Below are 57671 nucleotides of genomic sequence, written 5' to 3' on the forward strand. Positions count from 1 at the left end.
GGCACCTCCTATTTGGGCCTCATTATGAGGCTTGGAGGTGTCTACGAAACCAGGGGCGATTCACGGCATCGGGATTTGGGATAAGAAGCTTGTAGGAGCCTCAGGCCGACAACCCTCGCCACCGAAATCAAACCGCCAATATCCCACGTCATGCCACGCACCGAGTTTGAACCCGACCTGCGAAAACGTACCGATGTGCTGAAAGCCGAGTCGCTCATGGAGACCCACGCTTCCTTCGTTCGGTAAAGAAATACCCGCGTATGCAGAACGATATCCTAGCTGCTTCAGAACCGGCAGGAGAACGTCATAAAGCTGCCGGCCAATCCCACTCCGACGCTGCCCCTCTGCAACGTAGACGGTCACATCTACCGCCCACCGATATGCCGCTCGCGCTCGATGCTGGCTAGCATAGGCATAACCGACCACCCGACCTTGCTGCACAGCCACAAAATATGGATAGGTATGAAGCGTCGTCTCGATACGCTGGCGCATTTCTTCCGCGCTCGGCGCTACCTCTTCAAACGAGATGGCAGTGTGGAGCACAATCGGAGCGTAGATAGCCTGTATGGCTGCAGCGTCTTCTGGACCAGCAATACGAATCTCGATTCCGCTATGCATCCGGCTGCTCCAAGCTGTTCAGGTATTCCACTACTTCGTTTACGGTGCTGCGCGCGGTACGGGTGACGCCGATCAGCGTCGCCGAGGCCAGGGCGGTCCAGTCGCCATATCCGACCAGCCAGAGGCGCGGCTCGCGAATAGAGCGCGACCCGTCAACCTCGACCTTACCGCTGTCATCCAGCACGTCCAAGTCCCGCAAGTGATCCAGAGCCGGCCGGAAACCGGTACACCAGATCACCGCATCGACCTGGGTTTTCTCACCATTGGGCCAGACGACCCCGTCAGGCGTGAATGAGACAAAAGGCCTTACAGACCGTAGGGCTCCTCGCTCGCGGGCCCGGACCACCGGGGGCACCATGACTATATCGCCAAGCCCGCCGACCGGTACGTTGATAACACGGCCCTCCTGTTGAGCCTTGAGGCGCTCGGTAGCCCGCTCGAACAGCACCCGGCCATCGACATCATCAGGCAGAAACGCCGGCTCCTCCGTGGTTACCCACGTTGCGTCGGCGACCTCGGACAGCTCCGCATAGATTTGCGCCCCCGAGTTGCCACCACCAACGACCAGCACGCGCTTTCCTTGGAAAGCCTCTGGTGACTGATAATGGGCGGAGTGAATTTGCTGCCCCCCGTACAGCTCTATCCCCGGATAAACCGGAACATAGGGTTTGCTCCAAGTCCCCGTTGCGCTGATGACGGCACGGGCTTCCCAGTCGCGGTCCTTCGAGCGAACACGAAGGCCACGCCCGGTTCGCTCCACCGCCGTAACGCTGACGGGGCGAACGATAGGAAACCCGTAGCGCGCCTCGTACTGCTCCAGATAGCTGACCACGTGATCCCTATCGGGATTACCTTCGGTGACTAGCGGCATCGGCCAGCCCGCGATCGAGCTCCATGCTGAGGGTGAGAATAGCGTCAGCGAGTCCCAGCCATGGCGCCACGCCCCGCCCGCAGCCTCTTCGGCGTCGAGCAGCAGAAACGACAACTTGGCCCGCTTGAGAAAATAGGCCACCGTAAGCGCGGACTGCCCGCCGCCAATCACGATGACATCGAGTAGTTCGCCGTCGGTGGCCATGGTCTCTCCTGTCTGGCTGGAGCGCTCAGTCTTCGCCGAATTGGTTGATGTAGTTGATGTGCGCAGGCTTCTGAATCGCCCGTGGGCGAAGCTCCTGCACCCAAGCGATCGCCTCGCGACGCGGCATTCCGGATTCGATCAGCAGACGGGCAGCGAACAGCCCGGTGCGACCGGAGCCGCCCTTGCAGTGGATGGCCAGGGCCTTGTTGGAAGCGAGCAAATCGTCTAACTGGTGGCGAATCTCCCCCAACCGAGCCTCGAAGGTTTGATCAGGAGCCTGATCATCCTCGATCGGCAACTGGTACCACTCCAACCCATACTGCCTGGCCGCGACGCCAAGCTCACCAACGCCGTTTTCCTGAAGCTCTGTATCCGACATCAGGGTAACCAGCGCCACGGCGCCAGCCTGCTTCAGCGTCTTCAGGCTTTCAGCAAGATCGCTGGCCTGGGTGCCCGGGCAGGGTGTGAAAATTAGCGCTCCTGGGGCATGGGGCAGCGATTTCATCGAGTAGGGATGTGACATGCTCATGACCTCAAATGGACCGCAGATTGACTCGCTTGGACAGCTCTTCCGCCGACTCCTTGCGCTCGGAGTAGCGATCCACCAGGTAATCCTGGCGGTCGCGCAATAGCAGCGTGAACTTGGTCAGTTCTTCCATCACATCAACCAGCCGGTCATAGAAGGAAGAAGGTTTCATGCGCCCGGCATCATCGAACTCCAGGAAGGCTTTTGGAACCGACGACTGGTTAGGGATAGTGAACATGCGCATCCAACGGCCCAGCACGCGCAATTGGTTCACCACGTTGAACGACTGCGAGCCACCACAAACCTGCATCACCGCTAATGTCTTGCCCTGGGTCGGACGTACGGCGCCCATGGCCAAAGGTACCCAGTCGATCTGCGCCTTAAAGACTGCGCTCATAGAACCGTGACGCTCGGGCGAGCACCACACCTGGCCCTCGGACCATTGCATCAGCTCGCGGAGTTCCAGCACCTTCTCGTGGGAGTCCGGAGCGTCATCCGGGAGCGGCAGGCCGGAAGGGTCGAAGATACGGGTTTCGGCGCCGAACTCTTCCAGCAGGCGCGCAGCTTCCTGGACCATCAAGCGGCTGAATGAGCGTTCGCGGGTCGATCCGTACAGCAGCAGGATGCGTGGTTTATGCGTGGAGGGATCCTTCGGCTCCAGACGCTCCAGCGACGGCAGATCGATCAGTTCTGGCTGGATATTTGGCAGGTGGTCGTTCATTTCAGTCTCCATTGATCCAGGGCCTACAGCGCGCCGATGCGAGCAAGTTCGGCTTTCAGTTCGTCCTGGCTCAGTTGCGAGAAGGGCAGCGCAATGAAAGCGCGCACGCGCTCATCGATCTTCGCAAGTGTGGTCTGGAAGGCTTGTTCGATTTCCGCCTCACTGCCGGTAACCGCCGAAGGGTCGGCCAGGCCCCAGTGGGCTTTGAGCGATGGACCGAAGAAGATCGGGCAGGCTTCGCCGGCAGCTCGATCGCACACGGTGACGACTATGTCGGGAGGAGAGCTCTCGAAGACATCCGAGGCCTTGCTTGAAAGACCAGCGGTGGGGATACCGGCGGCTTCCAAGGTCTTCAGCGCCCGCTCATTGACCTTGCCGCTTGGGAAGCTACCCGAGCTCACAGCTTCCATACCCTCGGGGGCCAGATGATTGAACAGCGCCTCGGACAGGATGCTGCGGCAGCTGTTGTGGGTGCACATGAACAAGACTTTCATCAGATATCTCCGGTTCAAAAGCTCAGGCGTATGGCCAATGCGGCCAAGGTGGCAAGCAGGATCGGCAGCGTCAGGACGATACCGGTGCGGAAGTAGTAACCCCAGGTGATAACGATGTTTTTGCGGGCCAGCACGTGCAGCCACAGCAAGGTGGCCAGGCTGCCGATTGGGGTGATTTTCGGACCGAGGTCACAGCCGATGACGTTGGCGTAGATCATGGCCTCACGCACGATGCCAGTGGCCTCGGCGGAATGGATCGACAAAGCTCCTATTAGTACAGTGGGCATGTTGTTCATGACCGACGACAGGCCAGCGGCGAGCAGCCCCGTCCCGAGGGATGCGCCCCAGACCCCGTAGCCGGTGAAGACATTGAGGATCTGCGTCAGGTAGTCGGTGAGGCCGGCATTACGCAGGCCATAGACCACCAGGTACATGCCAAGCGAGAACACCACGACCTGCCAAGGCGCGTCCTTGAGCACCTTGCGGGTTGAGATCACGTGCCCATGCGCAGCGATCAGGTAGAGGATCAGCGCACAGGCAGCAGCGATGGCGCTGATCGGAACGCCCAGCGGCTCGATGGCGAAGAAGCCGACCAGCAACAGCGCAAGCACCCACCAGCCGGCAACGAACGTCGCCTTGTCGCGGATAGCGGCTTCGGGAGCCTTCAGTTGGTCGAGTTCATAGGTTCGCGGCAGGTCCTTGCGGAAGAACCACAGCAGCATTCCCAGCGTGGCGGCGATACTGACCAGGTTCACCGGCACCATGATCGAGGCGTACTCGCTGAAACCGATGCCAAAGTAGTCGGCGGAAACGATGTTCACCAGGTTGGACACCACCAGCGGCAGGCTCGCGGTATCGGCGATAAAACCTGCTGCCATGACAAATGCCAACGTCGCCGCCGGGGAAAAACGCAGGGCAAGCAGCATGGCGATAACGATCGGCGTCAGGATCAGCGCTGCGCCATCATTGGCGAATAACGCCGACACTGCTGCTCCCAGGAGAATGATGAAAGCGAACAGCTTGCGGGTACTGCCGTTGCCCCAGCGGGCCACATGCAACGCTGCCCATTCGAAGAAACCCGCCTCATCCAGCAAAAGGCTGATGATGATGACAGCGATAAACGTTGCGGTGGCGTTCCATACTATCTGCCACACCACTGGGATATCAGACAGATTCACTACGCCCGCCAGTAGCGCCACGACCGCCCCTAGACCAGCGCTCCAGCCCACCCCCAGACCCTTTGGCTGCCAGATCACCAGAACGATCGTTGCGAGAAAAATCAAAAATGCGATGAACATGGCTCAACTCAGTCAGCGAAGTGAAAATCAAGCACAAGCAGCAGGGCTTTGTGGACGCTCGCCCATTTCAGCAAGGCGCACAGCATCGGCGCTTAGCCACTGGGCGTTTGCATCGACAACACTCTTGAGCATCATCTGCACCCATTCTGGCAAGGACGGATTGAGGCGGTAATACACCCATTGTCCCTGCCGCCGGTCCATGAGGATTCCGGCTTCTCGCAATTGAGCAAGATGCCGAGAAATCTTCGGCTGGCTGAGGTCGAGTGCGCAGGTCAACTCACATACGCATAGCTCGCCTTCACTGGCGATCAGCAAGGTCATCCGGGCTCGTGTTTCGTCAGCGAGACATTTAAAAACGATGGGGGGGGTTAGGGTTTCCCGCATTTGACCTCCTGGGGAACGCAGCACGGGCGGCTCATATCTGGAGGCTCGAATATATGACCATTCAGATATACGGTAAAGCAGATATTAATTCACTGACCAGATGACCGAGTCACAGTAGGAGGCAAAATCCAGGGTTCGCGCCCTTATCCGGATATTGATTCCCTTCCCATCGAGTCCACGATGAACCACCCTGAGATGTCTCTCCGATTGCTTGGTGCCGATCAGATCCAGGGGTTGGATGAGTATCTTTCCGCAGCCGGCTTGCCTACCCCGGACCTTCTGCAGCACGACCGCATGTTCTATTCCTTTCACCGTGGAGAAACGGAACTGGGATATGGGGCATCGAAGGATGGCCAGGCTCGTCTAATTCGTTCGCTGGTTGTGGATCCTGGGAAAGAGGATCCGGGGTCGGTACCTTGCTGCTTAGAGCACTTGAACGCATAGCCGAAGCCGACGGGGCTTAAAGCCTCTGCGGACCACAATTGCGCCCGATTTATTCGAGGCTCGGGGATATGAGCGCAGAGAGCGATCCCTAGCCCCTAGGGTGATTTCCAACTCCGCAGAGTTTGAAAAGCTCTGTCCCGTGTCGGCTTTACCTTAGGCACCCGCAAACTGTCTATGAGGGAATAGCGCTGTCAACCCAGCACAGCCTTACAAAGATGTAATGCCTGGATCACATGGATGACAGCTACCGGGCCTTAGGCTGCAGTCATGTTTTCATGGAGTAATTGAAATGATCAAAGCCAAATGCATCGCCGGCCTACTTCTCTTAATCGCCTCCTCATCCGCTTTTTCCGAAGGAGGTTCTGATCGTTTGCACGGAAAAATGATTCAGGCGAATGAGCAGGCTATGCGTGCATACGCAGCGGCCAATGGAAAAAAGCCACCTGAGGTGATCCATTATCGCTATGGAATGAAGCTGGACGTGGCGAGAGTCATCAGCAGGACTTCGACCAACGGCAGCTGCGACGTGATGCCGGCACAGATGAATTACGAGGACTCAACAGGAGAGCTGAAAATCCTTGAATATCGCACTGCCGGAATTAACTGCAGGGGTCAAAACTGACCGAAGCACAGGTTAATTCTTGAAGTCAGCTGATCACCAGTAGCGCCAGCTGATCGGCCGCCAGGGGGCTTGTGATCGACCGACCGAGGTCTTCCCTAAGTACTTTGCAAAAGAACGACGGTCGGTCGAAATTAATTAGGCAGCCATTGCTTCGCAGGATTGTGCGCAGGCCAAACAGGCTTGTGCGCAATGCTGACAGTGGTCTGCCGTGTGCTTACTGCACTCCTCCCCGCAGGCGCGGCAAATCCTGGCGCACAACGCACAAAATTCCTTGGCGAGCATGCTTTCTCGTGCCATCAAGGTAGCCGCCAGCCTGCACATATCTGCGCAATCCCTGTCCAACTTGATGCAGTCAGCCATCATTTTTACGTCCTGCTCTTGCAGGCAGGCTGACGCGCAGCCTTCACAGGCCAGCGCACAGCGCAGGCATTCCGAGATGCATTCATCAAAGCTACTGTTCATGATCATATCTCCGGTATCGGGTCGATGTGATGCCAGTGCACCGTCTCATGACGGTATGTAGCGTTCGACCTGAGGGGTTCCTGAAGATTGATTACATTTCTGTAAGCTTGTCCGAATCATCTCAGTATGAAGGCGTGCCCGATCATTCAAGGCTTTTCAATCACTGCTTCTGGATGCTCACGATTTTCGCGGAGCTTCCCTCCATGCGGAACCCAAATTTCACCTTGTCGCCTACGTTCAAGCCCTTCAGCTGTGCAGGCTCAGATTGGAAGCCCATGGTCATCGCCGGCCATTTGAGCTCTGCTACCGGGCCGTGCGCTAAGGTGATTTTCCCGCTTTGAAGATCCAGCGCCTTTATTGTCCCCTCAGCATGCGCAGTGGGAGCCGCCTGGCTCCCTTGGCCCCCCTCGGCGGAGGCTGGCATTTTCTTCATGTCCATACCATCCATGTCCTGGGCATGCACACTGGTGGCAAAAGCGGTGACCAGGCCTGCGATGACAATTAGCTTTTTCATTGGATTTCTCCTGAGAGGTTGGGGGTAGTTACAGCAAGTTCGCGGCGACGGATCAGCCAGTACGCCGCAGGGATTACAAAAAGGGAAAGCAAGGGGGCGGTGAGCATGCCGCCCACCATGGGAACCGCGATGCGGCTCATGACCTCGCTGCCGGTACCGCTGCTCCAGAGGATGGGCAGCAAGCCTGCAACGATGACCGCCACAGTCATTGCCTTGGGCCTGATGCGTTGCACCGCGCCCTCACGGATCGCGTCGAGCAGCGCTGTTCGTGTGGTTTCGCCTTTGGCTTGACGCTCAGCCCAAGCGTTATTCAGGTAGATGAGCATGATCACTCCGAACTCCGCCGCTACGCCGGCCAGGGCAATGAAACCAACGCCTGTGGCCACCGACAGGTTGTAGCCCAGCAGGTACAGCAGCCAAACGCCTCCGGTCAGCGCGAACGGTAGTGTGCCCATGATGAGCAACGCCTCACCGAGGCGCCCAAAGGTCAGGTAGAGCAGCACGAAGATGATGGCCAGCGTCGCCGGCACCACCCAGGCCAGACGGGCATTCGCCCGCTCCAGGTATTCGAACTGGCCGGAGTAGCTCAAGCTCATGCCTGGATCGAGCTTCACCTCGCTGTTGATCGCCTGACGAAGGTCTGCCACAACAGACGATAGATCCCGGCCGCGCACATCGATGTACACCCAACCCGAGGGGCGAGCATTCTCGCTCTTAAGCATGGGCGGGCCATCAGCGATACGTATGCGGGCCACGCTGCCGAGCGTCAGCTGACCGCCCTGCGAGGTGTAGATCGGCAGCTGACGCAACGCCTCCACGGAATCACGCCATTCGCGTGGATAGCGCACGCTGATGGGATAGCGGGCCAAGCCTTCAACCGTTTCTCCAATGGTTTCGCCACCAATGGCGCCAGCCACGAGGGCCTGTACGTCGGTGATGTTCAGACCGTAACGGGCAGCGGCATGGCGATCGATATCCAGATCAATGTAGCGGCCACCAGTCAAACGCTCCGCCAGCGCCGAAGTCACTCCAGGAACCTTTTTCGCTGCCCGCTCCACAGCGAGGGTAGCCCGGTCTATCTGGTCTAGGTCGCTGCCGGCCACCTTGACGCCTATTGGGCTCTTGATACCGGTGGCCAGCATATCGATGCGGTTGCGGATGGGCGGGATCCAGATGTTGGTCAGCCCAGGCACACGCACAGTGCGATCAAGCTCCTCGATGAGCTTCTCCGTGGTCATTCCTGGACGCCACTCACTCTTGGGCTTGAGCCGAACGATGGTCTCGAACATCTCCAGCGGTGCCGGGTCGGTAGCGGACTCGGCGCGGCCGGCTTTACCAAAGACACTGGCCACCTCGGGAACAGTTCGAATCAGACGATCCGTTCGCTGCAACAGCTCTGAAGCTTTCTGCGCCGAGAGTCCAGGCAAGGCTGAAGGCATGTAAAGCAGATCACCTTCATCGAGCGGAGGAAGGAACTCGCCCCCAAGATGATTCAAGGGCCACAGACTGCTGAGCAGGATGAGCAATGCTCCAGCGAGGGTAACCAGAGGCCGGCGCAGGACGACCTCTAATGCCGGACGGTACAGCCGGATGAGGCCCCGGTTGAGCGGGTTGCGCTGTTCCGCAGGCAGTGGCCCTCTGATCCAGTACCCCATCAGCACCGGAATCAGGGTCACCGATAGCGCAGCCGCCGCTGCCATTGCGTAGGTCTTGGTAAAGGCCAGGGGTGCGAAGAGACGCCCTTCCTGGGCTTGCAGCGTGAACACCGGGATGAACGATAGCGTGATGATCATCAGGCTGAAGAATAGTGCCGGTCCTACCTCGACGGCCGCCTCTGTCATTACCCTCCAATGCGCTTCGCCTCGCAAGGGTTGACCAGGATGCCGGGCATGCCAAGCCTCAACACGTTTGTGGGCGTTCTCGATCATGACCACGGCAGCGTCCACCATTGCACCGATGGCAATAGCGATTCCGCCAAGGGACATGATGTTGGCATTGATACCCTGATGACGCATGACAATCAGCGCAATCAAGATTCCCACGGGAAGCGACACGATAGCCACCAACGACGAGCGCAGGTGCCAGAGAAACGCTGCGCATACCAACGCCACTACTACGAATTCCTCGATCAGCTTGTGACTGAGGTTCTCCACGGCACGGTCGATCAACTGGCTGCGGTCGTAGACGGTGACAAGCTCCACCCCGGCTGGCAGGCCTTTCTTCAGGGTTTCTAGCTTGGCCTTGACGTGCCCGATGGCCTCACGAGCATTCTTCCCGCTGCGCAGGATCACCACCCCTCCTACGGCTTCGCCGAGGCCGTCCAGTTCGCCTATGCCTCTGCGGGCTTCCGGACCTATCTGCACCGTAGCGACGTCGCCTAATGTCACCGGCACGCCCTTGGTAGCCAGTCGCAGCGGTATCGCTCTGAAATCATCCAGCGATCGCAGGTAGCCGGCCGCACGTACCATGAACTCCGCTTCGCCCTGCTCCAGTACACCGCCACCGGTCTCCTGGTTGGCCTTGCCTATAGCCTCAACCACCTCAGCCTGGGTGATACCGAGGCTGGCCATGCGCAGCGGATCGAGGACGACTTGGTACTGCTTGACCATACCGCCGATGGTGGCTACCTCAGCGACATCCGGCAGGGTCTTGAGCTCATAGCGCAGGAACCAGTCCTGCAGGCTGCGCAGTTGCGACAGGTCATGGCCGCCGTTGCGATCGACCAACGCATACTGATAAATCCAGCCCACTCCGGTGGCATCCGGGCCCAGTACCGGCTTGGCTGCCTCAGGTAATCGCGATTGCGCCTGGCTCAGGTACTCAAGCACCCGTGAGCGCGCCCAATACAGATCGGTGCCGTCCTCGAACAGCACGTAGACGAAGCTGTCACCGAAGGCGGAGAAACCGCGTACCGTTTTGGCCCCCGGAACCGAGAGCATGGTTGTGGTCAGCGGATAGGTCACCTGATTCTCAACGATTTGGGGAGCCTGGCCTGGGTAGGACGTGCGGATGATCACCTGCACGTCCGACAGGTCGGGCAAGGCGTCGATTGGCAGGCTACGCACCGAGACGAAGCCCCATGCCACCAGAAACAGCGTGGCGAGGAGCACCAGCACACGGTTGCCTACCGACCAGCGGATCAGTTTGGCAATCATGGTTGGCCCTCCACCACGTTGATCTGCTCAACTACCATGCCCTCGTCGCGTTCGCGTATGCCAAAGCGAATCTGCGCACCGACCTTGAGGCCATCAAGGAGAGACTGATCAACCACAGGAAAGGTCATGGTCATCCCTGGCATGCCCAGGGTGATGAAAGGACCGTGGGCAACGGTGAGCTGGGTGCCGTCTATCTGCACGACACGGCCATCCGCTTCATGCAGGGCTGGCCCCGCATTAGGCTGACTATCCTGCGCCGTCGCCGCCTCGATGCCTTTCAAATTAGCGTCGGAGTCCAACAGGAATTGCCCGGACGCGACGATGCGCTGTCCTGGCTGAAGGCCCTGCAACACCGCAACTTTCCCTCTGCTCTCCTGGCCCAACACGACTTCCACCGGCCGGAAGCGACCACCGTCTTCAGCCAGCATCAACAGGTCTCGCTTGCCGGTGCGGATGACCGCCTCGGCAGGCACCAAGAGGCTTTGCTCGGAAGACTCGCCGGGATGGAGAGCCACTTGAGCGGTCATCCCAGGACGAAGCCGTCCATCCGGGTTGGGCAACTCGATACGCAGGCGCAACGTGCGGCTCTGCAAATCGGCATCGGCGAGCAACGCGGTCAACTTGCCCGGTATGGGATCGCCTGGGAACGCTGGCAATTGCGCCCGCACAGGCTGGCCTTCGCGAAGACCTTGAGCCTGGGCTTCCGGCACAGCCGCTTCCAGCCAGACGTTGGCCACTCCATTGATCCTCGCCAAGGTAGCCCCCGGCGTCAACGTCATTCCGGGTCGCAAATCGAGAACCTGGATGACTCCGGCCGTGGGTGCGGAGAGTGTGACCGAGAGCTGCACCTTCCCAGTGCTCGCGACCCGGTTGATCAGGTCGGCCGGCATGCCGGCGAGCACAAGCCGCTGTCGTGCCGCCGCCGTCAGCTGCGTGTCGCCGGAATGCCGCAGCGCCAGGTATTCCTCCTGCAAACCAGCCCACTCCGGGGTTAGCACATCGGCTAGAGGAGCCCCTTTGGCAACGATGTCGCCCGTCGCTCGACCATAGACGCGCTCGACGTAGCCGCCAGTCCGGGCCTGCAATACGCTGAAGTCGCGTTCGTCGAACGTTAGAACGCCGCTCACACTCAGGGTCCGTTCTAGCCGGCCAGCCGTCACCGTCGCCAATCGAATCCCAAGGTTTTGCTGGAGCCCAGCCGAGACCTGAACCGCAGGCTGCTCCTCGCCAGCCGTGTCATCCGAATACTTGGGCACGAGCGGCATGTCCATGAACGGCGATTTTCCGGGCGCCGGGAAGTGCTGCTGGGGATACATCGGGTCATACCAGTACAGCGCTTTTTTTTCCTCACCTACTGGCTGGGATGAGGAATACGCACCTCTTCCACCTAGCCAGAAGCCCGCGCCTATCCCAATAGCAAGGGCAGCAGCCACGAGCAAACCAATCGACCTATTCCTCATGCCCGCACCTCTCCATAAACGAAATGCAGACGCGCTGCTGTTGCCGCCAACTGTCCTTGCAGGTCCACATCCTGTAGCAGCGCTTCCACACGCTGCCGGCGTGCCGACAGCACTTCACTCAACGGCGAATTACCGGCGCGGTAGTCCGCCAGAGCGAGGCGTACCCGGTCCTCGGCCAGGGGCAAAAGTGTTTCGCGACTGCGCCGTACAGCCCGTTGCAAGCGTTGGTACTCGGCAAGGTCTGTTTCAAGCTGAGCTTGATGCTCGCGCAGGGCAGCGTCCTGCTCATTTTCCAATTGGCGAACTTGTGCGCGTCGTGCCGCAATCATTGGGTCTTGCCGGGAGCTGGTGAACAACGGCAACTGGAAGCTGACTTGCAGGCTGACCATGTTGCTGAAGTCCGGACCACGGCGCTGATAATCCACCCCCCAGGACCAATCCGATTTCTTTTCCGCCTGAGCCTGGTGTACCTGGGCTTGAGCCTCGCGTGTCATGGCGTTGTAGGTATTGAGCTCCGGATGGGCATGGACGGAGTGCAAGTATTCAGCTGCATCTACAGGCCAGACAGGGAACGTCGGCGCGCCCACTTCGGCGTCCTGCCCAATCCAGCGCTTCAGCGCGGCTCGCGCCTGAGCTGACTGACTCAACAGAACGTCTTTCTGCTCGTCCAACTGTGCCAATTCCTGTTTGGGAGCCAACGTATCGGCCGTTGAGCCTGCGCCTCCGGCCAGGCTGGCCCGCACCGTGGAAGCCAGCAGCTGGTTTTCTTTGTAGAAGGCGTCGAACTGTTCAAGCTTTCGCTGCACGGTGTATGCAGCCACCCAAGCCTGTGCGGTTGCCGCCCGAACTTTCAGCCGTTCGAACAGCGCCTCGGCATCGGCTCGCTCGACCGTGGCCTGCGCTGTCTCTATGCGAGCTTTGCGTTTGTCCCGGTTCGGTACTTCTTGGGACAGGCCAACCACCTGCATGGTCATGAAGTCTCTGTTCATGCTCCAGCGGTCGGTGCCTTCAATCGGCAGGTTCTGTACCCCGAGATTCAGGCGCGGATCGGGTAGTTCGCCCGCTGGAATGACTGCGCTGCGCGCAGCTGATGCCTGCTCCTGGCGGGCCTGTAGAGAGGGAGCGTTGCGTTCAGCCAGTTGCAGCGCCTCATCCAGCGACAGCGTTGCAGCCTGTGCCGAGACAGCCGGCAGCAGTATGAACAGGACGGCCGTGGTTATCCGTCCCTGAAAACGTTGGGGAGTCATGAAAATGATTCCTCGAAAGATCAGCGCCCAGGCGCGTGCCATCGCCCCGCTGCTAGGCGGAACGACGGTGTGAAATTAAGAGGGAATCAGACGCGGGGAGGCCGCCATGGATCGGGGGGAGAGCCTGTCGCTATGCCTACCGCGTAGGTATCGGCAGGTCGTGGCTTGGCAAAGGTCAGCCCAGGCGTCAGGAAGCTGAGCTGCACTGTGCTAGCAGTCCTGCACTCCTGGCCGACCTTGCAGGATTTGGCGTGATCGCCGGCCTTGCCCAGGTCTTGGTCCTGGCAGCAGTCATGATCCATACCCGCCATCATTTCCATGCCCATGGTCTGCATTGGGCAAGGTTCAGTCGCCGAATCGATGCCCGCCATCCCGTTAAGCGGAAGCGCCACGATAAGCATCAGGATGGTGAGCAGTCGAATGAACCGATTCATGATGGGCGAGTATAGATTACCGGGATGAGTTCAGCATTAAGGGGTTGGGGCTGCACTAACCCACCGCTTAGAGGCTGGGAGACTGATGAAGAAGGTTGTGACACCCTCCGCTGAAGTACACCAGATTCGTCCGCTATGAGCCTCGATGATAGAGCGGGTTATCGACAGACCCAGGCCTGCATTGCTTGGGCCGCCTTCGCGCCTGGCTGGATCGGCTCGATAGAATCGGTCGAAGATCTTGCCAATGTGCTGGGAATCGATGATTACCCCGCTGTTACGCACGGAAAGCGTCACGCTTTCAGGCGTCTGCTCGATTCGCACTGATATCTCGTTACCTTCCGGGGTGTAGCGCAACGCGTTGGATAGAAGGTTGGAAAGCGCTCGGTCAATCATCAGGCGATCGCCACGAACCTTACCCTGCCCGTGTAGGGTCAGCTGGATGCCTTGATCCTCAGCCAGGAACTGGTAGTACTCGAACAGCTTGGAAACGAGGTCGGAGAGCTCCACATCAATCTGCTCAGGGACGATCAGACCGTTATCCGCCTTGGCGAGGAACAGCATGTCGTCGATCATGCGCGACATACGCTTGAGGTCTTCCAGGTTCGAATAGAGGTTCTCCTCATAGGCATCCAGGTCACGCTTCTTGGTGAGCACCACTTCAGTATGGGTCAGAAGGTTGCTGACTGGCGTTCTCAACTCGTGAGCGATATCGGCAGAGAAGTTGGACAACCGAACGAATGCATCCTCCAACCGTCCCAGCATCCCGTTGAAAGACAGGATGAGCTCCTGAAGCTCTAGCGGCACGGGCTCCAGGGGAATGCGCTCGCGGAGCGATCTTGCCGACATCCCGGTGGCCACTTTGGTGATTTGCCCAACAGGCCGAAGCCCACTCTTGGCCACGACCCAACCCAAGCCTGCGCTTACAATCGCGCTGATCACCAGGCCAATTCCGAACCACCATTGCAGGGTGACAAAGAAATGGGCGTGAGTGGTGACATCGAGCATCAGCACGGCCGTCACCGGTTCCGGCTCGCCTGCAATGGTCAGCTGGGCGGTAATGCCGCGAAAGTTCTGCGATTCATCCTGCCATTCCCAGACCGCACCCCGGTGCGCCTGCTCGAACCGCTGGGGAATTTGGGAGGCTTTGGGGTCTGAAAACAGGACCGTACCGTCAGCCTTGGTGATTTTCGCCGACAAATCCTGATGTGCGCCGAGCAATGCCCGCAGCTGCTGCTCCTGATCGTGGAGCCCGCCTCGCGCTGCTGAGATGGACAGGATATGACGCGTTGACTCCAGCTTTTCGGAAAGCGCCTGCTCATCCAGCATCCGGAAATGGTGCTGGCTGAGCCCGTAGAAAGCCACCCCGGCAACCACCAGGACAGCAGTCACTGCGAACATGAACATCAGGGTCAGTCGCTTGACGAGCGATGATTGCGGGCGCATCACTCGGGCACATCCATCATGTAGCCCATGCCTCGGGCGGTATGGATGAGCTTTGGCGCGAAGTCGTCATCTATTTTGGCCCGCAGTCGGCGAATCGCTACCTCAATCACGTTGGTGTCACTGTCGAAGTTCATGTCCCAGACCTGAGAAGCGATCAGCGACTTGGGGAGCACCTCGCCGCGTCGGCGCATGAGCAGCTCCAGCAGGGAAAACTCCTTTGCGGTAAGGTCGATCCGCTTGCCGTTTCGCGTAGCTCGACGCTTGAGCAGGTCTACCTCAAGGTCTGCCATCTTCATGGTGGTTTGAGCAGCACCACCGTTGCCTCTGCGCAACAACGTGCGAACCCGAGCCAGCAGCTCCGAGAACGCAAAGGGCTTCACCAGGTAGTCATCAGCGCCCAGTTCCAAACCTTTCACGCGGTCGTCTACGCCGTCTCGGGCCGTCAAGAAAAGAACCGGCACATCCTGACCCGCCGCACGGATCTTGCGCAGGACATCCCAGCCATCGAGCCCCGGCATCATCACGTCGAGTATCAGCAAGTCATACGCTTCGCTCTGTGCCTGTTGCAGGGCGTCAGTGCCTGTCATCACCCGGTCAACGGTGAAGCCAGCTTCTGTCAGACCTTGCTGGAGGTAGACACCGGTTTTTGGCTCATCTTCGGCTACGAGTAATTTCATCTGCTCTCATCCACGCGGGGTGCATCTCCAGTTTGCAGGAAAAAAGACGCCCAACCAGAAGCTGACGGAAAAGTAATGTCGAGATCAGTTTTCTGACAGCACCGCGAAGCTAACTTGACCCTGTACCTGACGCCATGAGGCGCAGAACCCACTGAGGATCTCCAGATGAACATGGTCAAAGCAATTGTGATGGTCGTTACCTTCGGCATGGCAGGCATCGCCCTGGCAGAGGGCGGCGCGGACCGGACCTTTGCGCGGATGGAAGCGGCTCGCCAAAGCTCCATGCAGGCATTCCAAGTTGCGCAGGAGAAGAAAGAGCAGGCGCCAGTTGCCGCCCAGTCCAGCAAGCATGCCGGCCACGAAAGCTGCTGATCCCAGCTTACAGAAATGTAATCACCCCGGAATCTGAACTATGGCAGTTTCAGACTACGGCCTCTCATCAGCCTCGCGCAGTGACGAAAGTCTACGAGACTGGTGAGAGCTCCAATGAACCCAAGGGCTGCCCCATCGAGCAGCCTGGATATCAGCGATCTACCTGACTGGACGCAACGGCATGCAAAGCAAAACCACGAGACGATCTTTCGTCAAAGGCCTGGCCGCTACCGGACTTCTGGGTGGGCTCGGCATGTGGCGCGCGCCGGTCTGGGCCGTGACCAGCCCTGGCCAACCGAACGTGCTGAGCGGCACGGACTTCGATCTGTATATCGGCGAACTCCCCGTCAATATCACGGGTGCAGCTCGCACGGCCATGGCCATCAACGGTTCGGTGCCAGGGCCGATCCTGCGATGGCGCGAAGGCGACACCGTGACACTGCGCGTACGCAACCGGCTGAAACAAGACACCTCCATTCACTGGCACGGCATCATCCTGCCCGCCAACATGGACGGTGTGCCGGGCTTGAGCTTCCACGGCATCGCTCCCGATGGCATGTACGAATACAAGTTCAAGGTCCACCAGAACGGCACCTACTGGTATCACAGCCACTCAGGCTTCCAGGAACAGTCCGGGGTCTATGGGGCGTTGGTGATCGATGCCAAGGATCCGGAGCCGTTTGTGTACGACCGTGATTACGTCGTCATGCTCAGCGATTGGACGGATGAAGACCCGGCGCGGGTGCTCTCCAAACTCAAGAAGCAATCTGACTACTACAACTTCCACAAGCGCACTGTTAGCGACTTCGTTGACGATGTGAGCGAGAAAGGCTGGTCGGCCGCTGTAGCGGATCGGAAGATGTGGGCTGAAATGAAGATGAGCCCCACCGACCTCGCTGACGTGAGCGGGTATACCTACACCTACCTCATGAACGGCCAGGCTCCGAACGGCAACTGGACGGGTATCTTCAAGCCCGGCGAGAAGATCCGCCTGCGCTTTATCAACGGCTCGGCCATGACCTATTTCGATGTCCGGATTCCTGGGCTCAAGATGACGGTTGTGGCTGCCGACGGCCAGTACGTCAAACCCGTATCGGTCGATGAGTTCCGGATCGCCGTTGCCGAAACCTACGATGTCATCGTCGAACCTGAAAACGAGCAGGCCTATACAATCTTCGCGCAATCCATGGACCGTACCGGGTACTCCCGAGGCACCCTGGCAGTTCGTGAAGGCTTGCAAGCGCCCGTGCCGGAGGTAGATCCACGCCCGATCATCGCCATGAGCGATATGGGCATGGACCACGGCAGCATGGGCGGAATGGATCACGGCGGCATGGCTGGCATGGACCAGGGGAACATGGCCGGGATGGATCACAGCAAGATGGCTGGGATGGACCATGGCAGCATGGCCGGCATGGACCACAGCAAGATGGCTGGAATGGACCATAGCAGCATGGCCGGCATGGACCACAGCAAGATGGCTGGAATGGACCATAGCAACATGGCCGGCATGGATCACAGCACGATGGCTGGGATGAGTCATGAGGGCATGGCCGGCATGAGCGGTGCAATGCAGAGCCATCCGGCTTCCGAGACAAACAACCCGTTGGTCGATATGCAGACCATGTCGCCGACCCCGAAGCTGAACGATCCGGGAATTGGCCTGCGCAACAACGGGCGCCGAGTGCTGACCTACGCCGATTTGCGGAGCACCTTCATCGATCCCGATGGTCGAGAGCCTGGACGCACAATCGAACTGCACCTTACCGGCCACATGGAGAAGTTCGCGTGGTCGTTCGACGGTATCAAATTCTCTGATGCTGAACCGCTGCGGTTGAAATATGGCGAGCGTCTTCGCATCACCTTGGTCAACGACACCATGATGACTCACCCCATCCATCTCCACGGTATGTGGAGTGATCTGGAGGACGAGAACGGCAACTTCATGGTTCGCAAGCACACCATCGACATGCCACCTGGCTCAAAACGAAGCTATCGCGTCACCGCAGATGCCTTGGGACGTTGGGCCTATCACTGTCACCTACTGTTCCACATGGAAATGGGCATGTTCCGAGAAGTCCGTGTGGACGAATGAGCTGGAGATTTGAGATGAGCAAACCAATGAAACGAAGCGCCTTTTTCCTCTCTGCTGCGATGGTCGGCATGTTGGCTGTTTATGCCCCGTCGTCGTGGTCCAGCGACAACCATGATCAGCATTCCCAGAAATCTACCGAGGCCGGTAAAGCCAAAGGTTCGCAGGACAAGCAGGGTCAGGGGATGAACCATGAAGGCATGGACCATGGGTCCATGGAAAGTATGGACCACGGCTCGATGAAGGGGATGGACCATGGCTCGATGGAAGGCATGGACCACGACAAAATGATGGAATCGCATGGCAGCGACAAAGCTAAGGCAGGGAAAGATGGTCAATAGCCTTGGGCGGCCTTCGCTGCTGGCCCTGACTGTTTCAATCGGCATGCTGGGCGTAACGCCCAGCTTCGCCGCTGAAGAAATGGATCACTCGGGCATGGATCATTCGAAAATGGGGCACGGTTCCATGCAAATGGATGCTGTTCCGTCCGAATCGATGCCGGCGATGGATCACAGCAAGATGGGGGTGAGCAAACAGCAGAAACAGCCTGCCCCTGTTGATCACAGCCAGATGGAGCATGCTCAAAGCCAGAGCAAATCCAGCCCGGTGGACCATAGCAAGATGGACCACAGCAAAATGGGCCATGGAAACATGAAGGGCATGGATCACGGTTCGATGAAGGGCATGGACCATTCCCAGATGAATCATGGTTCAGCGATTTCTCCGACCACAACGAGTCGCACGCCGATTCCAGTGCTCACTGATGCCGACCGCGAGGCAGCCTTTCCGCCTTTGGGTGGCCACCAGGTGCACGACAGCGGAATCAACAGCTTCTTCCTGTTGGACCAGCTCGAATACCAAGACGCCGATGAGGGCAGCACCCTGGCCTGGGACGCATCAGGCTGGGTAGGCGGCGACATCAATCGACTCTGGGTTCGCTCGGAAGGCGAGCGCACCAATGGGGTAACCGAAGACGCTGAGCTGCAACTGCTATACGGGCGCTCGGTCAGTCCTTGGTGGGACGTGGTCGCCGGAGTCCGTCAGGATTTCAAACCGGAATCACCGCAGACCTGGGCAGCCTTTGGTATTCAGGGCATGGCCTTGTATGACTTCGAGGCCGAAGCTACGGCGTTCATCGGCGAGAACGGCCAGACTGCTGCGCGTCTTGAAGGCGAATACGACATCCTGCTGACCAATCGCTTGATTTTGCAGCCCACGGCCGAGGCGAACTTCTATGGCAAGAACGATCCTGAGCGCGGTGTTGGATCGGGTCTGGCCAATACCGAAGTCGGGCTGCGTCTACGGTATGAAATCGTCCGCCAGTTTGCCCCGTACATAGGCGTTACCTGGAGCCGCTCCTACGGCAACACCGCTGACTTCATCCGAGACGAGGGTGGAGATGTTGATGAGGCACGCTTCGTTGCCGGTATCAGGATGTGGTTCTGAGAATTCCAACATGAAAAGAACAATTACAACGCTGCTTGTGGCCGGTGCTGTCGGAAGTGCTGCGGTATTGGGCACCGCGTATTTCGGCTTGGTGAATGTCGGCGCCGATGATCCTCACTTCCCGGCTGTCCATTCGTTTCTCGCCATGGCTCGCGACCGGTCGATTGAGGTTCGAGCGCGAGACATTGAAGTGCCTGACCTGAAGAACGCTGCGTTGATCAAGGCAGGCGCAGGCAACTACAACGCCATGTGCATTGGGTGCCACCTCGCCCCTGGCGTTGGAAAGACAGAACTTAGCCAAGCGCTATACCCGTCGCCACCTGACCTCACCAAGGTGGGTGTCGGAGGCGAACCGGCTGCCGCATTCTGGACGATCAAGCACGGCATCAAAGCCACCGGCATGCCCGCTTGGGGCAAGAGCATGGGTGATGAGTACATCTGGGGAATAGTCGCGTTCCTGGATCAACTTCCCGAAATGAATCCCGAGCAGTACAAGGCTTTGGTGGCCACGAGCGGTGGCCATCAGCACGGCGGCGGCGAAAGCGATATGCATAACCATGAGGGCCAGCACGGCGGGAGCGGGCATGCCGAGCATGGCGATCACGACGAAGCGGCAGACAACGATCATGCCCAGGCAGCTCACGACCATGGAGCTCCACCCGCAGGCGCCACCCAAGCGGCAGATCATCACGGTGACCACAATGCGGCCGAAGCCCATTCGGACGCCCACCCGAAATCGTCGACAAAGACGCATGTTCACAAAGACGGTAAGGAGCACACTCATGCCAACTAACCGGATACTCGTTCGTCTAGCCGCTATCGCTGGGCTGCTGGTGACCTCAGCGGCCTACGCTGCCGAGCCTTTGTCCATCGACGTTCACCGAGACGCGAACTGCGGTTGCTGCAAGAAATGGATCGCGCACTTGGAAGCCAATAGTTTCAAAGTGACCGACCATATTGAGACGGACATGAGCGCAGTGAAACAGAAGCTGGGCGTAGCGCCACGGTTAGCGTCCTGCCACACAGCCGTGATTGATGGAAAGTTTGTTGAAGGTCACGTGCCAGCTGAGCAGATTCGAGAACTCAAGGAGCGGAACGATCTGGTCGGGATCGCCGTGCCAGGAATGCCAGCTGGATCCCCAGGCATGGAGGTTGATAGCGTAAGCCATGCCTACCAAGTCATTGGGTTAACCAAAAGCGGCGCGGACCTAGTAGTCGCCAACTATCCAGCCAAATAACGCACCGACCAGAAGGACGGCAGTAGGCTGACTGCCGTCCCATGTATCCCCGCTAGAAAGCTTCATCAGCTCAACACGACGACACAGAGGGCCTGCAACGCGTAGCTAATCAGATTCGCGGCGCTCGCGGACTGGCTTGAGTACGATATCGCCGTTGATGAGCTCTATGGAGAGTCTGTCGCCCGTCGTGACCCCGAGCTCGCGCAGAATGTCGTCAGGTAATTCCACAATCACATCGCCGGAGCCGTCGCCGGGATCCAGGCACTTTACCGTGGTGCGCGCTGATTCAGTCATTGGGCTCTCCTGCCAGAGCTACCAGTCCCCATCATACTCCAGCAGCCATGCAAGCGGTGATTTGCTCAAGCAGCTTTGCAAATGCCATTTTGTTGGAGTGTTCAGTACGCCGGAAGCCCCTTGCGACTGAGCTAGATCCCATCGACGAACATCGAAAGGGGCCGCAACCCCAAACGGTGCGTAGCTCGTCCGCTTCAATCGGACGGCAAGTTCGTGCCGAAGCTGCGTTCAATCTTTCTGCGGTGCAGCCCGGTTAGGCAATCCCTAGCAGCAGCTATGCCTGAATTGCTCGCTCTTGGTGATGACGCTCAGTGGCAGCCGCACATGGATGAGGTTTGTCGGGACAGGGCGATATCATATGGCCAGTTTACGCTCTGGTCGCTACAGTATCAGCAGTACAATAAGGACGTGCCTGTATGAGAAGGAAAGCTCGCATACTAATCCTATGCAAAACATACCCGTCACCCAGCGCTGCCTATACAGAGACTTCGTGCGTTGCGGGGATGGACGAGGCAGGCAATCTGATCCGTCTTTACCCTGTACCGTTCCGCCTGGTCACTGATGATCAACGATTTTCAAAGTGGCAGTGGATCGAAGCCTCCATCGAAAAAAGCTCCAACGATCACCGACCTGAAAGCCATAAGATTGGCGTGGATACGATTCAGCCCCAAGACATTATTCCAACCTCGAAAGCGTGGATTCGAAGGAGGGAAATGCTTAGCAAGCTGCCCATCTACGACAGTTTTGAGGCTCTGGAGCAGGCTCGACAGAATTCCAATGTCACGCTCGGCTTGATCAAGCCTGAGCGAATTATTGGATTAGAGATCCGTAAAGCCGCGTCAGAAAGCTGGACTGATGAGGAGCTTGAAAAACTGGAGAGACTGCAGCGCCAGCCCGGTTTATTCGATCAGGACGATGTCAAAGCCAGCATCAAGCGCCTAGAGAAGGTGCCCTTCGATTTCTACTACAGCTATGAGTCAGTACTTGATGGTGAGGTAAAGATTTATAAGCACAAGATCGTAGACTGGGAGGCAAGCCAGCTGTACAGAAACATGCGCCGAGCTCATGGGCCTAACGGCTGGGAAGCGCCGTTTCGACAGAAGCTGGAGGTCGAGTTACCAGGAAAAGATCTTATGCTTCTAATGGGAACGATTCATCGATTTCCGCAACAGTGGCTTATCATCAGTCTCATCTATCCACCTAAGCAACCGCCCGAAGCAAATCAGCAAATTTCTCTATTTTGAGAGGCAGATGCCGCGTATCCAGGGATGAATCCAATTCACTCGCAGCCTCGGCGATAAGGCTGCGGTGACAAAAATTCGCGTCAGCTTCGTAGCAAACCATACAAATGCGCTGGCTTGAGGCATCAGCTGTCAGGTTCTCCAGAAGGTCCATCCGGGTACGGATGTAAGCCCTGAAGTCGCGCGCATAGACCCCCCAATCGCCATCGACCTTATAGCGGTTTCGAATCGGTTTTGGGCAACCCAAGGGAGGGGAATGCTCGTAGGCAATTCCTGCATCCGCCAAGCACTGGGCGAAAGCCTTCTTGGAGAAACCAGGCTTTCTGGACAGAGGGTACTCGCGAACGTCCAGAACCTTGTCGATCTGAGCTTGCTTAAGACGAGCGATGAAGGCGTCGATAGACAACCCTTCATAGCCTGCGGTGTAGATCGCCATGTGAAATCTCCCAGCGGCTTCCTGCGGCTGTTCTGCAAATAAATGAGAGACTATACCATTCTAGCCATGCTGTACCCCATGGGCATTGGATGGATGGCCATCTCCAAGAGGTAGCGACGAGCGGATGGTAGGGGCCAGAAATCATCTCGGTCCGCGTTAGGTGGAAGCGCCTTCGCCGAGAGGCTATTGAGGTTTAGGACTTCGAATAGAGCATCGCAGCAGCCAAACCAGTGCATTCCTCAAGAAGCGCCGCTATCACGGATCGGAGCTTACTCGCGTCATACACACCTGATTCAACATCCTCCTGAGTGGTTTCATAAAACGCCTTTGCGTAGCTATCTTTGAAATCGAGGGCGCCCTGATAAATACCTAACGACTCCTTGTAATTCGTCCAGGTCACCTGCGCTGGGGGTCGCCCCTTAAGATTGAGATCGAGATAGCACTCGATAGCGGCCGCGCAGCCGTTGATGTCAGCGTTGGCAACACCACACGGGCCTTTCGCCGGAAACTCGCGCAGCTCGTCCAAGTCAGGAAGAACCATAGCTTTCATGTTCACTGGGAATTGAAAGCGTTTGAGTAGATTTTTATAGGTATCCACTCCTTCGGCGTCGTTATCGAACAGGAAGACCACGCGATTGTGAACATCAATTTTGACCAGTCCCTCGGCGAACTTGGACAGATTACCTGTACCGGAAAATGGGTGACGCTCCTCGATGTCAATGAATCGAAAAAAATCCTCGATGTCCGGGCGGAGCAGCGCCAGACCCCGCTTCAGAATGTGGGTATCAGAAGTGCCTTCAGTCGCTATCAAATAGGTCTGGGTCCGACGTGCGTTCCCAATGAAATCCTCATTTTTAGCCCATCCTGCATCCACAAAATTGCCGTAATCCCAGACGACATCTTCACCTAGATTAGCGGGGTTTTCGGCAAGGATTCGCAGAGTTGCATATGGGCTCAGAAATCCTAACATTGAGCCGAAATGGCTGCGCTCGGAGTAGCCTCCGATGTCTCGATCAAACACTCCCGTCGGGAGTAGAGATGCCGCTGGATCAGCCGCAAAGCGGCCCCGGCCCTGTGCATGATCGGAATCGTAGCTGGCGACATAGTCGCTTTTTAGGTCTCGCAATGCGTACGCTTTGATGAAGTCGATAAATTGATCGAAAGTCAAACGGTCGGATCGACGCTCACCTGGCAGGTATTCCTCGAACTGGTCTCTGTCGAGCACGACCTGATTTTCGTATTCCGACCTCACCGCCGCCAATGTGTATCCGAGCAGCTCCAACCGTGACACCATCGAACCAAGTGTCCGGCAAAAACACAGCTCCATTTGCTCCAGACTTTCAGGGCTATGAGCGTAGTCGTAGTCGATGCCCTCGTGCCGACGGTACTGGCGGTCGGACTCTTGATAGAGCATCCCGTGATCCATGCCCATATAGCCAGTGTTGTATGTGAGATCGAGGCTACCCACAGACAGCGTAATTGGTGTGCTCATAAGATCTTTGTACCTGGAGTTAACTGTCTAACGCCAATGCATGACGCGAATCTGGACATGCTTGTACTGGCACGTGATAGCACATTTCAGCGGCGTCGGAGATGCATCCGAGCTCAGGTGCTCTATCCTGGTGTACCTGCCCCTCGCTAACTCAGGCGTGTAAACCTGTTTTTTTCACTGTAAACCACTCTGGTTAACAGTGAAAAAAATAGGTTTACACGCCAGCAATCATAGGGCCCGCGAACGGAATTCTTCGCCACACCATCACTTGGGTTTGGGGTCCTTGTCGTCCTCCATCAAGGCAAAGAAAGCTTTGGCCTGCTCTTCCTCGGAGAGCTCCTCAACCGGAGTCCGCCGCGGGCGCGCAGTCGGCTTCTGCAGAGCATTCGCTGAGGCATCAAGTTGCTTTTTTACAGATCGTTCCGACGCAGTGAGCGATGAGTCGAAAACCTTCTGGGTGACTCGGTCCTGCCGTTCAGCTCGCGCAAATTTCACTACGTTGGACGTGAACGCGGCTGGCAGGTCAAACGGACACCGCAGGTCTGGATGCTGTTTGGACACCCGACCACCCAGAGCCAATTTTTGAAGGTGTTCGACCTGTTTGGCACTGGACGTGTAAGCCGCTGAGCGGTAAGCATGGCCGATGTCTTGAAGGGAGGCCGCATGACGGCCTGCACTGCGGCACTCAATGTACGCCTGCTTCAACAACTCCACCGCCAGGCGCTTGATACCGAAGGTGCAACGGTAAATTTCCCTTGCCAATTCACCCTGATTACCGCGAATCGCGCCATTGCCCACGCGAACACATTCATCAATGAAAGCTTTCCAGTCGGAACTGCCAGGCTCATCGGGAAGCATGATTCTTGGGTCCGTCAGCAAGCGCTGCTGATCCTCATTGTTTCTCTCAAACAACTTGTGACCCAAGCTGTAATTGCACACGTAGACCATTGGCGGACCGATACCAGCCATGTTCAAGAGGATATCGGTAACCTTCGCTGCACCAAGCCCCTTTTGGATGTACTGCATTTCATCCAGGATGACTAACGATACCCCATCACGATTCGCCCTACGCCGGCATTCACTCAGCAGCTCAGCAACGGTCAGTCGCGACAGAGGCAACTCAACGAACTCTCGAAGAAGGGCCTTAGCATTGGTGGTACCTCGGGCGCTTGCATACCAATGCGACCGCAACGGTAGCTCACCCTGGAAGTGATCGCAGGACAGATCAACGGGGCCAGGCAGAACCTTGCGCAGCGCAGCAATGGTCTGGCTCTTCCCAACCCCTGCAAGCCCTGTAAAACACACCGGCACAGCATCGACTGCAGGTGCTTCATAGAGCCCTCGGGCGTACTCGCGCTCAGAAGAGAACAATGCTCGCGCATGCAGCGCTGCGCGCCCCACCATCTCCTGGATGAACTCAATCGTAAATGCGTTGGGAATGAACGATTCACGCAATGCTTGAGACAGCACCTCTGCCGCCAACCGAGGTTCAATTTCGTACAGACTTTCCAATGGCTCAGGTCGACGCGTGATGATCTGGCGGACCTGATCAGCCGTTTGGCAGCCGTCGAACCAACTCGCAATGGCCTCATTCATTTGGCTTTACCTCGGAATCGATCATAGTCATCTGTATCTCGCTGCGCAGATGCCGATTTAGGTGGTCGACCAATTCTTCTCACGCCACCTTTACACTCTTCACCGGTATCTTCTTTGAATCTATCATCGTGAAATTGATGAATTGCCGGCATCTCATTACGAAGCAAAGTTTGAGATTTTCGCCTTAAGGCATCTAGTGACTGAAGATCACGTAATGATATGTCCCGATCACCGTCAACGGTCCTTTGCGTCGTTACAAAGTCCAGTTCGAACAGTGTGCCTCCTACCTCAATCCATATATGCCGAACGCACATAGTCAGTACATATACATCAACTTCAATAACGCTGCTCCTAGCAACTCGATCAAATATCCCGGTATTGATCAAATCAACAGACCTATACTTGCGCCCGTACAGATAGACTGCGTCTTGACGTACAACGGCCGGGTGCACAGACAGGAAGCTCTTTATGGCAACCTCTTGCTGCATCCCGATTGCAGAATTACGGAAGCGGCTGTCCCAGTAATTCCAGATACCCAGCGGGGTGGGCTTTATTCCGCACCAATACATTTCGGTTTCCATGCGGCCACTTGCGTCAGACGACCGGTTGTCTTTCAGGACTTGGTGAATCTCCCTGCGGGCCATTTGGACAAAATTCAGTGTGCTATGAACATAGGTGGGTTGATCGAGGTCGGATTTTGCTCGCGGGTGCGATGACTCAACCGTAGCTTTAGACTGGCCAGAAAAAACTGGCGTATTTTCAAGTGTGCCTAGCCAGTGGATCTCAGGCTCCGTGTCCAGGGCTGCTGCAGGACCTCGATCAAACACCAGCCCACCTGCCAAGCCTTCGCAGGGCCACCAGTCCGGTTTGATGGTTACTCCGAAAAGCCCACAAAACCATACTTTGTCGACAGCCATGGAAAACAGACACATCCGATAAGCTTCTTTGGTTTCTTTACCTTCGGCAAATCCAATGCCAACCACCATTCCGGACAATCCACACACGGCACGAACGACGCAAAATCCGTCAACGGGGCTACCCTCTGTCAGGCCCGAAAGTTTTTCAACTATGTAGTAACCATCAAACTCGACCTGCTGATTTAGATTCGTCAAGCGTTCTGAGAAACTGCCCAAACTGCCGCTCTGGTCGCGGGTCTTTTGTTTACCTCTTACGCCAATAGATTTCTCTTTAGCGCTAACTTGTTGTTCGATGCAGTAACGCACTTGGTCAATAGTTGGAAATGGGTGCCCTTTACGATTGATGAAAAATGCTACTCCATTTCGTTCAACGGAAACGCAACCAAATTCCTCTGTAAGGATTTTTCGGTAAACTTGACTATATGTTTTGTCAGCGGAACGGAACCTAAGATACGCAGAAAGGATTCTTTCCCTCATGGCGCTATCGGCCCGGTAACCCCACTCTTTGCCATTGGGTGATGGCCGGCCCAGCCTGCGTAATTTCCCCGGCCCCTCCCTGTCCCACCTCCCGATGCGGTGCAGGGGAGGCATGAGAGCCCACTTGTTTTGTCCAAAAGTAATGTAAGTGTAGAACCACAACCTCAAGCGAGCTGCATTTTGCTGAGGCGACTGGCTTTTGGCATGAGCGTTAATTACAGCGTCCGGATCGTCACTGGCTAGAACCTCCTGGAGACGAACCATCAGGCCTGAGATAGCCAGAAAACGGCGGTTGACCTTTTGGTCGTAGGTTTCCTTAGCAGAAACCCGCTTCGTTTCACGATCTGAAATTGCGATCCCCTTAATCGGTTCCAGCCATGGCGGAAATTTGTCCGTCTCCCCTGACGCCAGCAGCGCACCCGCTTCGAGCGCTTCTTCGAACTCGAACCTTGTGAGGGTGATCAAGGTGGTGCGCACGTCTTTCGCTAGATCACTGAACTCCACCAAGCGCACCCGGTTGTGGACCGCATCACTGTTCAGGAAATGGTAATAGTGGCCTTTGACAAGGCTCCGATAACCTTCAGGCGCAAATAACCTAGCGCCCGTGATCACGGCTCAATCTCCAAGAAAAATTTGCCGTAGGCTGCCAGCAGATCACCACCGTCGGTATCGAGAGGATGGTCGATCAGAATCGGCTTGAAGAAATTTACTGGCAGCTTTCGGTCCCAGATGTCTTGGTAGACCTTCGCAATAAACTGGTCACGCTTACCCCATCGGGCTGCATACCGGTAAATGATGGGGTGGATCAAGGCCCCAGCATGCACAGCGCCCTCAATCTCAGCGCTAAACTCCCTGAGCAGCTCGGGGTCGTGGGTCAGCGGCAAGCCATGCATCGGAAATAGCAGATCGAGATTGCCCATGACGATCGGGTCCAGACGATCCAAAGACATTTGCACGGTCCTGATACCGCCGCTTGCGTAATGCAGTTGCTCTAGGGCTGTGCGTAGCTCAGCATGATCACGGTCCTTTTTTTGCTGATTAGGGGTCTTGGCTGCTGAGTAGCGCCTCTCGCTGAAGGCATGAGCTTGATCCTTCACCGTCCAATTGACCGCGTAGGGTTTCCCATCTGAACCCATCAAATACAGTAAAAGGTCCCCCTGATAGGGAAAGGGCATTCTCTGTCGGCTACCAGCTTTAGTGGTAATCACCACCTGGTGATGCTTGAAGCCAATTTGCTTGGCAATTTCCATCGTCCCAGTGACAGGATGAGAAAAATGTCCTTTGGTGAGTGGATGCCCGTGCAATGGATGCGGGGCGTGATATGGCCACAGCATCTTCTGCTCGTGAATATCGAGCAGCTGAGGATGGAAGAGCGCGAGCTGTGCGAACACCGCTTCTGGGGTGGACAGCGAGTGAATCGCACGGCCGAGCTTCCGGCTATTCATTCTGCTGATACGAGAGCCCTTAGGGGCTTCTCGTGGAACCGCTAAAATCGAAGGCGTGTAGATATCGCCCCACGCGAAGTGAGCTTGTCGGCTCCTGATGAGGGCAAATCTCTCCTGCAAAGTCATCAATACAGTCCAATGTCTACGGACCTAGGATCGTCATCCAGCCTGGGGATAATTTGCTGGATGCCCCTATAGCCCTTGCCTCCCGGGCGTACCCAAGAGTGCGGGTTGTGGATAACGCTCACCTTCTTGTGGATGAACGAAGCCCTGCAGGACTTGACGTCCCGCATGTTCGGAATAGACAATGGAAAGGTCAGGTCGCTAAATTCTGACTTATCCACAGAGGCCCAAGGTCGCACTTGGGCCTTTGTCTATCTGAATTCTAGCGCTAATTAACTAGTCAGATTTCATTCAATACTTCCTTATTATTCATACGTGTTAAGAATCTAGGACATAGTTAGCAGCTATCTGCAATGGATTCGCTGGGTGTACACGTATCTGTGTGCACATTTTAAAGCGCTTCGCTTAGCAGGGTATGTTACCGCCGTGGTTAACAGGGTGACAACTGAAAAGTCATCCCTCTCTGGGTCGCGACTGGATTCAAAATTGTCCAGCTTGGGTCATTATCTAGATCAACCGTGCGCCTCACACCCATCGGATATATATCTTCACCCCCTTATCTCAACTGATAATTTAAGGGTTTAGCCCCAATCAAATAAAATGTTGAAAACGACAAGCGTTTGGTGAGGGAAATGGCTGATTCTGCAAATGCATCTGTCCCTGTCGTTCGATGGCTACCGGATGAGACCTTTTTCAGTATTTGTTGTCGTCAGCATCGTTTTATGTGCCACGTTACTAAGGCTAGCACCACTGCATGGCTATTTGGTGAGGGATCAAGTAGTGTGCAGCATGACTTTCCTAGCAGACTAAACTCTTTGCCCCAAAAAGCCAAAGAAGTATGGGGAAGCCCATTCAACATCATTACAGAACATACGATATTGCCGTTGTTTTTTCCTTTTCAATCCAAGGAAAGAATTGACGACGTCTTTCATACAGTTTCAAACAATTCTTTGGGCACCTTAAAATATCGCCTGGGTCTGGTGACCGGTCGCTTTGGCGCAGAGCACCCATTGAAAGCATGCCTCGAATGTTTAAGGGAAGACCGTATCAATCATGGGGTCGCCTACTGGCACCTGTCCCATCAGTATCCAGGCGTCACGTTATGCCCTAAGCACGGAACTCTCATCAGGATTTGCTCGGCCAACCGGCAGTGGTCGGACTCTGCGCACTGGGTATTACCTGCCGAGCACCTAATAGCGAGCGTTGCAGAGCAGCCCGTATGCCCGACAGTGGTACAAACCCTCAAGCGTTTAGGACACTCAGTGATTGAGTTAGCCAAGCTAGGCATTTCTGAGCAATTTCGTCCAGAAAATGTCACGGCTGCTTATAACGAAGCTATTCGTCGCCTCTCAGTCAATACAGAAGCATGCTTTGATGCCCAAGCAGACCTAGCTTCGTTCGCTTCACAACTGCAACCGTATCTTCCACTGGCCTCGCTTCCGACCACTCCAAAGAGAGCTGAAACTTTTATACAGAGTCTGACCCGTACACCGCGCGTTTACTCCCATCCGCTCAAACATCTGATTTTGATCACCTGTATATTCGGCGAGTTTGCGCCGTTTTTATGTGCGTTAAAAAGATTTCAGTCTCCAGGGGATCAGGAAACCCCAGTACAGTCTCCAGACCACGGAAGACGAGCAGTAGGCGATAAAGCAGCACACCGATTTAAAGGTCAGGAAATCAGGGATAGAGTCTTCAAAAAACTGAAGCCTAAAAAGCTGAAACCCGAGCTTCGGGAACAAATCTTGGGTTGCTTGGGCAAAGGAGTGGAGAAACATTCCATAGCGGAACGATATGACGTTTCGGTTTCTACAACAAACAGGATCCTAAGTGCTGATCCTCTACTGATGGCTGCTTGGACAACTCAGCGCAGGGAGCTACTGCTACACAATCACCGTGCGGAGTGGGTTAGCGCCATCGGCATGAATCCAGACGCCAGTCCGAAAAGCCTGAGATCAATGCTCCCCAAGGTCTATCAATGGCTATACCGGAACGATAATGACTGGTTGATGGCTCAAACTAAGCGGATGCCAAGTGGTCGCGTAGGCAACAATCAAAAAATCGATTGGAGTGCTCGCGACAGGCAACTATGCGAATCAATTGAATTGAGCATTCAAAGACTGAAATACTCGGCCACGAATTTCCCTGTTCGAGCTAGTCATATTTTCGCGTTGGTGCCCACACTGCATCGGTGCCTAGAAAAAAGGAATCGCTACCCAGAAGCACGAAACCTACTAGAAATTGTTACCCAATCGACCAAGACTTAACATGCAAGTGCAGCAACGCTCAGTCAGCTATTCCCGACAAGTGGTCGCATACCTACCATTACCATAATTTCGCCATAGAGACTCAATAGGAATCAAATCTTTATCATACTCGTACAAATCAACAACAAATTCATCGAAAGTCTCATAGGCATAAACCACGATTTTCAAAATTTCTTCGGGGAAAAATTCCGTCTTTACAACAGGACTCTCAAATCTTTTTTCTTCCAAATTATTTGAAATCCGATCGAGATACTCAATCATGGCTGTCCGCTCAGATTTCATCCGCTTCGTCAGTTTCTTGAGGCTGCGCAACTTATCGGAGAGAATGGCCACTGCAGAATGGATTGAAATGGAGAATTCATAAGCGCATAGCGCTTCTACGAAGCGAGCATGTTTGAGAGCATCTTCATCCAAGTTCATTACGCTCTCTGCGTTACCGAGGTGTCGCCCAGAACACTTTCTCCACATCACATCGAGATTGTGGCCTTTTGATGAGAAAGGTTGATCGCAATATGGGCAAGTGGACAGCAGCACCACATTGTGTGTGGCACACACGCTCACATGATCAGGGAAATTTCGTCGCCAGTAGGAAAAGCCCAAATCCTGCACGTCCTGCCTGACGCATTCCGGGCAGTAGGCGTGCAAGTCGGAATTAGTAATCGCCATTCGGGGTTTGAGATACGCCGTTCGAGAATAACTGGCATCTCGGGTATCCCTGATAACAAACTGCAGGGGCAATTGAGTGTGTTCGTGCAGCAAGCGGTTGAAGCCATAGCATCCTTGCCAACCCATCGTTGAGGCGATCACCTTAACTGCTTGGTGAGTAATCTCCCCTTCAGAAAGCCATCGTAACCTGTCTACCCTCCAGTCCATAAAATTCACGAGCAAATTGCGGTCAACATATGAGCGCAAAGATTCATCAGGTTGGATACGCAACAGCATGGATGGGTTGGCCCCTCAGCGACTGATCCCGCGTCATCGTTCAAAGGTTGCGGTTGAGCAAACATTGCCAGAAATAAGGTGTAAAAAAGGCACCCAAAGGTGCCTTTTCGGAAGGTTCGAGGAGTAGTCGCAGCGATCCTTTAACTCCCAGCCTTGCGACCTTGGGTTCAGAATCCGACCGGCTATGCCCGTCGTCACTACTTCAGAGAAACCAGCATTCTCTGCTGCCGAAATTGCGGGGGGGCCTTGCTGGTACCCAGTCCCAACGGATGCGCAGTTGCAGTCCTCGACTACAAGCCTATACAGCGTGACACACCTGTCAATTAGATTCTGAGGCGTAATTCCAAGTCGGGACAACGGCGTGCATCACTGCACCCCGCCAACCCGGATTGGTCACGAACAGGGTTACCCGCGACAGCTTTATTTCCCTTGCGACAGGTTTAATTCCCTAAATCTATTTCGAATCGGACAATCAGCGTTGGTTATTCGACAGTAACCGACTTGGCCAGGTTACGCGGCTGGTCCACGTCGGTGCCTTTGAGCACGGCCACATAGTACGACAGCAGCTGCAGTGGAATGGTGTACAGGATCGGCGCCAGCGCATCGGCGATGTGCGGAACCTTGATCACGTGAGTGCCTTCACCATTGGTCATGCCAGCGTGCTCGTCGGCGAACACTACCAACTCGCCACCACGGGCACGCACTTCCTGCAGGTTGGATTTCAGCTTCTCCAGCAGCTCGTTGTTCGGGGCAACGGTAACCACCGGCATGTCGTTATCCACCAGTGCCAGCGGGCCGTGCTTCAGCTCGCCGGCTGGGTAGGCTTCGGCGTGGATGTAGGAGATTTCCTTGAGCTTGAGCGCGCCTTCCATCGCCACCGGGTACTGTGCACCACGGCCGAGGAACAGGGTGTGGTGCTTGTCGGCGAACAGCTCGGCGATTTTCTCGACAGTAGCGTCCATGGCCAGGGCTTCACCCAGGCGGGTCGGCAGGCGACGCAGCTCTTCAACCAGCTCGGCTTCGACGCCCTCTTCCAGGGTACCGCGAACCTGGCCCAGAGCCAGGGTCAGCAGCATCAGCGACACCAACTGAGTGGTGAAGGCTTTGGTCGAGGCCACACCGATTTCCGGGCCGGCCAAGGTCAGCAGGGTCAGGTCAGATTCACGCACAAGCGAGCTGATGCCCACGTTGCAGATTGCCAGGCTGCCGAGGAAGCCCAGCTCCTTGGCGTTACGCAGCGCGGCCAGGGTGTCGGCGGTTTCGCCAGACTGCGAGATGGAGACGAACAGGGTATCCGGCTGCACCACCACCTTGCGGTAACGGAATTCACTAGCCACTTCCACCTGGCACGGGATGCCAGCCAGGCTTTCGAGCCAGTAACGGGCGACCATACCGGCGTGGTAGCTGGTACCACAGGCAACGATTTGCACGTTGCGCACTTTGGCGAACAGGTCGGCAGCCTTCGGGCCGAAAGCCTGGACCAGCACGTTATCCTTGCCAAGGCGGCCTTCCAGGGTGCGCTGAACAACGCTTGGCTGCTCGTGGATTTCCTTGAGCATGAAGTGGCGATAGTTGCCCTTGTCGGCAGCTTCGGCACCTTCATGGTACTGCACGGTTTCGCGCTGGACCTTATTGCCTTGCTGATCCCAGATGGTGACCTGGTCACGGCGGATTTCAGCGATGTCGCCTTCTTCCAGGTACATGAAGCGGTCGGTGACCTGGCGCAGGGCCAACTGGTCGGACGCCAGGAAGTTTTCACCCAGACCCAGGCCGATGACCAGCGGGCTGCCGCTGCGTGCAGCCAACAGGCGGTCAGGCTGCTTGGCACTGATCAGTGCCAGGCCGTAGGCGCCATGCAGGCGCTTCACAGCGGCTTTCAGGGCATCGGCCAGGTCCGGGGTGCTCTTCAGGGTGTGGTGGATCAGGTGGACGATGACTTCGGTGTCGGTCTGCGAATTGAAGACGTAGCCCAGGCCTTTCAGCTCTTCACGAAGCTCTTCGTGGTTTTCGATGATGCCGTTGTGCACCACAGCCACTTCATCGCCCGAGAAGTGCGGGTGGGCGTTGCCTTCGGTTGGCGCACCGTGGGTAGCCCAACGGGTGTGGGCGATGCCCAGCTGGCCGGCCAGTGGGTCGGCTGCTACAGCAGCGTCAAGCTCGCTGACCTTGCCGATGCGGCGGCGGCGCTGCAGTTCACCGCTCTGGGTGAGCACGGCAAGACCGGCGCTGTCGTACCCGCGGTACTCAAGACGCTTGAGACCTTCGATCAGAATGGCTGTGATATTGCGCTCGGCGACGGCACCAACGATTCCACACATGTTTTATTGCTCCTGGCTGATCGCGGCGCAGATCAGGTTGATGCCGCGGGCTTGAATTTGTTCGCGTGCCGCTGCGGGCAGGCGTTCGTCTGTAATAAGGGTGTGCACGCTGCCCCAGGGCAGCTCAAGGTTGGGGATCTTGCGCCCCACCTTGTCCGACTCGACCATCACGATCACTTCACGGGCGACTTCGGCCATGACGCGGCTAAGCCCGAGCAGCTCGTTGAAGGTGGTGGTACCCCGGCCCAGGTCGATGCCGTCGGCGCCGATGAACAGCTGATCAAAATCGTAAGAGCGTAATACCTGCTCGGCCACCTGGCCCTGGAACGACTCGGAATGGGGGTCCCAGGTGCCACCGGTCATCAGCAGCACCGGCTCGTGTTCGAGGTCGCAAATGGCTCGGGCCACGTTCAGCGAATTGGTCATCACCACCAGGCCGGGCTGGCGCCCCAGTTCGGGGATCATGGCTGCCGTGGTGCTGCCGCTGTCGATGATGATGCGCGCATGTTCGCGGATACGCCCGACGGCGGCACGCGCAATGGCTTTCTTGTAGGAAGACACAGGCTGGGCCGGCTCACCGAGCAGTTCTTGCGGCACCGGTACCGCACCGCCATAGCGCCGCAGCAACAGGCCGTTGGTTTCGAGGGCAGCGAGGTCTTTGCGAATGGTCACTTCCGACGTTTCGAAACGCTTGGCCAAGGCGTCCACGCTCACTTCACCCTGCTCGCTGAGCAGAGCCAGGATATTGTGCCGCCGCTGGGGTGTATTTCGTTTCGACATTCGCGCTTAAGTTTCGTTTCGAAAGATAATGGTTGCAATCAAAACCTAAGACGCTCGTTTCGTCAAGCAGTTGCTGCCCTGTGGATAGTTTCGTCAGATTTTGCGCTCCCACACCGGATTGCCAATCGGCCAATAAAAAAGCCGACTTATTCACATAAGTCGGCTTTCGATCGAACAGCTGTGAATAACTCAGCTCTTCTTGATTTTCTCCGGCCGCTTCCAGCCCGAGATATTGCGCTGGCGCGCACGACCCACAGCCAGGTCGGCGGCTTCGACAGTCTGGGTGATGGTCGAACCGGCTGCGGTGGTCGCGCCGGCCTTGATTTCCACAGGCGCCACCAGCGAGTTGTTCGAGCCGATGAACACGTCCTCGCCCATCACTGTCTTGAACTTGTTGGCGCCATCGTAGTTGCAGGTGATGGTGCCAGCGCCAATATTGGTGCGTGCACCGATTTCAGCATCGCCCAGGTAAGTCAGGTGACCGGCCTTGGCGCCTTCACCCAGGTGGGCGTTTTTCAGTTCGACGAAGTTACCCACATGGGCCTTGGCGTCCAGCACGCTACCAGGGCGCAAGCGGGCGAACGGGCCGGCATCGCTGCCCTCGCCCATCACGGCGCCTTCAATGTGGCTGTTGGCCTTGACCACCGCGCCTTTGCGCAGGGTGGTGTTCTTGATGACGCAGTTAGGGCCGATTTGCACATCGTCCTCGATGACCACTTTGCCTTCGAGAATCACGTTGATGTCGATCAGCACATCACGACCAACGGTCACTTCACCCCGTACATCGAAGCGCGCCGGGTCCCGCAGGGTCACACCCTGGGCCATCAGGCGGCGGCCTTCACGCAGCTGGTAATGACGCTCCAGCTCGGACAGCTGACGACGATCGTTGGCGCCTTGCACTTCCATCGGGTCGTGTGGCTGTTCAGTGGCCACCACCAGGCCGTCGGCCACTGCCATGGCGATGACGTCGGTCAGGTAGTACTCGCCTTGGGCGTTGTTGTTCGAGAGGCGGCCCATCCAGTCGGCCAGGCGCGCGGCTGGCAGCGCCAGAATACCGGTGTTGCCTTCCTTGATCGCTTTCTGCGCGTCGTTGGCGTCCTTGTGCTCAACGATGGCAGTCACCCGGCCTTGCTCGTCACGCACGATGCGACCGTAGCCGGTCGGGTCGTCGAGCGATACCGTAAGCAGGCCCAGCTGCTGTTCATTGGCCTTGGCCAACAGGCGTTGCAGGGTCTCCACTTCGATCAACGGTACATCGCCGTACAGCACCAGCACGGTGTCGGCGGTCACGGCCGGCAATGCCTGGGCTACCGCATGGCCGGTACCCAACTGTTTTTCCTGCATGACGAAGTTCAGGTCGTCAGCGGCCAGGCGCTCGCGAACCAGCTCGGCACCATGACCAATAACCACGTGGATACCTTGCGGCTGCAGCTGGCGCGCGCTGTGGATAACATGGCCGAGCATGGAGTTGCCGGCTACCGGGTGCAGCACCTTGGGCATAGCCGAGCGCATGCGGGTGCCTTGGCCGGCGGCGAGAATAACGATATCGAGTGACATTACTGGCTACCAATCCTGGGCGGTCAGTGAAAGACCGGGGGGAGAAAAATCAGAAAAAGAAAAAGGGTAGCCGAGGCTACCCTTTTACTCAATCGCAACAGAAGTTATCAGCCGAGGCCGATTACTTGCCTTTGCGCATTTGCTGGACGGTACGCAGCTGGGCTGCGGCCTCGGCCAGACGTGCGGCGGCGGCACTGTAGTCGAAGTCCGCGCCTTTCAGATTCAGGGCGTTCTCGGCAGCCTTGAGGGCTTCCTGAGCTTGCGCTTCATCCAGGTCTGCAGCACGTTGCACGGTATCGGCAAGCACCTTGACCATGTTCGGCTGAACCTCGAGGAAACCACCAGAGATGTAGAACACCTCTTGGGCGCCACCCTGCTTGGTCAGCGTAATCGGACCTGGCTTCAGATTGGTGATCAGCGGCGCGTGGCCTGGAGCGATACCAAGATCACCCAGGTTACCGTGCGCAACCACCATCTCGACCAGACCGGAGAAAATTTCTCCTTCCGCGCTGACGATATCGCAATGGACTGTCATAGCCATCTGCTTGCCTCAACCTGATAGCGCCCCTTGCGGGGCGCAGGAATTACAGTTTCTTGGCTTTCTCGATCGCTTCGTCGATGCTGCCGACCATGTAGAACGCTTGTTCTGGCAGGTGGTCGTAGTCACCTTTGAGGATGCCGCTGAAGCCAGCGATGGTGTCTTTCAGGGAAACGTACTTGCCTGGCGAACCGGTGAAGACTTCGGCCACGAAGAACGGCTGCGACAGGAAGCGCTGGATCTTACGAGCGCGGGCTACCAGTTGCTTGTCGGTCTCGGACAGTTCGTCCATACCCAGGATCGCAATGATGTCCTTCAGCTCTTTGTAGCGCTGCAGAACATACTGAACGCCACGAGCGGTGTCGTAGTGCTCGTTGCCGATCACGTTCGGGTCCAGCTGGCGCGAAGTCGAGTCCAGTGGATCGACCGCTGGGTAGATACCCAGGGAGGCGATGTCACGGGACAGAACGACGGTGGCGTCCAAGTGGGCGAAGGTGGTCGCTGGCGACGGGTCGGTCAAGTCGTCCGCAGGTACGTATACGGCCTGAACGGAGGTGATCGAACCTTCCTTGGTGGAGGTGATGCGCTCTTGCAGAACGCCCATCTCTTCAGCCAGGGTCGGCTGGTAACCTACTGCCGAAGGCATACGGCCCAGCAGTGCGGATACTTCGGTACCGGCCAGGGTGTAACGATAGATGTTGTCGACGAACAGCAGAACGTCGTTACCTTCGTCACGGAACTTCTCAGCCATGGTCAGGCCGGTCAGCGCTACGCGCAGACGGTTTCCTGGTGGCTCGTTCATCTGACCGTAGACCAGTGCTACTTTGTCGAGAACGTTGGAGTCCTTCATCTCGTGGTAGAAGTCGTTACCCTCACGAGTACGCTCACCCACACCAGCGAACACGGAGTAACCGCTGTGTTCCATGGCGATGTTACGGATCAGTTCCATCATGTTTACGGTCTTGCCGACACCGGCACCACCGAACAGACCAACTTTACCACCCTTGGCGAACGGGCAAACCAGGTCGATAACCTTGATGCCGGTTTCCAGCAGGTCGTTGCCGCCTGCCTGGTCAGCGAACGAAGGCGCTGGCTGGTGGATACCGCGACGCTCTTCTTCACCGATCGGGCCGGCTTCGTCGATCGGGTTGCCCAGTACGTCCATGATACGGCCCAGGGTGGCCTTACCAACAGGAACGGAAATGGCAGCGCCGGAGTCAACGACTTCCAGACCGCGCTTCAGGCCTTCGGTAGAGCCCATCGCAATGGTACGAACCACGCCGTCGCCCAGCTGCTGCTGAACTTCCAGGGTGGTTTCCGCGCCTTGTACTTTCAGCGCGTTGTATACACTCGGCACGACATCACGTGGGAATTCCACGTCGATGACGGCGCCGATGATTTGAACGATACGTCCGCTACTCATAGCTGGATCCTCTGAATTTTTGAACCGTTAAACCGCGGCAGCGCCGCCGACGATTTCCGAGATCTCCTGGGTGATCGCAGCCTGACGCGCCTTGTTGTAGATCAACTGAAGCTCTTTGATCAAATCACCGGCGTTGTCTGTGGCGTTCTTCATGGCGATCATCCGGGCCGCTTGTTCAGCAGCGTTGTTCTCGACCACCGCCTGGTATACCTGCGACTCCACGTAACGCACCATCAAGCCGTCCAGCAGCTCTTTTGCGTCGGGTTCGTACAGGTAATCCCAGTGATGCTTGAGATCCTGATCCGGGGTTGCCACCAACGGTACCAATTGCTCGACCGTTGGCTTCTGGGTCATGGTGTTGATGAACTTGTTCGAAACCACGGAGAGGCGATCGATACGGCCGTCCAGGTAGGCGTCCAGCATCACTTTGACGGAGCCGATCAGATCGTTGATCGATGGCTCTTCGCCCAAGTGGCTGATCGCTGCTACGACGTTGCCGCCAAAGATGCGGAAGAAAGTCGCACCCTTGCTGCCGATCACGCACAGGTCGATTTCAACGCCCTGTTCGCGGTTTGCGCTCATGTCCTTGACCAAGGCCTTGAACAGGTTGGTATTCAAGCCACCGCACAGACCACGGTCACTGCTCACCACGATATAACCGGCGCGCTTTACAGGGCGCTCGATCATGAACGGGTGGCGGTATTCCGGGTTGGCGTTGGCCAGATGACCGATCACCTGGCGGATACGCTCCGCGTAAGGACGGCTAGCAGCCATGCGCATTTGTGCCCTGCGCATCTTGCTGACCGCCACTTTCTCCATGGCGCTGGTAATTTTTTGCGTGCTTTTGATGCTCGCAATCTTACTGCGAATCTCTTTTGCGCCTGCCATGTATCACCTATCAGGTTAGCAAGCGGGGGCCAGGGCCCCCGCTGCGGCTTACCAGGTCTGGGTGGCCTTGAACTTCTCGATACCGGCTTTCAGGCCTGCGTCGATTTCGTCGTTGAAGTCACCCTTCACGTTGATCTTCGCCATCAGTTCAGCGTGATCACGGTTGAAGAAGGCGATCAGTGCTTGCTCGAAGCTGCCGATCTTGGAGACTTCTACGTCGGTCAGGAAGCCACGCTCAGCGGCGTACAGCGACAGTGCCATGTCCGCGATGGACATTGGCGCGTACTGTTTCTGCTTCATCAGCTCGGTAACGCGCTGACCATGCTCCAGCTGCTTGCGGGTCGCTTCGTCCAGATCGGACGCGAACTGGGCGAATGCAGCCAGTTCACGGTACTGAGCCAGCGCGGTACGAATACCACCGGACAGCTTCTTGATGATCTTGGTCTGAGCGGCACCACCTACGCGGGATACCGAAACACCGGCGTTCACTGCAGGGCGGATGCCCGAGTTGAACATGGCCGATTCCAGGAAGATCTGACCGTCGGTGATGGAAATCACGTTGGTCGGAACGAACGCGGAAACGTCGCCAGCCTGGGTTTCGATGATCGGCAGAGCGGTCAGGGAACCGGTTTTGCCAGTGACAGCACCGTTGGTGAACTTCTCGACGTACTCTTCCGAAACGCGCGATGCACGCTCCAGCAGACGGGAGTGGAGATAGAACACGTCGCCTGGGTACGCTTCACGTCCTGGTGGACGGCGCAGCAGCAGGGAGATCTGACGGTAGGCAACGGCCTGCTTGGACAGGTCATCGTAAACGATCAGAGCGTCTTCACCGCGGTCACGGAAGAACTCGCCCATGGTGCAACCGGCGTATGGCGCCAGGAATTGCAGTGCGGCGGATTCCGAAGCACTGGCAACAACCACGATGGTGTTGGCCAGGGCGCCGTTTTCTTCCAGCTTGCGAACGATGTTGGCAACGGTGGAACGCTTCTGGCCGACAGCTACATAAACACAGAAAATACCGGAGTCTTTCTGGTTGATGATGGCGTCGATGGCCATGGCGGTCTTGCCGATCTGACGGTCGCCAATGATCAGCTCACGCTGGCCACGGCCAACAGGGATCATGGCGTCGACGGATTTGTAGCCAGTCTGTACAGGCTGGTCTACCGACTTACGCCAGATCACGCCTGGAGCTACTTTCTCGACCGCGTCGGTCTGGGTGTTGCCCAGAGGACCTTTGCCGTCGATCGGGTTGCCCAGTGCGTCGACGACGCGACCCAGCAGTTCCTTACCAACCGGAACTTCCAGGATGCGGCCGGTGCACTTGGCGCTCATGCCTTCGGCGAGGGTGTCGTAGGCACCCAGGATCACTGCACCTACGGAGTCTTGCTCCAGGTTCAGGGCCATGCCGTAGACGCCGCCCGGGAACTCGATCATTTCGCCGTACATGACGTCGGCCAGACCGTGGATCCGCACGATACCGTCGGAAACCGAAACAACGGTACCTTCGTTACGGGCTTGGGAGCTCACATCGAGGTTGTCGATGCGGCCCTTGATGATTTCACTAATTTCGGAAGGATTGAGTTGCTGCATTGCTCTGCTGCCCCTTCAAACTCAAGATTTCAATGCTTCGGCCAGTTTCGCGATTTTGCCGCGAACAGAGCCATCGATTACCAGGTCACCAGCGCGGATGACGACGCCGCCAATCAGGCTGGCATCCTCCGACGCGTGCAGGCGCACTTCCTGGCCTAACCGTGCACTGAGAACCTTGGCGAGTTTGTCTTGCTGTTCTTGGTTCAACGCGAAGGCACTGGTGACTTCCACGTCCACGGATTTCTCTTGCTCGGCCTTGTACAGGTCAAACAGAGCGGCAATCTCCGGCAGAAGCAGGAGACGGTCGTTTTCCGCGGCAACATGAATGAAATTCTGTGCCTGTGCATTGAACTTGTCACCGCACACGTCAATGAACGTGGCGGCCTTTTCTGCGCTCGTCAGTCGCGGGGCCTTGAGCAGGCGCTGCATGGTGTCGTCTTGCGACACCGCAGCAGCCAGGCCGAGCATGGCTGACCAATTGGCCAGTTGCTGATGGGCCTGGGCATGCTCAAAGGCAGCCTTAGCGTAAGGTCGGGCCAACGTGGTCAGTTCTGCCATGATCGCCCTCGCTTAAATTTCAGCGGCCAGTTTGTTAACCAGCTCCGCATGCGCGTTTTGATCGATTGTGGCGCCAAGGATCTTTTCAGCACCGCCAACGGCCAGAGCACCCACTTGGGCACGCAGGGCGTCTTTAGCGCTGTTCAGTTCCTGTTCGATCTCGGCCAGAGCCTGAGCCTTCACACGGTCAGCTTCGACGCGGGCCTGTTCACGGGCTTCCTCGACAAGCTGAGCAGCGCGTTTCTTGCTTTGCTCAATGATTTCGGCTGCCTGTGCTTTAGCTTCACGCAGTTGCTGACCCGCTTTCTCTTGGGCCAGCTCCAGGTCGCGAGCTGCGCGGTTGGCAGCGTCCAAACCGTCGGCAATCTTCTTTTGGCGCTCTTGCAGAGCAGTGATGACCGGAGGCCATACATACTTCATGCAGAAGAGTACAAAAATCAGGAAAGCAACGGATTGGCCAATCAGGGTTGCATTAATGTTCACGCCAACACCTCGCTCGGTCTTAATTCATACAGCCATCAACTCGTGGTGACGAGTGATTAGCCGGCGATCTGACCAACGAACGGATTCGCGAAGGTGAAGAACAGAGCGATACCAACACCGATCATGGTTACGGCGTCGAGCAGACCGGCAACGATGAACATTTTGACCTGCAGCATCGGAACCATTTCTGGCTGACGAGCAGCGCCTTCCAGGAATTTGCCGCCCAGCAGGCCGAAACCAATGGCGGTACCCAGAGCACCCAGGCCGATCAGCAGAGCAACAGCGATAGCGGTCAGACCAACTACAGTTTCCATCTTTCCTCCCGACTTTTACGTCGTATTGGTTAGGTTTTTAGTTTGAAGCGGTAAAACAAATCGTGAGTACAGCTGCCCTTGCGGACTTTTTAAGCCCTCCCCCCGAACAGGCGAGGAAGGCTATCAGACACGCCAGGCGGTCTTAATGGTTATCTTCGTGCGCCATCGACAGGTAGACGATGGTCAGCATCATGAAGATGAAAGCTTGCAGGGTGATGATCAGGATGTGGAACACAGCCCACGCCCATTGCAGCACCACACCCAGGCCGCTGAGCCACAGCAGGCCGGAGCCGAACATGACCGCGATCAGGATGAACACCAGTTCGCCGGCATACATGTTGCCGAACAGACGCAGTGCCAGCGAGATCGGTTTGGCGATCAGGGTGACGAATTCGAGCAGGAAGTTGACCGGAATCAGCAGGATCTGCACGAAGATGTTCTTGCTGCCGAACGGGTGCAGGGTCAGTTCACCGATGAAGCCGCCCAGGCCCTTGACCTTGATGCTGTAGAAGATGATCAGGGCGAACACGCTGAAGGCCATGGCCAGGGTCGCGTTCGGGTCGGTGGTCGAAACGGCGCGGAACGGAATGTGCGGATCACCGGAAATCAGGATGGCCAGCTGAGGAATCCAGTCGACCGGTACCAGGTCGACGGCGTTCATCAGGAATACCCAGACGAAGATGGTCAGTGCCAGCGGTGCGATTACCGGGCTACGGCCGTGGAAGGAGTCCTTCACGCTGCCGTTGACGAAATCGACCATCACTTCCACGAAGTTCTGCAGACCGCCAGGCTGGCCGGAAGTCGCCTTCTTTGCCGCCATGCGGAAAATGAACAGGAAGATCAGACCCAGCGCGACGGACCAACCCAGGGTGTCCAGGTGGAACGCCCAGAAGCCCATTGCCTTGGCTTCTGCAGCCGAATGGGCAAAGCCCCAGCTGCCGTCTGGTAGTTGACCGTAGGTCAGGTTCTGCAAGTGGTGCTGGATATAGCCCGAAGCGGTTTCTGCTGCCATGGTTGCCTCAAACGCCCTAAGGTCTCGAAAGTCTTTTATTCATCAGCAGGGGCGCGAACCAGCTGACCAAAAGGGTCAACACGAAGACGCCGAATACTGCTAACGGCGCCAGTGGCTTCACTCCTGCGAAGGTCAGTGCAAAAAGCACTGCCGTCAAAATCATCTTGCCTGCCTCGCCAGCGTAGAACGACTTGACGATGGCTTGTGCTGCCCGAGCTCCGCTGAAGCGAAAAGCCTTCCAGGCGAAATACACATTGGGCAGCCACGCAATCAAACCTCCGCAAAGGCCTGAATATCCACTGACCGCCCCTTTCCACTGCCACAACACCAGGGTTGCCAGCAGCAGTACGACGAATTGAGCCAGCAGTACCGGAAAAACCGCCCAGCGATGGAAAGGCAGGCGGTTTGGCGTGCGGATTTCCATCACAACTGCTCCTCGGAAGTCGACCAACAAGTCAGCTATGACTTGGCATAATTTGTGCCGACAAAATGCGCGCAGAGTATAGGGGTGGATTAACCCCTATTCAACTCTTCGTAGTGATTTCCGACTGCGCGCTACAACAGGAATTGTTTCAGCGGATGTGAGCAAGCACGCCTTGCAACTCGTCAAGCGAGTTGTAACGAATAACCAACTGGCCCTTGCCCTTGTTCCCATGACGGATCTGGACGGCCGACCCCAGGCGCTCTGCGAGCCGCTGTTCAAGGCGTGCGATATCCGGATCAGGTTTGCTCGGTTCGACCGGATCAGGCTTGTCACTGAGCCACTGACGAACCAGTGCCTCGGTTTGGCGCACGGTGAGACCACGTGCGACAACATGACGCGCCCCCTCCTCCTGACGGTTTTCGTCCAGGCCGAGCAATGCGCGTGCATGGCCCATCTCCAGGTCACCGTGGGCGAGCATGGTCTTGATCGCCTCCGGCAAGGTGATCAGGCGAAGCAGGTTGGCCACGGTGACCCGCGACTTGCCCACGGCGTCGGCCACCTGTTGCTGGGTGAGCTCGAATTCCTGCTGCAGACGCTGCAGGGCCATGGCCTCTTCCAGCGGGTTGAGATCTTCGCGCTGGATGTTCTCGATCAGCGCCATGGCAATGGCGGCTTCATCGGGCACTTCGCGGACCATGGCCGGGATCGTGTCCAGGCCGGCCTGCTGGGTCGCGCGCCAGCGGCGCTCACCGGCGATGATCTCGAAGCGGTTGTCGCCAATCGGGCGGACCACGATCGGTTGCATGACGCCATGGCTGCGAATCGAATGCGCGAGCTCTTCCAGCGCCTCCGGGTCCATGTCCCGACGCGGCTGGTACTTGCCACGCTGGATCAGCTCGACCGGCAGGTGTTGCAGTTCTTTCTGGTCGATCTTCACAGCCTGCTCTTCGAGCGCGCTGACGGAAGGACCACTGAGCAGTGCATCCAACCCACGTCCGAGACCCCGTTTCTTGACGGCCATACGGATTCCTTAAGTTGTTTGTGCAGTGCGTGATGGACGGCGCTGGCGGCGAACCAGTTCCCCGGCCAGAGCCAGATAAGCCAGCGCGCCGCGCGATTGCTTGTCGTAGGCCAGGGCCGGCATGCCGAAGCTGGGGGCCTCGGCCAGGCGAATATTGCGCGGAATGACCGTGTCGTACAGCTGCGGGCCAAAGTGTTCCTTCAGCTGCGCCGAAACATCGTTGTTCAGGCTCAGGCGAGGATCGTACATGGTCCGCAGCAAGCCCTCGATCTTCAACTCCGGATTCAACCGGGCGGCGATGCGCTTGATGTTATCCACAAGGTCGCTGAGGCCTTCCAGTGCGTAGTACTCGCACTGCATGGGGATGATCACGCCATCGGAAGCGACCAGGGCGTTGAGCGTGAGCATCGACAGCGACGGCGGGCAGTCGATGAGGATGTAGTCGTAGTTCTCACGGATAGGCGCCAGTGCGTTGCGCAGACGGCTCTCCTTGACCTGCATTTCCAGCAGCACCACCTCGGCGGCGGTCAGGTCGCGGTTGGCCGGCAGCAACTGGAACCCACCGTGCTCGGAGTAATGCATGGCCTGGGCCAGGTCGCATTCCCCGATCAGCAGGTCGTAGACCGAGTGCTCGAGCTCGTGCTTGTCCACACCGCTGCCCATGGTGGCGTTGCCCTGCGGATCGAGGTCGATCAGCAGCACACGACGCTTGGTCGCGGCCAGCGAGGCGGCGAGATTGATACAGGTGGTGGTCTTGCCTACACCACCTTTCTGGTTCGCGATTGCGAATACCTTAGCCATTGATGCGCGTGTTCCCAGTCATGCCTTGCGGCGCAGTATCAGCAGATGGCGCTGGCCCTGGCAACCTGGAACGGTCAGGGCCTGTTCGCTTTCCACTGTGAAGTCTGCGGGCAATGCTACCAGTTCATCGGCAGGATGCAGCCCCTTCATTGCAAGCCATTGCGTCCCGGTGTCGCCCAGATGGCGGGTCCAGTTGGTGAAGTTCTCCATGCTGCTGAAAGCGCGGGAGATGATTCCGTCGAACGGCTGCGCCGGCTGGAAGGCTTCGACCCGGCTGTGGATAACCGTGAGGTTGTCCAGTTTGAGCTCCATTTTCACCTGGGTCAGGAAGCGGGTCTTCTTGCCGTTGGAGTCCAGCACCGTCACGCGCTTGTGCGGATGCAGGATAGCCAACGGAATACCCGGCATGCCACCGCCGCTGCCGACATCCAGCCAGTTGTCACGCTCGCTGTGGATAAACGCCATGACGCTCAGGCTGTCGAGCAGATGGCGCGACACCATCTCGTCCGGGTCGCGCACGGCCGTGAGGTTGTAGGCTTTGTTCCATTTGATCAACAGGGCCAGGTAGCCAAGCAGTTTCTCGTGCTGCTCGGCGCTCAGCTCGACACCGAGCTGGCGCGCGCCTGTGGACAACTCTTCAGCGTGTTGCGGGGTGACCAGGGAACTCAAGCGCTTTGCTCCAATTCGCGGCCAGCGCCGCGTTTTTTCAAGTAAATCAGCAACAGGGAAATCGCCGCCGGGGTCACGCCCGGGATGCGCGAAGCCTGGCCCAGGGTTTCCGGGCGGGTCTGGCCAAGCTTGCCCTGAATCTCCTTGGAAAGGCCGGAAATCGTCGTGTAGTCGATATCCACAGGCAGGCGGGTGTCTTCGCTGGCGCGCAGGCGAGCGATTTCATCCTGCTGGCGGTCGATGTAGCCCGCGTACTTGGTGCGGATCTCGACCTGCTCGGCGACCTGTGGATCGATTGCGTCACCGCCGGTCGCCTCGATCAGCCCGGCGTAGTCGATTTCCGGGCGCGCCAACAGGTTCAGCAGGCTGTACTCGTGGCTGAGCGGCGTGCCGAACTTATCCACAATGGCTTGGCCTTGTTCGGTGTTCGGCCGAACCCAGGTCGACTTCAGGCGCTGTTCCTCACGCTCGATGCCGTCACGCTTGGCGCAGAAGGCGGCCCAGCGCTGATCGTCGATAAGGCCCAGTTCACGGCCTTTCTCGGTCAGGCGCAGGTCGGCGTTGTCTTCGCGCAGGATCAGGCGGTACTCGGCACGTGAGGTGAACATGCGGTACGGCTCCTGGGTACCCAGGGTGATCAGGTCGTCGACCAGTACGCCGATGTAGGCTTCGTCGCGGCGCGGGCACCAGCTTTCGCGGCCCTGTGCGCGCAATGCGGCGTTGGTCCCGGCCAGCAGGCCCTGGGCACCGGCTTCTTCGTAACCGGTGGTGCCGTTGATCTGCCCGGCGAAGAACAGGCCACCGATGACTTTGGTCTCGAGGCTGTACTTGAGGTCACGCGGGTCGAAGTAGTCGTACTCGATGGCGTAGCCCGGGCGGACGATGTGGGCGTTTTCCATGCCGCGGATCGAACGCACCAGCTCCAGCTGCACGTCGAACGGCAGCGATGTGGAAATACCGTTGGGGTACAGCTCATGGGTGTTCAGGCCTTCCGGCTCGATGAACACCTGGTGGCTTTCCTTGTCGGCGAACCGGTGAATCTTGTCTTCGATCGATGGGCAGTAGCGCGGACCGACGCCTTCGATCACACCCGAGTACATCGGCGAACGATCGAGGTTCGAGGCGATGATCTCGTGGGTACGCGCATTGGTATGGGTAATCCAGCAGCTCACCTGCCGTGGGTGCATTTCGGCATTGCCCATGAAGGACATGACCGGGATCGGCGTATCACCTGGCTGCTCGGTCATCACCGAGAAATCCACAGAGCGCCCATCGATGCGTGGCGGAGTCCCGGTTTTCAAGCGGCCGACGCGCAGCGGCAGTTCACGCATGCGGTGGGCCAGGGCGATCGAGGGTGGATCACCGGCACGGCCACCGGAATGGTTTTGCAGACCAATGTGGATAAGCCCGCCGAGGAAAGTACCAGTGGTCAGTACCACCGATTCGGCGAAGAAACGCAAACCCATCTGGGTAACTACGCCCTTGACCTGGTCCTGCTCGACGATCAGGTCGTCGCAGGACTGCTGGAATATCCACAGGTTCGGCTGGTTTTCCAGGATTTCACGCACCACCGCCTTGTAGATGGCGCGGTCGGCCTGCGCACGGGTGGCGCGTACCGCCGGGCCCTTGCGGTTGTTCAGAACGCGGAACTGGATGCCGCTCTTGTCGGTGGCCAGCGCCATGGCGCCGCCGAGGGCATCGATCTCTTTGACCAGATGGCTTTTGCCAATACCGCCGATGGCGGGGTTGCAGCTCATGTGACCGAGGGTTTCCACGTTATGGGTCAGCAGCAGGGTTTTCACACCCATGCGTGCAGACGCAAGCGCAGCCTCGGTACCGGCATGGCCGCCGCCGATGACGATCACTTCAAAACGGGAAGGGAAATCCACCACGCACCTCGTGCCTGTTTTTGCGAATAGAGAAGGTAAGCCGACAAGTATAGGGACTTCACCCCCTTTAAAGAAACCGTCTGCGCAAATTTTGACCAGTCTGTGGATGAGTGGCAGACAACAGAAATCAACAAGAAGAAATTTATAAAAGCTTTGTTTTTATGTTTATTCTTATGCACAACGATATCTGTGGATAAAGCTCTGTAGGCCATGAATTGCGCTGTGTAGAGAGAAATTAAACCCTGTGTCTGGAGTGCCATGAGGGCTATGGATAACGTCATTTAGCCTGTGGATGAAATGCCTATTTACCCACAGGCGGATTTCTCCTCAGGAAAAAAGCCTGCTTATCAACTGAGCTGAAGATGGGTTTTCCACAGGGCTCCTGAGCGCAGTTTTCAGCTTGTGGATGAAAAAATACTCAAGATCGCGAGCGACGCGGACAAGGCGACAGCCGGTTTTCCGCAAAAGCGTCGGCCCAGCCATAGAGATCTAGCGGTTGTACTGGCGTCTTCGCGGGCTTGCCCGCGCCCACAGGTGCGCTGTTGACCTCGCTGTGGTCATCTCCTGCAACGAATTTGAGGCAAAAAAAAGCCGCTCCCTAAGGAGCGGCGCTTGGCCTTGCCTGGCTGTGGATTACTTGCCGATGCAGAAGCTGGAGAAAATGCGCCCCAGCAGGTCATCCGAGCTGAACGCCCCGGTAATTTCCCCCAAGGCATGCTGTGCCTGGCGCAAGTCCTCTGCCAGCAGCTCTCCTGCGCCCGCCAAGGTCAACTGTGCACGGCCGTGCTCCAGGTGCTCGCTGGCTTGGCGCAAGGCATCCAGGTGCCGCCGGCGGGCACTGAAACCACTCTCCGCCGTCTGTTCGTAACCCATGCAGGCCTTCAGATGGTCGCGCAGCAGTTGCAGCCCGGTGTCGTCGCCCTTGGCACTGAGGGTGATGGTCACATGGCCGTCATCGCACTGTTCCAGCGCCACCCGCTCGCCACTCAGGTCGGCCTTGTTGCGAATCAGCGTGACCTTGGCAGGGTCGGGCCGCTGATCGAGAAACTCGGGCCATAAAGCGAACGGGTCGCTGGCCTCGGGCGCTGTGGAGTCGACCACCAGCAACACACGATCGGCCTCGCCAATGGCCTTCAGGGCGCGTTCCACGCCGATCTTTTCCACATGGTCATCGGTATCACGCAAACCGGCGGTATCGACCACATGCAGCGGCATACCGTCGATGTGGATATGTTCGCGCAGGATGTCCCGGGTGGTGCCGGCGATATCGGTGACAATGGCGGCTTCCCGACCAGCCAGTTGATTGAGCAGGCTCGACTTGCCGGCGTTCGGCCGCCCGGCGATGACCACCGTCATGCCGTCACGCAGCAAGGCACCCTGCCCGGCCTCACGTTGCACGGTGGATAACTCGCCGCGCACTGCATCGAGCATCGACAGTACGTGGCCATCAGCGAGGAAGTCGATCTCCTCTTCGGGGAAGTCGATTGCTGCCTCGACGTAGATGCGCAGGGCGATCAGCGCCTCGGTCAGGCTGTGCACACGCTTGGAGAACTCCCCCTGCAGGGAGCGCAGGGCGTTACGTGCCGCCTGGCTGGAGCTGGCCTCGATCAGGTCGGCAATGGCTTCGGCCTGGGCCAGGTCGAGCTTGTCGTTGAGGAACGCGCGTTCGCTGAATTCACCCGGGCGGGCCAGGCGACAGCCAACTTGTACACAGCGCTGCAGCAGCATGTCCAGGACCACTGGGCCACCGTGGCCCTGGAGTTCGAGCACATCTTCGCCGGTGAACGAGTTCGGCCCAGGGAAGAACAACGCAATCCCCTCGTCAAGCACCAGCCCTTCATCGTCGCGGAACGGGCCGTAATGGGCATGGCGAGGGGTCAGCGTACGACCGGTGATCAACTGCCCGGCCTTGCTGGCCAAAGGGCCGGACAACCTGACAATACCCACGCCACCGCGGCCTTGGGCGGTAGCGATGGCGGCGATGGTTTCACGCACAGTGTTCATGCTCGAAAGCCTCTACGACAAAAACGACAGATAGCAAAAACGCCCCACTAGGGGGCGTTTTTTATTCACAGGCTAGCGTACTAGCCCGTCAAGCAGCAGCTTTTTTGGTGGCTGCTTCGATACGGCGAGTGATGTACCACTGCTGCGAAATCGACAGACAGTTGTTCACAACCCAGTACAGAACCAGACCAGCCGGGAACCACAGGAAGAAGAAGGTGAAGATGATCGGCATCATTTTCATCACCTTGGCCTGCATCGGATCCGGCGGCGTAGGGTTCAGGCGCTGCTGGATGAACATGGTTGCGCCCATGATGATCGGCAGGATGAAGAACGGATCCTTGATCGACAGGTCGGTAATCCACAGCATCCATGGGGCCTGGCGCATTTCTACGCTTTCCAGCAGTACCCAGTACAGGGCCAGGAATACCGGCATCTGCACCAGGATCGGCAGGCAGCCGCCCAGCGGGTTGATCTTCTCTTTCTTGTACAGCTCCATCATCGCCTGGGACATCTTCTGGCGATCGTCACCGAAGCGTTCCTTCAGCGCGGCGAGCTTGGGCGCAACAGCACGCATACGTGCCATGGAGCGGTAGCTGGCAGCCGACAGCGGGAAGAACAGGCCTTTGATCAGCATGGTCAGCACGATGATCGACCAGCCCCAGTTACCCAGCAGGCTGTGGATATGTTGCAGCAGCCAGAAGATCGGCTGGGCAATGAACCACAGGAAGCCGTAGTCGACGGTCAGTTCCAGGCCTGGGGACAACTCTTTCAGCTTGGACTGGATCTTCGGGCCGGCGTACAGCATGGCGCTGGTTTCGACCTTGCCACCAGCAGGGACGCTGAGGGCCGGGCCGGTGTAGCCGATGATGTAGTTGCCTTGGCTGTCCTTGCGGGTCTGGACAACGTTGTTGTCCGACTTGGCCGGAATCCAGGCGGTCACGAAGTAGTGCTGCAGCCATGCAACCCAGCCGCCGGACACATTTTCTTTCAAACTACCTTTGTCGATGTCCTTCATCGAGACCTTTTTGTAAGGCTCGGAAGCTGTCCACAGGGCTGCGCCCAGGTAGGTGGCGGTGCCAGTGGCAGTGCTCGAGGACGGATCGCCGCTGGCGTCACGCTTGAGCTGGGCAAACATGTTGCCGCTCCAGGCCTGGTCGCTCTGGTTGTCGATCAGGTAGCTGACATTCAGGTCGTACTCACCGCGCTTGAAGCTGAAGCGCTTGATGTAGTTGACACCGTTGTCGCTGAACTTCAGGTCGACCACCAGTTGTTCCTGGCCGTCGGCCAGCTGGTAGCTCTTCTGCTCGGCGGCATACAGCGGGCGGCCGCTGGCGCGGGCATCCGGGCCGTTGGCACCGGTCAGACCGCTTTGTGCCAGGTAAACACGCTCACCACCGTTGTCGAACAACTGGAACGGAATGTTCGGGTGGTCCTGACGGCGTGGGTACTTCGGCAGGTTCAACTGGACGATGTCACCACCGACCGGATCGATAGCCAGTTCCAGAACGTCGGTCTTGACTCGGATCAGGTCCTTGCTGAGTGCGACCGGTGCCAGTTCGGCAGGGCTCGATTCGGCGTTGGCGCTCGGTACATCGGCGCTGGCGCCGTTGTTACCGGCCGGCACGCCATCGGGCAAGCCCGGCGCAACAGTGCTGGCAGCAGTATTCTGAGTCGGCAGGGCAGCCTGGCCGTAGTCATCGTTCCACTTCAGGACCATGACGTAGGACACGACTGCCAGCGCGGCGATCAGGATCGTGCGTTTAATATCCATGATTACTCGGCTATCGAAGAAGTTCGGGAGGAAGGAGCGGGTGGAACGGGGTCGAAACCGCCGTCATTCCACGGATGACAACGCCCCAGGCGACGAACGGCCAGCCACCCACCACGCCAGACGCCATGGTTTTCGATGGCTTCATAAGCGTAACAGGAGCAACTGGGGAAAAAACGACAGTGGTTGGCCATCAGAGGACTAATGGCGTAACGGTAAAACTGGATCGGAACGAGTGCCAGTTTACGCATCTTGACTGTCTACCCCTGCGGAATTGGCGGTGACTGCTGGAGTTGGCCGGCTGCGCGCCAGACGTTTCCAGAGTTTGCCAAAGTGTTGGTGCAATTCCGGGTTTTCTATCTCACCCAATCCCTTGCGCGCGACGATCACGATGTCCAACCCGGCAAGCAACTGCTGGTTCAGGCGAAAGGAATCGCGCATCAAGCGCTTGAGGCGGTTGCGTTGAACGGCGAGCTTGACGCTCTTCTTGCCGATCACCAGGCCGAGACGAGGGTGATCGAGACCGTTCTCGCGAGCAAGGATCAGCAGGTTTTTCCCTGGAACCTTGCCGGTTGGGGAGTCGAAGACCGCTTTGAAGTGTCGGGGTGTAAGCAGTCGCTTTTCCCGACTGAAGTCCTGACTCACCACCTGTGCCGAAAAATCAAATGGCCAGACGCTTACGGCCTTTGGCACGACGACGCGACAGAACGGCGCGGCCGTTTTTGGTAGCCATACGGGCACGGAAACCGTGGGTGCGGGCGCGCTTGATGGTGCTTGGTTGGAAAGTACGTTTCATGGCGTGTTACCTGGTTTGTCGACGACGGGCCGGGATGGCCCCCTTTTTAAGAGACCGGCGATTCTAGAGAAAGCAAGCCCATAGGTCAATTTCCAACCAGCCTTTCCCTATAGGGCGTGTGATGGACGGTGCTTGCTCGTCCATCCTCGAGGGGATGCTTGATCGGACACACGAATCGGGGACAACATGAAAAAAAAGAAGAGACATATAAAAAGCTTTTCTGAAGAACTTATAGATATTAGGTGGATAACCTTCTGTGGATAACCTTCTGTAGGCCTCAAAATTCGCCATGTACAGAGTTTTGAAACTTTGTTCTAAACCGGTGCTGCGCTTGTTTTCATCGTGGTCGAAAGCTGTGGATTAAAATGGCACTTACCCACAGCAGAGTTATCAACAGACTACGACCCAGGGTTGTGCATAGCACTCATGGTCGCTTATCCACAGGGCTTATGCACAGTGCGACGAAGACGTTTTGGTCGATAAATGGCTGTTTTGTCATGGTTCCTAACGTGTCCACATGTGGATAACTGAACGCTCGACCGGTACAATGACGGATTGTTTTTGCCTCATCCGGCTTTCAAACTCAGGGGATATCCGTGTCAGTGGAACTTTGGCAGCAGTGCGTGGAGCTTCTGCGCGATGAACTGCCTGCCCAGCAATTCAACACCTGGATCCGTCCGCTACAGGTCGAAGCCGAAGGCGACGAGTTGCGCGTCTATGCGCCTAACCGTTTCGTTCTCGATTGGGTCAATGAAAAGTACCTGGGTCGCTTGCTCGAGCTGTTGGGTGAAAACGGCAGCGGAATTGCGCCTGCCCTTTCCTTATTAATAGGCAGCCGTCGCAGCTCGGCTCCACGGGCTGCGCCCAACGCGCCAGTCAGCGCTGCCGTGGCCGCCTCGCTGGCGCAGACCCGGGCGCAGACCCAAGCTCAAAGGCCTTTGCCGGTAGCGGCCGCAGCCGAGCCTGCGGCTGTAGCAGCGGTAGAGCCTGTGCTGGTCAATGAATTGGCCGAGCCGTCGTCGCGTGACAGCTTCGATGCCATGGCCGAGCCCGTCTCGCCGCCAGCCAGCAACAACCGGACCGAACAGCGCACTGTGCAGGTGGAAGGTGCGCTCAAGCACACCAGCTACCTGAACCGCACCTTCACTTTCGACACTTTCGTGGAAGGTAAGTCGAACCAGTTGGCGCGCGCGGCTGCCTGGCAGGTGGCCGATAACCCCAAGCATGGCTACAACCCGCTGTTCCTGTATGGCGGCGTGGGCCTGGGTAAAACCCACCTTATGCATGCTGTGGGTAACCATCTGCTGAAGAAGAACCCGAACGCCAAGGTCGTGTACCTGCACTCGGAGCGCTTCGTCGCAGACATGGTCAAGGCGCTGCAGCTCAACGCCATCAACGAATTCAAGCGCTTCTACCGTTCGGTGGATGCGTTGCTGATCGACGATATCCAGTTCTTTGCCCGCAAAGAGCGCTCGCAGGAAGAGTTTTTCCACACCTTCAACGCCCTGCTTGAGGGCGGCCAGCAGGTAATTCTCACCTCTGACCGTTACCCCAAGGAGATCGAAGGCCTGGAAGAGCGCCTGAAGTCGCGCTTTGGTTGGGGCCTGACGGTGGCTGTAGAGCCACCAGAGCTGGAAACCCGCGTAGCGATCCTGATGAAGAAGGCCGACCAGGCCAAGGTCGAGCTGCCACATGATGCGGCCTTCTTCATTGCCCAGCGCATTCGCTCCAACGTACGTGAGCTGGAAGGTGCGCTGAAGCGGGTGATTGCCCACTCGCACTTCATGGGCCGCGACATCACCATCGAGCTGATCCGTGAGTCGCTGAAAGACTTGCTGGCGCTGCAAGATAAACTGGTGAGTGTGGATAACATTCAGCGAACCGTCGCCGAGTACTACAAGATCAAGATCTCTGATCTGTTGTCCAAGCGTCGTTCGCGTTCTGTCGCGCGTCCACGTCAGGTGGCCATGGCCCTGTCCAAGGAGCTGACCAACCACAGTCTGCCGGAAATCGGTGACATGTTCGGTGGTCGCGACCACACGACCGTGCTACACGCCTGCCGCAAGATCAACGAATTGAAGGAATCCGACGCGGACATCCGCGAGGACTACAAGAACCTGCTGCGGACGCTGACGACCTGATGGCCGTCTGCGCAGCTAATTGAAGGCAAGGGACTAGACCATGCATTTCACCATTCAACGCGAAGCCCTGTTGAAACCCCTGCAACTGGTCGCCGGTGTCGTAGAGCGCCGTCAGACCTTGCCGGTCCTGTCCAACGTATTGCTGGTCGTACAAGGCCAGCAACTGTCGTTGACCGGTACCGACCTGGAAGTCGAACTGGTAGGCCGCGTACAGCTGGAAGAGCCGGCCGAGCCTGGCGAAATCACCGTGCCGGCGCGCAAGCTGATGGACATTTGTAAGAGCCTGCCGAACGACGCCCTGATCGATATCAAGGTCGACGAGCAGAAACTGTTGGTGAAGGCCGGCCGCAGCCGCTTCACCCTGTCGACCCTGCCAGCCAATGACTTCCCGACTGTGGAAGAAGGCCCGGGTTCGCTGACCTGCAACCTGGAACAAAGCAAGCTGCGCCGTCTGATCGAGCGCACCAGCTTCGCCATGGCCCAGCAGGATGTGCGCTACTACCTCAACGGCATGCTGCTGGAGGTTTCCCGGAACACCCTGCGCGCAGTTTCCACTGACGGCCACCGCCTGGCGCTGTGCTCCATGACCGCGCCCATCGAGCAGGAAGATCGACACCAGGTCATCGTGCCACGCAAAGGTATCCTGGAACTGGCCCGCCTGCTGACCGACCCGGAAGGCATGGTCAGCATCGTCCTGGGCCAGCACCACATTCGCGCCACAACCGGTGAATTCACCTTCACCTCCAAGCTTGTGGATGGCAAGTTCCCGGACTACGAGCGTGTACTGCCCAAGGGCGGCGACAAACTGGTGGTCGGTGACCGCCAGGCGCTGCGTGAAGCCTTCAGCCGTACTGCGATTCTTTCCAACGAAAAGTACCGCGGTATTCGCTTGCAACTGGCTGCTGGCCAACTGAAGATCCAGGCCAACAACCCTGAGCAGGAAGAAGCTGAAGAAGAGATCAGCGTGGACTACGAAGGTAGCTCGCTGGAAATCGGCTTTAACGTCAGCTACCTGCTGGACGTGCTGGGCGTTATGACTACCGAGCAAGTTCGTCTGATCCTGTCCGACTCCAACAGCAGTGCGCTGCTGCAGGAAGCTGGCAATGACGATTCTTCCTACGTTGTCATGCCGATGCGCCTGTAACCTGTAGCAGGCGCAATGTCCCTTCGACGGATCATGGTCACCGCGGTGCGCAACTTGCACCCGGTGACCCTCTCGCCCTCCCCCCGCATCAATATCCTTTACGGCGCCAATGGCAGTGGCAAGACCAGTGTGCTTGAAGCTGTGCACTTGCTCGGGCTGGCGCGGTCATTTCGCAGCACCCGCCTGAACCCGGTTATCCAGTATGAGCAGTCTGCCTGTACCGTGTTTGGTGAAGTGCAGTTGGCTGAAGGTGGCACCAGTAACCTGGGTGTCTCTCGAGAGCGGCAGGGAGAATTCACCATACGCATCGATGGGCAGAATGCACGTAGCGCCGCCCAGCTGGCGGAACTGTTACCGCTGCAGCTCATCAACCCAGACAGTTTCCGGCTGTTGGAAGGTGCCCCGAAAATACGCCGCCAGTTCCTGGACTGGGGTGTGTTCCACGTGGAACCTCGCTTTTTGCCAGCCTGGCAACGGCTGCAGAAGGCGCTGCGGCAGCGGAACTCGTGGTTGCGTCATGGTACACTTGACGCAGCTTCGCAAGCCGCCTGGGACCGGGAATTGTGCCTGGCCAGCGCGGAAATAGATGAATACCGTCGCAACTACATCAAGGCCTTGAAGCCTGTCTTCGAGCGAACCCTGAGCGAACTGGTCGAGCTGGACGGGTTGACCCTGAGCTACTACCGAGGCTGGGACAAGGACCGCGAATTGCAAGAAGTACTCGCATCCTCTCTCCTTCGCGATCAGCAGATGGGCCATACCCAGGCCGGTCCGCAGCGTGCTGATCTGCGTCTTCGTCTGGCTGCCAATAACGCGGCCGACATCCTGTCGCGTGGTCAGCAAAAGCTGGTGGTGTGCGCATTGCGCATTGCCCAAGGCCACCTCGTCAGCCAGGCTCGTCGCGGTAACTGTATTTATCTCGTGGATGACTTGCCGTCCGAACTGGACGACAAGCATCGCCGCGCGCTGTGCCGCTTGCTTGAAGAATTACGCTGCCAGGTGTTCATCACCTGTGTAGATCACGAATTACTGAGGGAAGGCTGGCAGACGGAAACGCCAGTTGCTTTGTTCCACGTGGAACAAGGCCGTATCACCCAGACCCACGACCATCGGGAGTGAAGGCATGAGCGAAAATCAAACGTACGACTCCTCCAGCATCAAGGTGCTGAAAGGTTTGGATGCCGTACGCAAGCGTCCCGGCATGTACATTGGCGACACCGATGATGGTAGCGGCCTGCACCACATGGTCTTCGAGGTGGTCGACAACTCGATCGACGAAGCCCTCGCCGGTCACTGCGATGACATCACCGTCATCATCCACACGGACGAATCCATCAGTGTGCGCGACAATGGCCGCGGCATTCCGGTCGACGTGCATAAAGAAGAAGGCGTTTCCGCGGCCGAGGTCATCATGACCGTACTGCACGCCGGTGGTAAGTTCGATGATAACTCCTACAAAGTATCTGGCGGCTTGCACGGCGTAGGTGTTTCTGTTGTGAACGCCCTGTCCGAGAAGCTCGTGCTGACCGTTCGCCGTAGCGGCAAGATCTGGGAGCAGACCTACGTTCACGGCGTACCACAAGCGCCGATGGCTGTTG

Annotated in this window: 55 protein-coding genes (1 of these 55 running past the window's edge); 13 read left to right on the forward strand and 42 right to left on the reverse strand. The window is 57.5% G+C overall.

Annotation, left to right across the window (positions count from 1 at the left end; translation table 11 throughout):
* Positions 1-60: 60 nt before the first annotated feature.
* The 7 genes from WF331_RS20480 to WF331_RS20510 are packed head-to-tail and all read right to left on the reverse strand — an operon-like array spanning position 61 to position 5116.
* Positions 61-618 carry an arsinothricin resistance N-acetyltransferase ArsN1 family B gene (locus WF331_RS20480; RefSeq protein WP_340623247.1) on the reverse strand — a complete coding sequence of 186 codons (558 nt, stop codon included), beginning with the start codon at positions 616-618 and terminating at the stop codon, positions 61-63.
* Positions 611-1693: an ArsO family NAD(P)H-dependent flavin-containing monooxygenase gene (locus WF331_RS20485; protein ID WP_101195987.1), complete on the reverse strand. Its 1083-nt coding sequence runs from the start codon at positions 1691-1693 to the stop codon at positions 611-613. The genes WF331_RS20480 and WF331_RS20485 overlap by 8 nt, the downstream gene beginning before the upstream one ends.
* A 25-nt stretch (positions 1694-1718) precedes the next feature.
* On the reverse strand, positions 1719-2222 hold the full coding sequence (locus tag WF331_RS20490; protein ID WP_082422063.1) for a cyclin-dependent kinase inhibitor 3 family protein: 504 nt from the start codon (positions 2220-2222) through the stop codon (positions 1719-1721).
* 4 nt (positions 2223-2226) lie between these two features.
* Complete coding sequence (gene arsH, locus WF331_RS20495) at positions 2227-2940, reverse strand: arsenical resistance protein ArsH (protein ID WP_060519744.1); 714 nt, start codon at positions 2938-2940, stop codon at positions 2227-2229.
* A gap of 23 nt (positions 2941-2963) precedes the next feature.
* Positions 2964-3434: an arsenate reductase ArsC gene (locus WF331_RS20500; protein WP_031314387.1), complete on the reverse strand. Its 471-nt coding sequence runs from the start codon at positions 3432-3434 to the stop codon at positions 2964-2966.
* Between the two features lie 14 nt (positions 3435-3448).
* On the reverse strand, positions 3449-4732 hold the full coding sequence (locus WF331_RS20505) for an arsenic transporter (protein ID WP_340623248.1): 1284 nt from the start codon (positions 4730-4732) through the stop codon (positions 3449-3451).
* Positions 4733-4759: 27 nt separating this feature from the next.
* Complete coding sequence (locus tag WF331_RS20510) at positions 4760-5116, reverse strand: metalloregulator ArsR/SmtB family transcription factor (RefSeq protein WP_060519748.1); 357 nt, start codon at positions 5114-5116, stop codon at positions 4760-4762.
* Between the two features lie 733 nt (positions 5117-5849).
* Between WF331_RS20510 and WF331_RS20515 the strand changes: the two genes are divergently transcribed.
* Positions 5850-6182: a DUF2790 domain-containing protein gene (locus WF331_RS20515; protein WP_039614978.1), complete on the forward strand. Its 333-nt coding sequence runs from the start codon at positions 5850-5852 to the stop codon at positions 6180-6182.
* A 135-nt stretch (positions 6183-6317) separates the two neighbouring features.
* Here WF331_RS20515 and WF331_RS20520 read toward each other — a convergent pair whose 3' ends face one another.
* From WF331_RS20520 to WF331_RS20550, 7 genes are all read right to left on the reverse strand, one after another.
* The gene (locus WF331_RS20520; protein ID WP_101195988.1) at positions 6318-6644 is read right to left on the reverse strand and encodes a four-helix bundle copper-binding protein; all 327 of its coding nucleotides are present in this window, start codon (positions 6642-6644) and stop codon (positions 6318-6320) included.
* Between the two features lie 160 nt (positions 6645-6804).
* A complete protein-coding gene (locus WF331_RS20525; protein WP_060519755.1) occupies positions 6805-7158 on the reverse strand; it encodes a copper-binding protein in 354 nt (117 codons plus the stop codon).
* Positions 7155-10313 carry an efflux RND transporter permease subunit gene (locus tag WF331_RS20530; RefSeq protein ID WP_060519757.1) on the reverse strand — a complete coding sequence of 1053 codons (3159 nt, stop codon included), beginning with the start codon at positions 10311-10313 and terminating at the stop codon, positions 7155-7157. Before WF331_RS20530 ends, WF331_RS20525 begins: the two co-directional genes overlap by 4 nt.
* Positions 10310-11773, reverse strand: a complete 1464-nt coding sequence (locus tag WF331_RS20535; protein ID WP_101195989.1) for an efflux RND transporter periplasmic adaptor subunit — start codon at positions 11771-11773, stop codon at positions 10310-10312. Before WF331_RS20535 ends, WF331_RS20530 begins: the two co-directional genes overlap by 4 nt.
* Positions 11770-13020 (reverse strand): TolC family protein, encoded by a 1251-nt coding sequence (locus tag WF331_RS20540; RefSeq protein ID WP_060519761.1) that lies wholly within the window; start codon positions 13018-13020, stop codon positions 11770-11772. Before WF331_RS20540 ends, WF331_RS20535 begins: the two co-directional genes overlap by 4 nt.
* 470 nt (positions 13021-13490) lie before the next feature.
* Complete coding sequence (locus WF331_RS20545) at positions 13491-14897, reverse strand: heavy metal sensor histidine kinase (protein ID WP_060519764.1); 1407 nt, start codon at positions 14895-14897, stop codon at positions 13491-13493.
* Positions 14897-15574, reverse strand: a complete 678-nt coding sequence (locus tag WF331_RS20550; RefSeq protein ID WP_060519766.1) for a heavy metal response regulator transcription factor — start codon at positions 15572-15574, stop codon at positions 14897-14899. The genes WF331_RS20545 and WF331_RS20550 overlap by 1 nt, the downstream gene beginning before the upstream one ends.
* A gap of 165 nt (positions 15575-15739) precedes the next feature.
* Between WF331_RS20550 and WF331_RS20555 the strand changes: the two genes are divergently transcribed.
* From WF331_RS20555 to WF331_RS20580, 6 genes are all read left to right on the forward strand, one after another.
* Positions 15740-15946: a co-regulatory protein PtrA N-terminal domain-containing protein gene (locus WF331_RS20555; protein ID WP_060519770.1), complete on the forward strand. Its 207-nt coding sequence runs from the start codon at positions 15740-15742 to the stop codon at positions 15944-15946.
* 181 nt (positions 15947-16127) lie between these two features.
* The gene (locus WF331_RS20560) at positions 16128-18041 is read left to right on the forward strand and encodes a copper resistance system multicopper oxidase (RefSeq protein WP_060519772.1); all 1914 of its coding nucleotides are present in this window, start codon (positions 16128-16130) and stop codon (positions 18039-18041) included.
* 14 nt (positions 18042-18055) lie between these two features.
* Positions 18056-18379: a hypothetical protein gene (locus WF331_RS20565; RefSeq protein WP_019470286.1), complete on the forward strand. Its 324-nt coding sequence runs from the start codon at positions 18056-18058 to the stop codon at positions 18377-18379.
* Complete coding sequence (locus WF331_RS20570) at positions 18369-19484, forward strand: copper resistance protein B (RefSeq protein WP_060519774.1); 1116 nt, start codon at positions 18369-18371, stop codon at positions 19482-19484. The genes WF331_RS20565 and WF331_RS20570 overlap by 11 nt, the downstream gene beginning before the upstream one ends.
* 10 nt (positions 19485-19494) lie before the next feature.
* Positions 19495-20277: a c-type cytochrome gene (locus WF331_RS20575; RefSeq protein ID WP_060519775.1), complete on the forward strand. Its 783-nt coding sequence runs from the start codon at positions 19495-19497 to the stop codon at positions 20275-20277.
* Entirely contained in the window at positions 20267-20722 is a 456-nt protein-coding gene (locus tag WF331_RS20580; protein WP_340623249.1) for a DUF411 domain-containing protein, read from the forward strand. The genes WF331_RS20575 and WF331_RS20580 overlap by 11 nt, the downstream gene beginning before the upstream one ends.
* A gap of 105 nt (positions 20723-20827) precedes the next feature.
* Here the strand turns inward: WF331_RS20580 and WF331_RS20585 are convergent, their stop codons facing one another.
* Positions 20828-21016, reverse strand: a complete 189-nt coding sequence (locus WF331_RS20585) for an AbrB/MazE/SpoVT family DNA-binding domain-containing protein (RefSeq protein ID WP_060519780.1) — start codon at positions 21014-21016, stop codon at positions 20828-20830.
* Between the two features lie 503 nt (positions 21017-21519).
* On the opposite strand from WF331_RS20585, the gene WF331_RS20590 reads away from it, so the two are divergent.
* A complete protein-coding gene (locus tag WF331_RS20590; RefSeq protein WP_197864294.1) occupies positions 21520-22260 on the forward strand; it encodes a hypothetical protein in 741 nt (246 codons plus the stop codon).
* On the opposite strand, the gene WF331_RS20595 is transcribed toward WF331_RS20590, so the two are convergent.
* The 5 genes from WF331_RS20595 to WF331_RS20615 all read right to left on the reverse strand — a co-directional run bounded on the left by WF331_RS20595 (position 22217) and on the right by WF331_RS20615 (position 28746).
* Entirely contained in the window at positions 22217-22693 is a 477-nt protein-coding gene (locus tag WF331_RS20595; protein ID WP_060519784.1) for a DUF488 domain-containing protein, read from the reverse strand. The genes WF331_RS20590 and WF331_RS20595 overlap by 44 nt on opposite strands.
* 193 nt (positions 22694-22886) lie before the next feature.
* Positions 22887-24185, reverse strand: a complete 1299-nt coding sequence (locus WF331_RS20600; protein ID WP_060519785.1) for a HEPN/Toprim-associated domain-containing protein — start codon at positions 24183-24185, stop codon at positions 22887-22889.
* 264 nt (positions 24186-24449) lie between these two features.
* On the reverse strand, positions 24450-25781 hold the full coding sequence (locus WF331_RS20605; RefSeq protein ID WP_060519786.1) for a hypothetical protein: 1332 nt from the start codon (positions 25779-25781) through the stop codon (positions 24450-24452).
* A complete protein-coding gene (locus WF331_RS20610; protein WP_165961575.1) occupies positions 25778-27787 on the reverse strand; it encodes a transposase in 2010 nt (669 codons plus the stop codon). Before WF331_RS20610 ends, WF331_RS20605 begins: the two co-directional genes overlap by 4 nt.
* The gene (locus tag WF331_RS20615) at positions 27784-28746 is read right to left on the reverse strand and encodes a hypothetical protein (protein WP_060519787.1); all 963 of its coding nucleotides are present in this window, start codon (positions 28744-28746) and stop codon (positions 27784-27786) included. The genes WF331_RS20610 and WF331_RS20615 overlap by 4 nt, the downstream gene beginning before the upstream one ends.
* Positions 28747-29375: 629 nt before the next feature.
* Here WF331_RS20615 and WF331_RS20620 point away from each other — a divergent pair.
* Positions 29376-31010, forward strand: coding sequence for a TnsD family Tn7-like transposition protein (locus WF331_RS20620; protein ID WP_340623250.1), 1635 nt, complete (start codon positions 29376-29378; stop codon positions 31008-31010).
* 27 nt (positions 31011-31037) lie between these two features.
* Here WF331_RS20620 and WF331_RS20625 read toward each other — a convergent pair whose 3' ends face one another.
* The 22 genes from WF331_RS20625 to rpmH form a co-directional block, all read right to left on the reverse strand.
* Positions 31038-31952 (reverse strand): TniQ family protein, encoded by a 915-nt coding sequence (locus WF331_RS20625; RefSeq protein ID WP_110765414.1) that lies wholly within the window; start codon positions 31950-31952, stop codon positions 31038-31040.
* A 482-nt stretch (positions 31953-32434) separates the two neighbouring features.
* Positions 32435-34270 carry a glutamine--fructose-6-phosphate transaminase (isomerizing) gene (glmS, locus tag WF331_RS20630; protein WP_016502291.1) on the reverse strand — a complete coding sequence of 612 codons (1836 nt, stop codon included), beginning with the start codon at positions 34268-34270 and terminating at the stop codon, positions 32435-32437.
* A 3-nt stretch (positions 34271-34273) separates the two neighbouring features.
* Positions 34274-35050: a DeoR/GlpR family DNA-binding transcription regulator gene (locus WF331_RS20635; RefSeq protein ID WP_012274906.1), complete on the reverse strand. Its 777-nt coding sequence runs from the start codon at positions 35048-35050 to the stop codon at positions 34274-34276.
* Between the two features lie 189 nt (positions 35051-35239).
* Positions 35240-36607 (reverse strand): bifunctional UDP-N-acetylglucosamine diphosphorylase/glucosamine-1-phosphate N-acetyltransferase GlmU, encoded by a 1368-nt coding sequence (gene glmU, locus WF331_RS20640; RefSeq protein ID WP_340623251.1) that lies wholly within the window; start codon positions 36605-36607, stop codon positions 35240-35242.
* Positions 36608-36728: 121 nt separating this feature from the next.
* Entirely contained in the window at positions 36729-37148 is a 420-nt protein-coding gene (locus tag WF331_RS20645; protein ID WP_041167946.1) for a F0F1 ATP synthase subunit epsilon, read from the reverse strand.
* A gap of 43 nt (positions 37149-37191) precedes the next feature.
* Positions 37192-38568 (reverse strand): F0F1 ATP synthase subunit beta, encoded by a 1377-nt coding sequence (gene atpD, locus WF331_RS20650; protein ID WP_016502294.1) that lies wholly within the window; start codon positions 38566-38568, stop codon positions 37192-37194.
* 27 nt (positions 38569-38595) lie between these two features.
* The gene (gene atpG, locus WF331_RS20655) at positions 38596-39456 is read right to left on the reverse strand and encodes a F0F1 ATP synthase subunit gamma (protein WP_016502295.1); all 861 of its coding nucleotides are present in this window, start codon (positions 39454-39456) and stop codon (positions 38596-38598) included.
* 48 nt (positions 39457-39504) lie between these two features.
* Positions 39505-41049 (reverse strand): F0F1 ATP synthase subunit alpha, encoded by a 1545-nt coding sequence (gene atpA, locus WF331_RS20660; protein ID WP_012274911.1) that lies wholly within the window; start codon positions 41047-41049, stop codon positions 39505-39507.
* Positions 41050-41070: 21 nt separating this feature from the next.
* A complete protein-coding gene (locus tag WF331_RS20665; RefSeq protein ID WP_003253191.1) occupies positions 41071-41607 on the reverse strand; it encodes a F0F1 ATP synthase subunit delta in 537 nt (178 codons plus the stop codon).
* 12 nt (positions 41608-41619) lie between these two features.
* The gene (locus tag WF331_RS20670; protein ID WP_003253189.1) at positions 41620-42090 is read right to left on the reverse strand and encodes a F0F1 ATP synthase subunit B; all 471 of its coding nucleotides are present in this window, start codon (positions 42088-42090) and stop codon (positions 41620-41622) included.
* A 56-nt stretch (positions 42091-42146) separates the two neighbouring features.
* Positions 42147-42404, reverse strand: a complete 258-nt coding sequence (gene atpE, locus WF331_RS20675) for a F0F1 ATP synthase subunit C (RefSeq protein WP_003097235.1) — start codon at positions 42402-42404, stop codon at positions 42147-42149.
* Between the two features lie 142 nt (positions 42405-42546).
* Positions 42547-43416 carry a F0F1 ATP synthase subunit A gene (gene atpB / locus WF331_RS20680; protein ID WP_016489912.1) on the reverse strand — a complete coding sequence of 290 codons (870 nt, stop codon included), beginning with the start codon at positions 43414-43416 and terminating at the stop codon, positions 42547-42549.
* A 16-nt stretch (positions 43417-43432) separates the two neighbouring features.
* Positions 43433-43840, reverse strand: a complete 408-nt coding sequence (locus WF331_RS20685) for a F0F1 ATP synthase subunit I (protein WP_008092225.1) — start codon at positions 43838-43840, stop codon at positions 43433-43435.
* A gap of 148 nt (positions 43841-43988) precedes the next feature.
* Positions 43989-44861: a ParB/RepB/Spo0J family partition protein gene (locus WF331_RS20690; RefSeq protein WP_016502296.1), complete on the reverse strand. Its 873-nt coding sequence runs from the start codon at positions 44859-44861 to the stop codon at positions 43989-43991.
* 9 nt (positions 44862-44870) lie between these two features.
* Complete coding sequence (locus WF331_RS20695) at positions 44871-45662, reverse strand: ParA family protein (RefSeq protein WP_016502297.1); 792 nt, start codon at positions 45660-45662, stop codon at positions 44871-44873.
* Between the two features lie 18 nt (positions 45663-45680).
* Positions 45681-46331: a 16S rRNA (guanine(527)-N(7))-methyltransferase RsmG gene (gene rsmG, locus WF331_RS20700; protein WP_016502298.1), complete on the reverse strand. Its 651-nt coding sequence runs from the start codon at positions 46329-46331 to the stop codon at positions 45681-45683.
* On the reverse strand, positions 46328-48220 hold the full coding sequence (mnmG, locus tag WF331_RS20705; RefSeq protein WP_041168155.1) for a tRNA uridine-5-carboxymethylaminomethyl(34) synthesis enzyme MnmG: 1893 nt from the start codon (positions 48218-48220) through the stop codon (positions 46328-46330). Before mnmG ends, rsmG begins: the two co-directional genes overlap by 4 nt.
* 633 nt (positions 48221-48853) lie before the next feature.
* Positions 48854-50224 carry a tRNA uridine-5-carboxymethylaminomethyl(34) synthesis GTPase MnmE gene (gene mnmE, locus WF331_RS20710; protein ID WP_049275249.1) on the reverse strand — a complete coding sequence of 457 codons (1371 nt, stop codon included), beginning with the start codon at positions 50222-50224 and terminating at the stop codon, positions 48854-48856.
* 88 nt (positions 50225-50312) lie between these two features.
* Positions 50313-51995, reverse strand: a complete 1683-nt coding sequence (gene yidC / locus WF331_RS20715; RefSeq protein WP_016502301.1) for a membrane protein insertase YidC — start codon at positions 51993-51995, stop codon at positions 50313-50315.
* A gap of 2 nt (positions 51996-51997) precedes the next feature.
* On the reverse strand, positions 51998-52243 hold the full coding sequence (gene yidD, locus WF331_RS20720; RefSeq protein WP_080642832.1) for a membrane protein insertion efficiency factor YidD: 246 nt from the start codon (positions 52241-52243) through the stop codon (positions 51998-52000).
* Positions 52236-52640, reverse strand: coding sequence for a ribonuclease P protein component (rnpA, locus tag WF331_RS20725; protein ID WP_003253166.1), 405 nt, complete (start codon positions 52638-52640; stop codon positions 52236-52238). Before rnpA ends, yidD begins: the two co-directional genes overlap by 8 nt.
* A gap of 13 nt (positions 52641-52653) precedes the next feature.
* Positions 52654-52788 (reverse strand): 50S ribosomal protein L34, encoded by a 135-nt coding sequence (gene rpmH, locus WF331_RS20730; RefSeq protein ID WP_003253163.1) that lies wholly within the window; start codon positions 52786-52788, stop codon positions 52654-52656.
* Positions 52789-53384: 596 nt separating this feature from the next.
* Between rpmH and dnaA the strand changes: the two genes are divergently transcribed.
* The 4 genes in view from dnaA to gyrB are tightly spaced (at most 40 nt apart) and all read left to right on the forward strand, a layout consistent with a single transcriptional unit that may run on beyond the window.
* Positions 53385-54929: a chromosomal replication initiator protein DnaA gene (gene dnaA, locus WF331_RS20735; RefSeq protein ID WP_016497343.1), complete on the forward strand. Its 1545-nt coding sequence runs from the start codon at positions 53385-53387 to the stop codon at positions 54927-54929.
* A gap of 40 nt (positions 54930-54969) precedes the next feature.
* On the forward strand, positions 54970-56073 hold the full coding sequence (gene dnaN / locus WF331_RS20740) for a DNA polymerase III subunit beta (protein ID WP_016497344.1): 1104 nt from the start codon (positions 54970-54972) through the stop codon (positions 56071-56073).
* A gap of 15 nt (positions 56074-56088) precedes the next feature.
* The gene (recF, locus tag WF331_RS20745) at positions 56089-57192 is read left to right on the forward strand and encodes a DNA replication/repair protein RecF (protein ID WP_016497345.1); all 1104 of its coding nucleotides are present in this window, start codon (positions 56089-56091) and stop codon (positions 57190-57192) included.
* A gap of 4 nt (positions 57193-57196) precedes the next feature.
* Positions 57197-57671: the 5' portion of a DNA topoisomerase (ATP-hydrolyzing) subunit B gene (gene gyrB / locus WF331_RS20750; RefSeq protein WP_016497346.1), read on the forward strand. It continues 1946 nt past the right edge of the window; only the first 475 of its 2421 coding nucleotides appear in the window; it begins with the start codon at positions 57197-57199; the stop codon falls past the right edge of the window.

The organism is Pseudomonas sp. YNh (genome assembly GCF_037993085.1).
GTDB lineage: Bacteria > Pseudomonadota > Gammaproteobacteria > Pseudomonadales > Pseudomonadaceae > Aquipseudomonas > Aquipseudomonas putida.

Bases quoted from the DNA above. Each gene is read 5' to 3' on its own strand.
- glmU (WP_340623251.1), bottom strand. From the start codon at position 36,607: ATGTCACTCGATATCGTTATTCTCGCCGCCGGCCAAGGCACCCGCATG.
- WF331_RS20580 (WP_340623249.1), top strand. From the start codon at position 20,267: ATGCCAACTAACCGGATACTCGTTCGTCTAGCCGCTATCGCTGGGCTG.
- atpE (WP_003097235.1), bottom strand. From the start codon at position 42,404: ATGGAAACTGTAGTTGGTCTGACCGCTATCGCTGTTGCTCTGCTGATC.
- WF331_RS20510 (WP_060519748.1), bottom strand. From the start codon at position 5,116: ATGCGGGAAACCCTAACCCCCCCCATCGTTTTTAAATGTCTCGCTGAC.
- WF331_RS20570 (WP_060519774.1), top strand. From the start codon at position 18,369: ATGGTCAATAGCCTTGGGCGGCCTTCGCTGCTGGCCCTGACTGTTTCA.
- WF331_RS20550 (WP_060519766.1), bottom strand. From the start codon at position 15,574: ATGAAATTACTCGTAGCCGAAGATGAGCCAAAAACCGGTGTCTACCTC.
- WF331_RS20595 (WP_060519784.1), bottom strand. From the start codon at position 22,693: ATGGCGATCTACACCGCAGGCTATGAAGGGTTGTCTATCGACGCCTTC.
- WF331_RS20645 (WP_041167946.1), bottom strand. From the start codon at position 37,148: ATGGCTATGACAGTCCATTGCGATATCGTCAGCGCGGAAGGAGAAATT.
- mnmE (WP_049275249.1), bottom strand. From the start codon at position 50,224: ATGAACACTGTGCGTGAAACCATCGCCGCCATCGCTACCGCCCAAGGC.
- WF331_RS20485 (WP_101195987.1), bottom strand. From the start codon at position 1,693: ATGGCCACCGACGGCGAACTACTCGATGTCATCGTGATTGGCGGCGGG.
- WF331_RS20500 (WP_031314387.1), bottom strand. From the start codon at position 3,434: ATGAAAGTCTTGTTCATGTGCACCCACAACAGCTGCCGCAGCATCCTG.
- atpA (WP_012274911.1), bottom strand. From the start codon at position 41,049: ATGCAGCAACTCAATCCTTCCGAAATTAGTGAAATCATCAAGGGCCGC.
- arsH (WP_060519744.1), bottom strand. From the start codon at position 2,940: ATGAACGACCACCTGCCAAATATCCAGCCAGAACTGATCGATCTGCCG.
- WF331_RS20505 (WP_340623248.1), bottom strand. From the start codon at position 4,732: ATGTTCATCGCATTTTTGATTTTTCTCGCAACGATCGTTCTGGTGATC.
- WF331_RS20585 (WP_060519780.1), bottom strand. From the start codon at position 21,016: ATGACTGAATCAGCGCGCACCACGGTAAAGTGCCTGGATCCCGGCGAC.
- WF331_RS20545 (WP_060519764.1), bottom strand. From the start codon at position 14,897: ATGCGCCCGCAATCATCGCTCGTCAAGCGACTGACCCTGATGTTCATG.
- glmS (WP_016502291.1), bottom strand. From the start codon at position 34,270: ATGTGTGGAATCGTTGGTGCCGTCGCCGAGCGCAATATCACAGCCATT.
- WF331_RS20635 (WP_012274906.1), bottom strand. From the start codon at position 35,050: ATGTCGAAACGAAATACACCCCAGCGGCGGCACAATATCCTGGCTCTG.
- rpmH (WP_003253163.1), bottom strand. From the start codon at position 52,788: ATGAAACGTACTTTCCAACCAAGCACCATCAAGCGCGCCCGCACCCAC.
- atpD (WP_016502294.1), bottom strand. From the start codon at position 38,568: ATGAGTAGCGGACGTATCGTTCAAATCATCGGCGCCGTCATCGACGTG.
- WF331_RS20530 (WP_060519757.1), bottom strand. From the start codon at position 10,313: ATGATTGCCAAACTGATCCGCTGGTCGGTAGGCAACCGTGTGCTGGTG.
- WF331_RS20480 (WP_340623247.1), bottom strand. From the start codon at position 618: ATGCATAGCGGAATCGAGATTCGTATTGCTGGTCCAGAAGACGCTGCA.
- dnaN (WP_016497344.1), top strand. From the start codon at position 54,970: ATGCATTTCACCATTCAACGCGAAGCCCTGTTGAAACCCCTGCAACTG.
- WF331_RS20690 (WP_016502296.1), bottom strand. From the start codon at position 44,861: ATGGCCGTCAAGAAACGGGGTCTCGGACGTGGGTTGGATGCACTGCTC.
- yidC (WP_016502301.1), bottom strand. From the start codon at position 51,995: ATGGATATTAAACGCACGATCCTGATCGCCGCGCTGGCAGTCGTGTCC.
- WF331_RS20665 (WP_003253191.1), bottom strand. From the start codon at position 41,607: ATGGCAGAACTGACCACGTTGGCCCGACCTTACGCTAAGGCTGCCTTT.
- WF331_RS20600 (WP_060519785.1), bottom strand. From the start codon at position 24,185: ATGAGCACACCAATTACGCTGTCTGTGGGTAGCCTCGATCTCACATAC.
- WF331_RS20625 (WP_110765414.1), bottom strand. From the start codon at position 31,952: ATGCTGTTGCGTATCCAACCTGATGAATCTTTGCGCTCATATGTTGAC.
- WF331_RS20695 (WP_016502297.1), bottom strand. From the start codon at position 45,662: ATGGCTAAGGTATTCGCAATCGCGAACCAGAAAGGTGGTGTAGGCAAG.
- WF331_RS20535 (WP_101195989.1), bottom strand. From the start codon at position 11,773: ATGAGGAATAGGTCGATTGGTTTGCTCGTGGCTGCTGCCCTTGCTATT.
- WF331_RS20620 (WP_340623250.1), top strand. From the start codon at position 29,376: ATGGCTGATTCTGCAAATGCATCTGTCCCTGTCGTTCGATGGCTACCG.
- WF331_RS20555 (WP_060519770.1), top strand. From the start codon at position 15,740: ATGAACATGGTCAAAGCAATTGTGATGGTCGTTACCTTCGGCATGGCA.
- WF331_RS20520 (WP_101195988.1), bottom strand. From the start codon at position 6,644: ATGAACAGTAGCTTTGATGAATGCATCTCGGAATGCCTGCGCTGTGCG.
- WF331_RS20565 (WP_019470286.1), top strand. From the start codon at position 18,056: ATGAGCAAACCAATGAAACGAAGCGCCTTTTTCCTCTCTGCTGCGATG.
- WF331_RS20490 (WP_082422063.1), bottom strand. From the start codon at position 2,222: ATGAGCATGTCACATCCCTACTCGATGAAATCGCTGCCCCATGCCCCA.
- WF331_RS20590 (WP_197864294.1), top strand. From the start codon at position 21,520: ATGGACGAGGCAGGCAATCTGATCCGTCTTTACCCTGTACCGTTCCGC.
- WF331_RS20685 (WP_008092225.1), bottom strand. From the start codon at position 43,840: ATGGAAATCCGCACGCCAAACCGCCTGCCTTTCCATCGCTGGGCGGTT.
- WF331_RS20615 (WP_060519787.1), bottom strand. From the start codon at position 28,746: ATGACTTTGCAGGAGAGATTTGCCCTCATCAGGAGCCGACAAGCTCAC.
- WF331_RS20515 (WP_039614978.1), top strand. From the start codon at position 5,850: ATGATCAAAGCCAAATGCATCGCCGGCCTACTTCTCTTAATCGCCTCC.
- atpB (WP_016489912.1), bottom strand. From the start codon at position 43,416: ATGGCAGCAGAAACCGCTTCGGGCTATATCCAGCACCACTTGCAGAAC.
- WF331_RS20525 (WP_060519755.1), bottom strand. From the start codon at position 7,158: ATGAAAAAGCTAATTGTCATCGCAGGCCTGGTCACCGCTTTTGCCACC.
- WF331_RS20575 (WP_060519775.1), top strand. From the start codon at position 19,495: ATGAAAAGAACAATTACAACGCTGCTTGTGGCCGGTGCTGTCGGAAGT.
- WF331_RS20605 (WP_060519786.1), bottom strand. From the start codon at position 25,781: ATGAATGAGGCCATTGCGAGTTGGTTCGACGGCTGCCAAACGGCTGAT.
- WF331_RS20540 (WP_060519761.1), bottom strand. From the start codon at position 13,020: ATGACTCCCCAACGTTTTCAGGGACGGATAACCACGGCCGTCCTGTTC.
- recF (WP_016497345.1), top strand. From the start codon at position 56,089: ATGTCCCTTCGACGGATCATGGTCACCGCGGTGCGCAACTTGCACCCG.
- WF331_RS20560 (WP_060519772.1), top strand. From the start codon at position 16,128: ATGCAAAGCAAAACCACGAGACGATCTTTCGTCAAAGGCCTGGCCGCT.
- atpG (WP_016502295.1), bottom strand. From the start codon at position 39,456: ATGGCAGGCGCAAAAGAGATTCGCAGTAAGATTGCGAGCATCAAAAGC.
- yidD (WP_080642832.1), bottom strand. From the start codon at position 52,243: ATGCGTAAACTGGCACTCGTTCCGATCCAGTTTTACCGTTACGCCATT.